Source organism: Halomonas sp. MCCC 1A11062, from assembly GCF_021404355.1.
Classification (GTDB): domain Bacteria; phylum Pseudomonadota; class Gammaproteobacteria; order Pseudomonadales; family Halomonadaceae; genus Halomonas; species Halomonas aerodenitrificans.
Genome location: NZ_JABFTW010000016.1, coordinates 1 through 57,671, shown reverse-complemented (window position 1 = coordinate 57,671; position 57,671 = coordinate 1). Strand labels below are relative to the sequence as shown.

Sequence of the window (57,671 nt, the reverse complement as noted above, 5' to 3'; positions counted from 1 at the left end):
TCGGCCAGGTCGACCCCGTTGGAGAGCCACTCCACGCGCTCCTTCGGCACGCCCAGCGGAGCGATGTAGTCCACCGCCCGGGGCAACAGGGTCAGCACGCGGCGGGCACGGCGATAGAGAAAGGTTTCCAGCGCGCGCAGCGCCCGGGTCAGCAGCGCCCCTTCGCGCAGGCGACCCATGTCGATCAGCGTCTGCGGCCACAGGTCGCGCACCTCGAACACGAACGGCACCCGGTGGCGACGAGCCAGCCACCAGCCCGCCAGGGCGGCGAAAGGGTGCACGCTAGAGCCGATGATCAGGTCGGGGCGCTCCAGCTCTGCCAGGCGCGAAGGCCGTACCGCCTGCCAGGCGTACTCCAGCATGTTCTTCATGCGTCCACCGCCATTGCCGCGGTAGCTGGAAGTGCGCAGCCACAGGAAGCGCACTTCACCGCAGTTTTCCACCCGCCAACGCTCATCCTCGTGGAGACGCTGCTCGCCGCTGGGGTGGTCGACGCTCGAGGCGATCAGCGTGGCGTGCCAGCCCTGGTCGGGTAAATGACGGGCCAGTTGATAGTGACGAGCGCCGCCGGCCGCACCGGGATGCTTGGCATAGTGATTCAGGATCCAGACGTGTTTCATGCCATCCTCAGTTAGCGGGAAAGAGATCAGCGGGAAAGAGTGAGGTAGGTGTCCAGCAGCTTGCGTTCCTCCTGCTGCCAGTTGTAACGCTCGGCGACGGCCCGCTGGCCGTTGCGTCCCATTTCCCGGGCGCGCTCGGGATGGGTCACGATGAAGTCGATGGCCTCGGCGATCGCCTCAGGGTCGAGAGGATCGACGCAGATGCCGCAGTCGCTGCCCTCGACGATCTCCCGCCACAGGGGGAAGTCGGAAGCGATCACCGGCAGGCCGGCGCTCATGTACTCGAACATCTTCACCGGCAAGGCATCGAGGTAGTTGATGATCGGATGCAGGGTCACCAACCCGGCGATGGAGCCGGCCATGACCCGGCGCACGCCGGCACGGTCGAGATAGCCATGTGCATCCACCCGTGCCCAGCCGGCATAGGTCATCACCTCCTGCTCAAGAGAGAGCTGCTTGAAATCGCCGGCGAGCTGCAGGCGACACTCCTGCTCGACCCTCTCCATGGCACGCACCAGTTCGCGTATGCCACGCACCTCGGCAATACCGCCGACATAACAGACGGCTGGCGCCTCGCCGACGGCGGCGGTCAGGCGTGCATCGGGCGCCCCGTCGAGTTCGCCCTGCATGGGAAAATTGTTGACGTCGACGACCTGGGGGTGGAACTCCTCGAAGCGGTCACGAATGTAGGGCGTTGCCGCCACCACCGCATCGAAGTGCCGGCACACCCGACGCTGGTAGGTCTCGACACCGCGGGACAGCACGTGCCGTGTGAACTTGTTCAGGTAGTGCTTGGCCAGCATCTGACGCGGCAAGTCTTCGTGGGCGTCGTAGACCACACACTTGCCCTGTCGCTTGAGGCGTCGCCCGACCGGCATCAGCTCGGGATCGTGCAGATGATAGATATCGGCATCCAGCTGCCTGGCCTGCTCGAGGACGCGCTGCGTGGTCTTGACCACGCGATTGAGGCGTCCGGGCAGCTTGCCTACGTCGACGATGGAGACGCCGTCCCGCTCCTCGTCTCCCTCGCCGTCGGCCACCACCAGCGTCACCGAATAGCCGGCTGCGGCCAGCGAGCGGCACTGCTTGTGAAAGATACGGGTATCAAAGCGCGGATGGGCGGAGGTCAGATGTACCACTTTCATTGTCGTTGCATCCTTGTGAATCCCTGGCAGCGTCATGCTGCCCCGGTGCGCCACGGCGAGTGCCGGTTGGCCCGGCCTGCTGCGTGGCATCACTGCTCTGTCGCTGACGCGAAGTGACCAGGGCATTGGCGAAGGCGCCCCAGCCCAGCGCGGGCAATGGCCAGAAAACCGGCTTGGCCAGTACGATCAGCAGCAGGCAGACGAAGTTGATGGAGAAGGCGAACACCCACCGGGCATCCCGCGCGCCGACGAAAAGCAGGCGATAGGTCGCGCCGACGAAGGCACTCACGGTAAGGCCGAGGTAGAGCACGAAGCCCAGCAGGCCGTAGTTGACCCAGGCCGAGATCATGCTGTGGGCATAGCCGCCGGTGATTTCGGGCGATCTGATGTGGCCGCCGAAGCGACCCAGCAAAGGGTTGGCCAGTATCTGCTCGCTGGCGCGCTGCCCCAGGTTCTGGCGCGCCAGCCAGGAACTGGTACCCGACAGGTCGAGCACCTGCAGCTGGCGACTCCCCGCCAGCGCCTCGAACTGGCTGACCACCAGGGCGATCAGGGCGGCGATGACGGCCAGCAGGGTCAGCATGTACTTGACGCTCATGCCCGCCCACAGCAGCAGCAGTACCAGCGTCAGCGCGAGGAAGGCATACAGCTCCGAGCGCGCCCCCAGCACGAACATGACGAAGGCCCCGAGCACGATCAGTCCGGCCCGTACCACGGCTCGCTCGCTGATCGCGATCAGGAACACCAGCAGCACCAGGGCGCTGCGCGCATAGCCCTGGTAGGTGGAGACGTTCTCGCCGCCCTCCTCGACCATGCGTCGGGCAAAGAACATCCACTGGCCGGTGGTCGCCACATGGAACAGCAGATAGCCGGCGATCAGTGCGAAGGCGAGCCAGAAGGCGCGTGCCAGCCGCGGGGAATCCAGCGGCACGCGGTACCCCATGATGAACAGCACCAGCCACAGCACCAGGGTCTCGATGGTCTGGATCAGCGCAGCACGCATGATGCCGCCCCCCACCAGGCCAAAGTTGACCAGTGCCCACAGCAGCACATAGGCGAAGAAGGCGAAGGTCAGCAGCGCATAACCCCGGGTCGCACTCAGCAGCACGTGGAGCTGGGAAGAGAGCAGCGCGCAGTAGACGACGAACAGCATCACCGACACCACGCCGAACAGACCGCCCAGCAGGGCCGGGATCATCCCCATCGCCACCAGGGTGTGATAGAGGATGAACCCAGGGAAGAGCACGAAGAAACCCAGCGCCGACACACGCTTGGTCAGGGCATCACCGGAAAGGATCATGAGCGTTACCCCGGATACTCAAGCATCCAGCACGCGCTGGTAGAGTGCCCGCTGGGCCGACGTGGTCAGCTCCGAGTTGTGCCACAGCAGAGTGAAGGTTCCCCCCACCGCACGGCAGCGGGCCTTGAGCCGGCTGAAGCACTCGAAGGCCTCATCGCCCACGCCGAGCCCAAGGTAGAGCGGTGAGATCACCGAGGCCTCCATGGCAATGAGCGGGCGGATACGCAGCGGCAGCGGCTCGCCCTTGACCGGATCGAAAGCGGGATACTCGAAGCAGGTGCCGCAGCGGAACCCGGGCGCTTCGGCATAACCCAGCGTGGTGTCGTAATCGAGTTCCGCCTGAACGTAACCCTGCAGTGTCAGCGGCATCTGCCAGCGCAGATAGTGCATGCGACCGCCCCACTGCTCCTGCTCGATCCCCTCTTCGGCACATACCCGGCGCAGGCGCTCGGCTTCGTTGGCCAGCTCCTTGGGGTTGCGGAAGGTGTGATAGCTGGGATGCAGGCCGATCTCGTGACCGCGCTCGTGTATCTGCCGCATCAAGTGGCGCATGGCCGGATGCTCCGGCTCGTAGTCGGCGTCCTTGCGCGGGTCGGTGCGTCCGCAAATGAAGTAGAAGGCACTGGTCAGGTCGTGTCGCTCGGAAACGTCCATCAGCCAGGCGAAGGTATTGAGCGGGTCCAGCGGGTGCAGCCGACGCCGGGTGCGCAGGCGCACCCATGGCGCTACCAGCAGCGCCTGCGGTCGACGGTTGCGCAGCACGTCGCCGGCGATCACTCGCGCCAGACGCACGTCATGGGCAAAGCCATAGCGGCTGGGGCGGTCGACGTCGTGGGTCGGGCGCTGAGTGAAGCAGTGCTGGCGCAACACCGCCCGGGGCCATTGGCAGCGAATCACCTGACCCAGCACGGCCAGCCATTCATCCACCACGGGCCGCTCGATGTAGCCGTGGCGGCCAGCATGGGAGGCGCTGGCAGGGAAACGGCAATGTCGGTCGAGTACCTGGGCATCGACCTCCTCCTGGCGCGACAGCATCCAGAAGGTCAGACCGAGAATGTCGTAGTGAATCGCCAGGCCGCCCGTCATGGGCTCCACGAGGGGGCGCGGCAGGCTGGCCGCTCCCGGTGCCGGCAGCGGCATGTCCAGCGGGGCGCTGAAACCTTCGCTTGCCGCATCCCACTGGGTATGGGGCAGCTCCACGCCGCTCAGATAAAACCCGGGCTGCAAGCGGTCGAACAGAATGTGGCCTGGCTCGCCGACGTGGCGCAGGTGAAGCCGCTCGGGGCCGTCGCGTTCCAGGCGCAGCGGCAGGCCGAAACGCTCGTGCAGAACCTGCTCCAGCCAGGCCAGTACCGGTTCGCCAGCAGTAGCGGCGGCAGACGAATCTTCCGGCAGACGCGCGGCTTCCAGCGCGGCCCCCTGCCGTGCCCGGGAACTCCGGTCGTAGAGTGCGGTCATCTCGTTCACTTGGATTCCCTCTTCATCATTGTGCGGGCCGTGACGTATGCCTCACGGGCCAACTGACGGATCCCTCGTCGACTGATCGAGTAGTGGCACACCAGTCGTCCACCCCAGGCCTCCTTCATCTCCGCCACCGGTGCAATGTTGGCGCCGATGAAATCGAAGACACTGCACCCCTGGCGATCGAAGAAATCCAGCGCTTCCTCGGCCACCAGGTTGTTCACGCCATCCTTCATGGCCTCGGTCTTCATGCCGGCCGACCAGGCCAGGGCATGGCCGCCCGGTTGGAACAGGCAGACCCGGGTACCCATCGCCTCGCCCTCGGCATTGCGCGCCAGGAAGCAGACGAAGTGCTCGGGTCCCATCAGCTCGGCCAGACTCGTCAGCTCCGCAACGTCGAGGCGATAGTCGAAGCCCTTGCGCGCTTCCGGACCGGCCAGGCATGCGGCCACCGCGGCGTAGTCCTCGGTCACCTCGCAGCGATAGCCGAGCCGGCGGCACTTGCGCGCCTTCTTGCGAGCGCTGGGATCTATGGCCTCCTCCCGGGTGGCGATGTCGAGGTGGTAGGTGTACCGGGGCCGCGCCGCCATGTTGGCCCACTCGAACGGGCGCACGTCGTCCGCCACCGAGGAGAGCGACAGGCTGCCGCCGAATTCGCACTGCTCCAGGTGTTCCGCCAGCCGCGTCAGCGCCAGCCGCTTGCGCCGGTTGCGCGAGGCAGGCCGTTCACTGGCGCAGTGGAAGTCGATCGGCAGATGCGGGTTGCGCGGCGGCGTCACCAGACGCCCCTGCCGGTTGCGATAGAGCACCGTCTCGAGGCGCCAGGCGTCACCCTTCTCGGGCGTGAGTACCAAGGGCTCGGCGCTCAGCTTCCAGCGCTGTTCGTTGAAGCGGATCCATCCAGGATGAAACAAAGGATCGTTGCTCATGTACGGCTTTCCTTTTCGTACGCAGCCTAAGGCCCGGTCTTGAGCGATGCGGCAGGTGCCGCGGCTTCGCGATAGTCCTCGTCGAAGTCGCAGACCAGGTAGAAGCGCTGCCCGCCAGTTGCCGCATCGTGATAACGCTCGACGATGCGAAAACCGAGACGCATGCTTGGCTTGAGTGACGCGATGTTGTCGGCAGTGATACGTGCGGAGTAACCGCGCACGCCGTGGTCGCGAAAATGCAGGATGGCGCTGCGCCGCAGCTCGGTGGCGAGCCCACGGCCACGGTGAGCCGGATGCACCCCGCTGAAGCTCGAGTGCACCCTGCCCTCGGCCAGATCACGAGGCGTGAAGCCATAGAAGGCCGCCCCTACCACGCGCCCCTCGATGTCCAGGGCCACCACACCGAGGCGGTCGCCCGCCAGGCGATAGAGCCAGCGTCGGGGCAGATCGAGGGGCTTGCCGTCATGCAGTTCGGCATACAGCGACAACGCTTCAGCCAGATACACCCGCTTCATGCCGCAGAGCCGGTAGGCCCCGTGGCAGCGCAGAGGAACGGCCCGGTAACGGCGAACCTGGATGAGATTGCGACCGAGCAGGCCAGCCGAGGCCAGGCCGACGCGCAGGTATCGGGTCAACGCATGGAACGCCATGGCTCAGCCGAACCTCTCGAGGAACATCTGAGCCGCCACCCCGTTGTGGGAGTAACCCTCGGAGCGCAGACGCTCGAAGGTCTCAGGCGGAAAGCGCCCGGTGGATGCCAGCGTATTGCCCTGGGCCAGGCCGGGAACCATACGCTTGAGCAGACGCTTCATGTGCCTGCCGGGGCCGCGACGGAAAGCATCCAGCCGGCTCAGCCGGGCCCGCATGCTCTGCCGCGACTGCTGAGACGCGTTGCCCAGTGGCGCCCTGTGCCCACTGACCTCAGTGAAGAGATTCTCGACGAAGGTGACATACCCGGAGCGACGCTCCAGCCAGTGCCGCGGCACCGCTTGCCAGAAGGCCATGAAGTCCCGCTCGTAGAGCGGCATCCACCAGTCATGGCCGTAGAACTCGAAGCAGCGCACCGAATTGATGATGAATTTGGCCTGTCGCTCCTGCCAGCCGAAGAGGATGAACTGACGAATGAACTCGTCGGGGTCCAGCGCCTCGTCCAGGGTGTAGTCCTGTGCCAGGCGGGGCAGTACGCGCTCCTCGAAGAGCGCCTTGCCCTCCTCGCTCGCGTTGAGCAGGAAGTGCCGCTGGCGAATCGCCTCACTCAGCTCGCCGGCCTCCATCAGCCGTCCCGCGCGCTTGGCCTCGAACACGCTCGACAGCAGAAAGCCCGTCACACAGCAGTGGCCGGGCACGAACAGCGATCCCGGCTCGACCTTGTCCTGCTCGGTCAGCAGCTTCACGGCCAACCAGTCCTGCATGTTGGCAATGGCGTTCCAGCCTGAGGCCCACTGCTGATACCGCCAGTACTCCTCGCTGTCGGCTACGCCGCTCCAGGCCGACTGGCTGTACTCGACGAAGGTCCAGGGCAGGCCCAGGCTACGTGCCACCTCACGGCTCACCTTGGCTTCGCGATTGTCGCGATGACCGTAGGCATAGGTGAGCACCTTGGGGTACTCACAGCGCGCCAGCAGTGTGGCGATGAGCCGTGAGTCGTAACCGCCGCTCAGGGGCACGACGATGGTGCGCCCGCCCGCCATCCTGACCATTTGCTCGCAGGCCTCGTCGACCACCTCCTCGAGCCGGATCAAGCGCCGGTTGTCATCACGGTCCGACATGCCGTAGTACTGAAAGCGGAAGTAGCGCTCCAACGAGAGGGTCAGGCCGAGGTCGGAATCGTTGACGATCAGCGCTTCGCCGGCGCGCAGCTGCTTGACGCGGCGAAACAGGGTATCGCCACCGGTCACGTAGCCGGCCAGCTCGAAATCGGCCCTGGCATCCGCATCGATCCGCTCTTCCCCGACCTGCTGGCGGACCCAGTCGGCATCGTCGCTGAGAAAGACGTTGCCGGCATCCACCCCATAGAACAGCGGGATCGAGCGTACGCGGTCCACGGCCGCCACCAGGTGATTGCCGACCTGGCGCACCATGGCGTAGAACCCGCTGAGATCGCTCATGCGCTTGCGCCAGCTGGCTACTCCCTCCACCTGATCGAGCTGCTTGACCGCTCCGCCGGGAGACAGACAATGGCCGTTCAGCCAGGCAGCGCCCCGTACGAAACCGCGGCCTCCCGAGATCTCGCACTCCTGCCAGCGGGGGGAAGTGAAGTGACACTGTATCGAACTCATTGGTACGCCTTACGGAACAGAAGGAGATAACGAATTCCCACCAGAGCGGAGCTGAGCAGCAGCGCGGCACCCCAGGGCAGCCAGACCGGCCCCAGCGTCTCGACGACGACCAGCGGCGCCAGCAGGGCCAGACTCATCAGCAGCGCGGTCAGCGTGGACAGTGCCAGGCTGACCGGTCGATTGCCGGTGAGCCGGGCAATCCAGGCGAGAAAGCCGATCCAGCACAGGGCACTGCCCAATGAGAACAGCGCCACCGTCAGCAGCAGGTCGTTGGCCGCCGCACCAGTGGCGATGGCCGCCACCCGCACGACGAGCAGAACGGTCTGGAAGATCAGCCCTTGCCCCTGACGCTCGAGCACCGTGAACAGATGGCTCAGCGGTGAGGTGATGAACACCATGTAGAGCCAGGGCGCCATCCAGCGGGCGAACTCGCCCGCCTCGCGCCAGCGCTCGCCGAACACCAGTGCGAACAGCTCCGGCCCGCTCAGCACGAGAACGATGGCCGCCGGCATGGCAAGCTGGGCCAGCACGCCATGCACCCTGGCGACCAGCGCCCCCAGCTCGCCGCGGCGATGCGCCTCGGCGGCACTGGCAAAGAACACCTTGCCTATGGCTTCGCCGATCAACGTCATGGGCATGGCCAACACACGGTGCGCCAGGGCGTAGAGCCCCGCCGCCACCGGGCTGAACAGGGCCGCGAACAGCAGCGGCGGCAACTGTTTGCCCAAGGTGTTGAACAGACCCGACCAGGTGGAGAACAGCGGAAACTTGCAGTAGCGCCGTGCCACCGCCCACACCTCTCTCGGTGTGACGCCGTGCTGGCGCACCGCGCGCAGCGCCGGCCGCGCCAACGTCAGCGTGCCTGCCCCCTGGCCCGCGGCATGACCGAGCAGCAGCCCGGCCCCACCCATCGGGCTGGCCAAGAGCTGAATGGTCAGCAGCGCCAGGGACTGCTTGATCCGGGTCGCGGCAATGGTCGAGAAGGCACGCGTGCGCACCGCCCAGTGGCTGACGGCCTGATAACCGCCGGCAAAGGCCACACCCAGCGGCAACAACCACAGCCACGGCGCCAACGCAGGTACGCCCAACAGCTCGGCCAATCCCCTGCCACCCAGCGCCACCAGCAGCAGCGACACCATGGTGGTCAAGCACACCACCAGCAGGCTGAGCGCCAGCACCGCCGACGCCTCGCGCTCGGTTTCGGGCAGCGGAATCGCCAGCTGGTAGCGACCGCTGGCAACCACGGTAAAGAGCGCCAGCAAACCTCCGTACACCGCCAGCAGGCCGAAATCCTCCGGCGCGTAGAGGCGGGTCAACAGCGGCGCGGCAAGCAGCGTCAACAGCTGCGCCCCTGCCGTGCCCCCTACCAGCACACTGACGCCACGGGCGAAGGCATGGGTCGGCAGTAGCTTCCTTGCCGGTACGACGAGCCGATTCAGCACGTGATCTCTCTCCCTGACCGACGGCTCACGCCACCGCCTCTGCCAACGCCGCGACGATGCGCTGCTGATCCTCGGCCGTGAGGTACGGATGCATCGGCAGGCTGATCACGCGGCGCGACGCCCGGTTGCCGATCGGCAGGTCGACGCCCGGGTCGGCCACCGCCGGCTGCTTGTTGAGCGGAATCGGATAGTGCACGGCGGTAGGTATGCCGGCCTCGGCCAGACGCGCGATCACCACTTCGCGATCGTCGACCTCCACCGTGTACTGGGCGTAGGCGCTGGTGTTGTAGGGCGCCACATGGGGCACCGTGAAACCATGGTGCTGCAGCAGGCGACCATAGCGCTCGGCTACTTGCTCCCTGAGCAGCAGCTCCTCGTCGAGGATGTCGAGCTTGGGCAGCAGGATGGCGGCCTGCAGCGTATCCAGCCGGCTGTTGATGCCGATTCTGACGTGGTAATAGCGCCGCCCCTGGCCGTGTCTCGCGATCTGGCGCAGCACCGTGGCCAGCTCGTCATCGTCGGTGAACAGCGCGCCACCGTCGCCATAGCAGCCCAACGGCTTGCTGGGGAAGAACGAGGTGGTGGCAATGCTCGACAGGCTGCAGGAGCGCCGTCCGCGATAGGTGGCACCGAAGCTCTGGGCGCCATCCTCGATCACCGGGATACCGTGGCGGGCGGCGATCTCGTTGATGGCGTCCATGTCGGCACACTGGCCATACAGCGACACCGGAATGATCGCACGGGTGCGCGGCGTGATCGCCGCCTCGAGCTTCTCGGGATCGAGCAGGTAGGTGCGCGGGTCGACATCCACGTAGACCGGACGCGCGCCCAGCAGCGCGACCGTTTCGGCGGTGGCAATGTAGGTGAACCCGGGAGTGATCACCTCGTCGCCGGGCGCAATCCCCAGCGCCATCTGCGCGATCTGCAGCGCATCGGTGCCGTTGGCGCAGGTGATGCAGTGGCGCACACCGACGTAATCGGCCAGCCTCGCCTCGAGCTCATCCACTTCCGGGCCGAGAATGTACTTGCCATGCTCGAGCACATTACGGATGCCGGCGTTGATGCGCTCACGAATACGCACCTGCTGGGCCTTGAGGTCGATGAATTCCATGCGTCCGTTGTCCTTCACGCGTCCGTTGTCCTTAACGGTAGATGGGGCATCCTGCTGCGCCGGGAGACAGGTGAGCGTGCCGCCTTGCAGCCGGTAGCGATCGCCGGTGTGCGGACACACCGCTTCACCCTCACCTTCCAACGGCAGCTCCAGGCGTTCGCCATGGCGGCTCATCCAGCCCTGCTGACGGGCCGGCACGCCCAGCATCAGGGCGAAGTCGGGCACATCGCGGTTGACTACCGCCCCCGCCCCGACGAAGGCGTAGCGGCCGATGGTCACGCCACAGACGATGGTGCAGTTGGCGCCCAGGGTCGCCCCTTCACGCACCAGGGTGTCGCGATACTCACTCTTGCGCTCGACCTGCGAGCGCGGGTTGTAGACGTTGGTGAAGACCATGCTGGGGCCACAGAAGACGCCCGCCTCGAGAGTGACGTTGTCGTACACCGACACGTTGTTCTGCACCCGGCAACCGTCGCCGATGACCACGCGATTGCCGACGAAGACGTTCTGCCCCAGCGACACGCCGCGGCCGATGCGAGCCCCACTGCATACGTGGACGAAGTGCCAGACATAGGACGACTCACCGATCTGCGCTCCCTCATCGACGATTGCACTGGAGTGAATCTGCACGCCGGGGTAACGGTTCTCTTGTGCTTGAGTCTGCATGGCACACCTCACATCAGATGGCGCTTGAGGCAGGGGTGCGCTTCACCGCGCACCGGCATTTCCGGCACCGCGTTGCGAATGGTATCGACGGTTTCGATGCAGTGACGGGCGCTGTCAAGGCCAAAGCCGCGACCGGCCAGGATCTCCTGATAGGACACGGTGTGGAGGTCGGTGAAGCCACCCGAGAACTCGATCTCACGCCCTTCGCAGAGGATCGAACGGTAGGTGCGCTGTTCGCCCTGCACGCTGCTCGGCAGGTCGTTGCTGTCGATCGAGAGGAACCAGCGCACCCGCGCCTTGCGGTACTCCAGGTAACCCGCGGCGCGCTGCTCGTCCAGGTAGTGCACCACGTTGCGCTCGAGATCGCCGAACACGTAATGCAGCATGTCGAAGAAGTGCACGCCGATATTGGTCGCTACGCCGAAGGACTTGCGCGGATCGCCCTTCCAGCTTTCGTGGTACCACTTGCCACGCGAGGTGATGTAGGTGAGCTCGACGTCGTACTTGTCGTCACGGGGCGTGGTGGCCACCCGCTCCTTGAGTTCGAGAATGGCCGGATGGTGGCGCAGCTGCAGGATGTTGAACACGCGGCGCCCGGTCTCCTTCTCCACCTTCTCCAGCTCGTCGAGCAGCGCCGGCGTGGGCACCAGCGGCTTCTCGCAGATCACGTTGCAGCCCAGTCGCAGGCCGGCGGCGATGTGGGCGTGGTGCAGATGGTTGGGCGAGCACACAGAGACGTAGTCGAGCGCCGTGTAAGGGTCACGCTTGCGCTGCCAGGCGCTCTCGATGAAGCGTTCGAACTCGGTGAAGAACTCGCTCTCCGGCGATATCGAATCGATGATGCCGACGGAGTCATTGACGTCGTAGGCCATGGCCAGGTGGTTGCCGGTTTCCTTGATGGCCTTCATGTGGCGCGGGGCGATGTAGCCGGCAGCACCGATCAGAGCGAAGTATTTCATGGCGTTTACCTGTGGGTTGGACATGGATCAGGCCTTGATCACCCGCTCATCGCTCTCGCCGCGGTAGATCCCGCGGGTGTCGACGATCAGACGGGCATGGGCACGGATCATGTCGTAGTCGAAGCGATCATGGTCGGTGGCAAGGATCACGGCGTCGTACTCGGCCAGCGCAGCCGGCGACAGCGGTACGCTCTCGAGATCGAAGTGATGCTCACGCATGGGCGGGAAGGACGGCACGTGGGGGTCGCTGTAGGCCACTTCAGCGCCTCGGTCGCGGATGCGCTCCATGATGAATACCGACGGCGACTCGCGCATGTCGTCGACGTTTTTCTTGTAGGCAATGCCGAGTACCAGTACGCGACTGCCCTTCAGCGCCTTGCCGCGCTGATTGAGCCCTTCGATCAGCTTGTTCACCACGTAGTCGGGCATGGCCTGGTTGATCTCGCCAGACAGCTCGATGAAACGGGTGTGCAGGCCGTATTCCCGGGCCTTCCAGGTCAAATAGAAGGGATCGATGGGAATGCAGTGCCCACCCAGCCCCGGTCCGGGGTAATAGGGGGTGAAGCCGAACGGCTTGGTGGCGGCGGCATCCACCACTTCGAAGATGTCGATGCCCATACGGTCGGCGACGATCTTCATCTCGTTGACCAGGCCGATGTTCACCGCACGATGAATGTTCTCGAGCAGCTTGGTCATCTCGGCGGCCCGGGTTGAGCTCAGCGGCACCACCTGATCGATGGCGGGACGATAGAGCGCCACCCCCACCTCACGACAGGCCGGTGTGTGCCCGCCCACTACCTTGGGGATGGTGCGGGTCTCGAAGTCGGGGTTGCCCGGGTCCTCGCGCTCCGGCGAATAGACCAGGAACAGCGATACACCGACCTCGAGCTCACCCTCTTCTACGCGGGGCAGCAGCTCCTCTTCGGTGGTGCCGGGATAGGTGGTGCTCTCCAGCGAGATCACCTGGCCTTCACGCAAGTGCGCCTTGAGCGCATCGACGGTGTTGATCACGAAGCTGATGTCGGGCTCGCGATACTTGTTGAGCGGCGTAGGAACGCACAGGATCACGGCGTCGGCCTCAGCCACGCGGGAGAAGTCCGCGGTGGCTTCGAAGCCGGTATCCCTGGCCTGGGCGATCCGCTCGCTGGAGATGTGCTCGATGTAGCTGCGCCCGGCGTTGAGCTTCTCGACCTTGCCTGCATCGATGTCGATGCCCAGCACTCGGTAGCCGATCTCGTTGTAGCGCAACATCAGGGGGAGCCCCACATAGCCGAGCCCGACGATCCCGATCACGGCATCCTTGCTCTCGAGCCGGCCAATCAGACGATCTTTGATAATGGTCATGACGCTTCCATGATTTTCGAGTGGTAGTGATCGGCGCTCGCGCCGGCCGCGCGAACGTCGCGACACCTCGGCCTTACGCCAGGAACGGCCCGCCGCCGCGGGCCCGGACAGAGACCCGCACGCAGCCGGCGCTCAGGTCTGGGTGGTCTTGTAGGCGTAGTGGTAGTAGCCATAGCCGTAGCTGGTGGCGGCCTTGCGCTCGATGGCGTTGAGAATCCCGCCCTTGACCGTTACGCCGCTGCTCTCGAGGCGCCGGATGGCAACATCGACCTCGCGCGGCGGGTTGAGGCCGAAGCGCGCCACCATCAGGCTGGTGCCACAGCGGTGGCCGATGATGGCGGCATCGGTCACGGCGAGAACGGGCGGGGTGTCCACGATCACCAGATCGAAGCGCTCGCTCAACGCATCGAGCAGCTGGCCGAAGCGCTCGCTCATCAACAGCTCGGCGGGGTTGGGAGGCGCCTTGCCGCGAGCCACATAGCTCAGCCCGTTGATCGGCGACTGGCGTATCACCTCGTCGAGCTCGGCCTTGGCGGCCAGCACCTCGGAGAGCCCGCCCTTGCTGTCGGCATTGAAAGCGGTGTGCACATGGCCCTTGCGCATGTCTGCATCGAGCACCAGCACACGCTGACCGCCCTGGGCAATCACCGCCCCCAGATTGACGCTGATGAAGCTCTTGCCGATGTTGGGGCTCGGCCCGGTGATCATCAGCCGGTTGTCGGCGGCCTCGAGCATGGCGAAATGCAGTGAAGTACGCAGTCCACGCAGGGCCTCGACGGCGGTGTCGTCGGGCGCATTCTGTGCCAGCACCCCACAGGCCACGCTGCGCCCACGACGCCGATGATTGCGCTTGACCCTGCGCACCAGCTTCTGCTGGTCGTCGGACAGCGGCACGGTGGCGTACACCGGCAGACCCAGATCCTCCAACTGGTCGGCGCTCTCCACGCCACGATTGAGGATGCTGCGAACGATGACGAAGGCCACCGCCAGGAAACCGCCCACCAAGGTGATCATCACCACCGTCACCGGCTTACGCGGCTCCACCGGCCCCGGCTGCGCCACGGCATCGTCGAGAATGCGCACGTTGCCCACCGTGCTGGCCTTGGTGATGCTCATCTCCTGGATCTTGTTGAGCAGCTGCACGTAGACCTGCTGGGTGACTTCCACGTCCCGCGACATGCGCAGGATCTGCTGCTGGGTTTCCGGCAGCGCATGAATGCGCTCGTTGAGCCGCTCGCGGTCACGCTCCAGGTTGTTGCGCTTTTCCATCATCGCCGCATATAGCGGGTGCGAGGAGTTGTAGCGCCGACTCAGCTCGGCCTGCTCCATTTCCAGCTCACTAAGTCGCGAATCGAGGTCCACCACCCGGTCCAGCACCGAGCGCGTCTCGATGTTGAGATCGACGCTCTCGTGCTCCATGCGGAAGGCGTTGAGAGCATCCTCGGCCCGCGCCAGGTCGGTACGTACCTCCGGCACCTGCTCTTCGAGAAAGATCAGGCTCTGCTCGGCCTCGGCGCTCTGCCGCTCGACGTTCTGGGTCAGATAGATCTGACCGATCACACTCAGGGTGCGCTGAGCACGGCGGGGGTCTTCGTCCAGCAGCGTCATGTTGAACACGCCGCTGTCACGACCGCGCTGGTTGACGCTGAAACGACCGCGCAGCTGGTTGATGGCGGCTAGACGGGTACGTCGCACCACAGTGAACTCTGCCCCTTCGGCGGCCTCCAGCTCCGCAACACGCAGCTCGACGGCGTCGTCAGCGAAGTGCTCCGTCGCACCGACACGGCCTTCGCCAAGCAGCGAGTCGCCGTGGTACAGGCGATAGCTGCCGCCTTCGCCTGCCACCAGGCGCATCGCCCGCCCCAGCCACTCATCATCGACCCGCAGCTCACCGACGTTGAGATATTCGCCGGCCCACACACTGCGCCGGGAGAATCCGGGCCGCTCCATGCCGCGCCGCACCAGAAAGTCGCCGACGAACGGAAAGCGCGCGGGTGTCACGGAAATGTCGAGTCGCTCCTGATCGACAGCCTGACCCAGCACCATGCGCGAGCGCAGGATCTCGAGCTCGGCGTCGGCCTTGGGCTCGTCGCCGAGAAAAGAACGCACCTCGGCCAGCGGGTTGCTGAGCCCGGTCTTGCCCTCCACCTGCACGAGGGCATCGGCACGATAGATCGGGGTGGCCAGTTGTACGTGGATCACGGCGGCCACGGCGAACAGCGCCGTCACCAGCATGATCAGCCACTTGTTGTCGAGCAGGACGCCAAGCAGCCTACCCAGATCGATATCGTCATAGCCCGGGCGCGAGCCCGCCTTGCTCTCTTTCACCATCATGGAATCCCTGGTGTGAAGGTGGTCGTTCGCGTCAGCCTCGCGGGACTGTCTAGACGGACTAGCCAGGTGGACTAGCCAGACGGGCCTGCCACAGACGAGCCGCCTCGGTAAGCTGACGATGTACGCGCTCGAAGACCTCTTCGTTCCTGCGATAAGGATCGGGGATGTCGTCCCCATCACCCTCCATGCCGGGCAGCCAGCGCCCGAAGCGCATGGTCTTGCCGGTGGCAAAGGGAAAGCGCTCGGCGATGGCGAGGCGCTGCCCCTCGCTCATCACCAGAATCAGGTCGGCCTGCCTGACCATCTCGGCATCGATCTGACGTGCGCGGTGCGCGGAGAGATCGAGCCCATCGGCTTCGGCCAGCCGCGCAGCGGTAGCATCGGCCGGGTGACCGACCAGCGCCCCCAGACCGGCGGAAGCGACACGATGCCCCGGCAATGCCTGGGCGAGCAGCGCCTCCCCCACCGGACTGCGACAGATGTTGCCGGTACACACCACGAGAAGGTCCTGAAACATCACTGCTCCTGTTTTCTGCTGCCCTATTCGCCGATCCGTTCCAGCTCACGCCCGGTACGGGTGGTCTGGTAGATGCTGCTGACGGTGGGCAGGATCTGACGCACCACGCGGTTCCAACGTCCCAGCGGCGTCGTCGTCACGTAAATCACGTCGGTGGGCTCGAGAGCGAACTCCGCGCCCAGCATCAGCGCCGTGGCATTGCGAGCATCGAGCTGATACACCGTGGCCAGCTTGTCGCTCTCCTCCGGCGCCCGGCGAATGACGAAGATGCCCGAGGCGTTGGCATTGCCCTCGTTGATACCGCCGGCCTCGGACAGCGCATCGGTCAAGGTCAACCGATTTGCCCCCATCGACAGGCTCCGCGGCTCGCGCACCTCGCCCATGACATAGACCTTCTGGTCGCTGTTGTCGGGAACGTGCAAAACGTCGCCGGCCCGTAGCAGCAGGTTCTGGTCGAGCCGGCCGCGATTGAGCATCTCGTGCAGCGAAAGGCGGATCTCTTCTCCATTCCGGGTCAGCAGCACGTCATGCCAGTTGGCGCGGTCCGCCAGACCGCCGGACTGACTGATGGCATCGAGCACGGTCAGCGGCACGTTGCGGATCGGCAGTGGGCCGGGGTCGGCGACCGCACCGGTCACGTTGACCCGCTGCGAGTTGTACTGGGCCACCTGCACTTCGACCTGCGGCATGGCCACATAGGGCTCGAGGCCACGGGCAATGACGTCACGCACCTCCCGCACCGTGCGCCCCTCCACGGGGATCCGGCCGATGAAGGGATAGAAGATGGTGCCGTCACTGTGTACGGTGTTGCCCGATTCGGCGGCACTGCGCTCCCCGCCGGCAGGGATGGTCAGCTCCGGATGACCATAGACGATGACGGTGAGCACATCGCCCTTGCCGATGTAGTAGTCGTAACCATCGATGTCCTGCTGCAGCGACTCACTGACCCTGCCGAAATCTTCGACTTGCTGACGCTCCTGCCGCAGCGCGCGCACCAGGCCGAAGGTGATCGGCTCGATATCGACCAGATCGTCGATGGGCGCTGCGTCCGTGCGGTAGTCGATGTGGCCACCGGGGGCAAAGGCGCAGCCACCCATGAGCAGCACGCCACAAGACAAGAGCACGCGGCTCATTCGCGTTCGCAAGGAATAATGCTTCATTGAGTGTTCTCGCATGGCCCAGTTAACCCGCCCTGCCCATTTGACTTTTATTTGACTCAAAACTGTCTCTTTAATGGGTCTCTATATGTCTCTTATTTTATTCACGCCGCGTCTCCATTCGGTGACACAAAGCAGAACAAAATATTTACAACCCCCCACCCCCAACCTCTCCATATGACGGCTTTCCACGACACGACATGTCTAATTTTTGCGACAGCTTCAATCTTGAGTTGTCGTCAATATCCTACAAGACAGCACCATAATTACTTACAACAAACTATATTTTGTCTGACAAGAGAGCCGAGCTCTTATCACGAATCCTCAGGCACGCTACCGCCACGAAGTCGAATGGAAATCTCCGAAACCATTTCAAATCACTGATTTTAAAACAAAAAAATCCTGCTGCGCAGAACCGCAACACAATGGCAACTTGAGAAGTCAGGATGAGGGGGAGGGGTCTTCTCATCCATGTAAGACACCACTCAAGTGAGGCTAGAATACCTCGTTTTTTTGACTTGTCATCACCCACAAGCCATTTTATACATTTTTTTACATGTGTTACATAACCAGCAACGGATGATAAAGCTTGGTTTCTTCAATCACCCGAGGTATTGCGTTATTTGTTTCTCACTATATCCTTAACGTCCAGCGCAGCCAGGACTCACCGGCTAATTCCCATTAAGCCCGTTGAATTGCCTGCTCTCGCAGGCAGGCCGGACAGTCCATCCCATTTTTATTGACGGGGTGCGCTCTCCGGCCATTCGCCCCGCCGGAAGAGTCCGGCGCAACAAAGGAGAAGAACCCTATGCACTCACTGAAGATGGCCAGGCATCATGCCGCCGCCCTGGCGGGCGTGGCCTTGCTCGCCCTTGCGCCTTTGGCGCTGGCGCAGCAGGCCACGTTGCCGCAAGGCACCCAGGGGGCTCCTGGCAACTCGGCCAACACACCTGCACCGGCCGCCGTTGCCAGCGGCGGGCTCGCTACCGGCCGTGGAGCGGCCGGGGCAGCCCCGGGCAATTCCGGCCAGGCGCTTGCCGGCGCCGTGAATCGCGGTGCTGCCGGCATCGGCGTGGTGATTGCCGCCGGCACAGGTACCGGAACCGGAACGGCTACCGGGACCCGCTGATGGGCCGACACAGACGGTACCGAGACTCTCGTGTGCCGAACCAGGACCGCCGTCAGGCGGTCCTGCTTCGATGCTCGTGCTGGGCAGGCATGCTGATGAGCCTGACGGCCTGCGCTCAAGGCCAGCTCTCGCCATTGGGTGAGACACTGCTGGGCAATCAGCCGGCCCGAGACCTGGCGGAACGCGCGGAAGCCCTGCCCTACGCGTCGCTGGTAGCGAAACAGCAAGGCAATCGGGCGCTGCTGATCATGGCGCACCGCACCGGTGAGCACGGACGGGACACCTACTGGCAGGCGGGCGACCGCGCCACGCTGCATCTGCGTGACGGCTTGCCCGTCAGCACGGCCGGCTTTGGGGAGGTGCTGCTGGGGCGGTGGCAATCCGCCGGCGATGCTCCGCAGCACTACCGGGTGCACGCTCACTGGCAGGACCACCACGGCCGGGAGTGGCAGGACGTGGCACAAGCAACGCTCGACTGCGAGCCGCCCGAGCCCGTCGAGATGCCACTGACTCGAATCACACTCGAGCGCTGCACGGAGCGACTCGACTGGCAGGGCAGCAACACGAGTAGCCGCGGGGTGTTCTGGCGCCAGCCGGGAACCCGGTGGATCTGGGGGGGTGACATGACGCTCTGGCCAAAGGGTCAACGGCTGCAGTGGCAGGTAGCACGGCCCTGGTGGAGCGATGCCGAGAACACTGCGAGCGAAGCCGAGCAGATGACCCTGTTCAACGACGATGCATCGCCGTGACGAAGAGAACGAGCATGACCCAACGTCACCACGCCCGCGCCAGGCGCTGGTCCTGCACCAGCCTGGGCACGCTGCTGATACTGACCTTGTCTCTGGCCGCCAAGGCCGACACGCCAACACTTTCGCAACTGTGGCTCGAGCAGCCGGCCCAGCCCGAGGCGTCTGCCCTTGCCTACTACCTGCTTCACGTCGACCGCGAAGCACAGCGACATCAGGGCCTGCGGCTTGGGGAAGAACTGATCACGTTGGCCGACTGGCATGCCCTGGCAGGCCATGCGCAACTCGCGCAGGGACTGCGCGAATGGCGAGCCCGTATCGAAGAGCTGCAGGCACATCCCAGCCGCACACTCGCTCGAGCCGATCTGGCCGCTCTGCTGGCCTCTCCGCGTCATGATCCCGCGCTGGACTCACTCGCTGCCGCAGGCACCTGCGCCCTGCCCGACTGGGTCGAGTTCTGGCACTTCGGCGGCGTCACTCGCCAACGCTGGCAGCCCGGCATGGACCTGCGCAGGCTGCTGCGCGAGCGCCCCCGGCGCCACTGGTCCGCGGCAGACGAAGCGTGGGTAATCCCACCTCAAGGGGCGCCTCGCCGGGTTGGCGTGGCGGCTTGGAATGCCGGCAACCTGCCCTTGGCGGCCGGTAGCCGAGTGGTGCTGATATTCCGCGACCCCGTCCAGGAGGCCGCCTGGGTCAATCGCGCCCTGCCCGACTACCTGGCCACGCGACTGCCCAGCGACGCCTGCCGCTCTCTCACGCTGCCAGCGGCTGAGCAAACCACATCTGAGCAAACCACAGTGGGAGGCGCTACCCAATGAAGCGCCCCACTGCGCATCCGCTGCGTCTTACCTCTCTTGCTCTGGCCATCATGGCGACGACGATGTCCGCCGCCGCCGACTCGACCCAGCCACGCCTGGGCACGGGTCAAGGCGATTTCGGCGGCGTGGGGATCATGCAGACCCCGACGGCCCGCATGGCACCCTTGGGCGGCTTTGCCTTCTCGATGTCGCGTACCGCACCTTATCGCCGTTACAACCTGTTCTTCCAGCCCACCGAGTGGCTCGAAGCGGGGTTTCGCTACGTCGAAGTCGAGAATCGCCGCTATCTGGCCGCCCGCGGCGACCGCAACAACCTGGACAAAGGCGTCGACGTCAAGCTGCGTCTGCGCGAAGAGGATCGTTACTGGCCGCAGATTGCAGTCGGCGCTCGCGATATCGGCGGCACCGGCCTGTTTGCAGGCGAATACCTCGTCGCCAGCAAGCGCTGGCACGATTTCGACTTCACGCTGGGCATCGGCTGGGGCTACCTCGGCAACCAGGAGGATTTCACCAATCCCCTGAGCCGTCTCGACGATCGCTTCGAGCGTCGCTCCGGGTTCACTTCGGGCGGCGACGGTGGCAGCGTGAACCTGGGCAGCCTGTTCAGCGGCCGCAGCGCCCTGTTCGGCGGTATCGAGTATCAAACGCCCTGGCGCCCACTGGTGCTGCAGCTCGAGGTGGACGGCAACGACTATCAGCGCGAACCCCAGCGCAATCATCAGGAGCAGGATTCACGGGTCAATCTGGGCGCCCGTCTGCAACTGAGCGACAACGTCGAGCTCAAGGCCGGCTGGCAGCGTGGTAACACCGCCATGCTCGGCATCAGCGTGAGCACCAATCTTGCCGGGGTTTCCCAGCTCAAGCGCGACCCGCTCCCGGCGGAGATCGGCGAGCCACCCGCAGCCAACACCGGCGATTGGAGCGGGCTCAGCAGTGAGCTGGATGCCAACGCCGGTATCGGCGTCTACCGCATCTACCAGTCCGACAACAGTGTCGTCATCGAGGGCGAACCCACCCGCTACCCTTCGCTCGCGGAAAGCGAGTACCGCGCCGGGCGCCTGTTGCACAACCATCTCGGCGACGACGTGGACATCCTGCGCTTCCGCTGGCACGAGCGCGGCATGCCCCTGCGCGAGAGTGTTCACGACCGTCACGCCCTGGCTACCGCCGCCGTCTCCAGCGCCGAAACCGTCGCCTACCGGCACGGTCTCTATGCCCATGCCGGCCATGCACCGCCCCAGGGTGAGCTGCTGCATGAAACTACCTCGCAGGGCTTCTCCTACAGCCTCGCACCGCAGCTCGAACAGAATTTCGGCGGCCCGGACGGCTACCTGTACCGCCTCTCGGCCAACTTCGACAGCGAATATCGGCTGGGGCGCAACGACTGGCTGTCGGCCACGCTGACCTACACGCTGGACGACAATCTCGACAGGTACCACTACATCGGCCCCTCGGACCTGCCGCGTGTCAGGACCCATATCGGCGACTATCTGGCCGAGACCGATATCGGCATCTCCAACCTGCAGTACACCCGTACCGCCCAGCTCGGCAACGACTGGTACGCCATGGGCTATGGCGGTCTGCTCGAAACCATGTTCGCCGGTGCGGGGGGGGAGTTGCTCTACCGTCCGTTCAACTCCGACGTAGCCCTGGGCCTGGACGTGAACTGGGTGAAACAGCGTGAGTTCGACCAGCGTTTCGGCATGCGCGACTACAGCACCTGGACCGGCCACGTCACGGGATACTGGCAGACGGATTTCGAAGACGTGCTGGCCAAGGTCAGCGTCGGGCGCTACCTGGCAGGCGATCTCGGCGTCACCTTCGACGTCTCCCGGGAGTTCGAATCCGGTATTCGCCTGGGCAGCTGGGCCACCTTCACCGATGCCGGCAGCGACTTCGGCGAAGGCAGCTTCGACAAGGGGATCTATCTCTCGATGCCGCTGGACGCCTTCTTCGTGCGCTCCACCCGTCAGCGGGCCCAGGTCGCCTGGCGGCCGCTCACGCGGGATGGCGGCGCCCAGTTGGCGCGGCGTCAGACGCTCTTCGACCTGACCGAGGAGCGCAGCATGGGACGCTACTGGGAGGAGCATGCCGAGCTGCTGCGCTGAGTTCAGACGACAGCGGCTTCACCCTATCCGCGCCCGGGCCTCGAACGATCTTCGAATCTTCGAGACCTGGGCTTCGAGACCTGGACCCAGAAACGGCAAGGCCACCGCATCCGCTGCGGTGGCCTTGGTGAAGATAACGGTATAAATGTGGATGAGTGCGTTAGCCGCGGTGATAGCCCGGCGCCACGAAGGGCATCTTGCTCACCACCATCGGCAAGCGCTTGCCACGCACCTCGGCATGTACGGTGGTACCGATCTCGGCATACTCGATGTCGACGTACCCCATGGCCACCGGGCTGCCCACGCTGGGGCCGAAGCCTCCCGAGGTCACCCTGCCGATATGACGGCCGTCCTCGCCGTAAAGCTCGGCTCCCTCACGGACCGGAGCGCGCCCTTCGCCCAGCAGCCCGACACGCTTGCGGCGATGATCCTTGGCATCAACCTGGTGCAGGATCACATCCGCCCCCGGGAATCCGGCGGACCTTTCCCCCCCATGACGACGCGGCTTGCCGATGGCCCAGATGAGCCCCGCTTCCACGGGCGTGGTCTCGGTGTCGATGTCATGGCCATAGAGACACAGTCCAGCCTCGAGACGCAGCGAATCGCGTGCTCCCAGGCCGATCGCCTCGACCTCATCCTCGGCCAGCAACCTGCGAGCCAGGGCCTCCGCCTCCTCGGCGGGAATCGAAATCTCGAAGCCATCCTCACCGGTGTAACCGCTGCGGCTGATCCACACTGGCACGCCCATCATCTCGAAACGGCCGTGCTGCATGAACACCAGCTCACAGGCCTGCGGGCAGTGACGCCGCATGACGTCCGCCGCCTTGGGCCCCTGCAGGGCCAACAATGCGCGATCGAGTACCTCGACGCGGTGCTCGTCGTCGAGCCCCATGTCGAGCAGCGCAATGTCCTGATCCTTGCACGCGGCATTGACCACCAGGTAGAGGTGGTCGCCCGGATTGGCCACCATCAGATCATCCAGGATTCCGCCCGCCTGAGCGGTGAAAAGCGCATAGCGCTGCATGCCCTGGGGCAGCCCGACGATATCGGCACAGACCAGCGTTTCCAGGGCCTCGGCTGGGCTGGGACCATGCAGAAGAAGCTGTCCCATATGGGAGACATCGAACAGCCCGCAGGCATTGCGAGTGTGCTCATGCTCCTTCTTCACACCGAGCGGAAACTGCACCGGCATCTCGTAGCCGGCAAAGGGCACCATCTTGCCGCCCAGTTCGAGATGCAGGTCGTACAACGGTGTGCGCTTGAGATCGCTCATGAGGTTTCCTCGTGACATTGGGATGACAGGGCTGGCCAGGCGGAATGAGGCGCCAGGCAGCGCCTCGTCGACCGCAGGTCCATCACGCCTTGTCGTGATCGAGATCCTCGCCCGGCAACACCTCCTTGCCGTCGAAGTAATCGCGGGTGACCTTGAACACCACCGGTGACAACAAGGCCAGAGCGATCAGGTTGGGAATGGCCATCAGGGCGTTGAAGGTGTCCGCCATGAGCCAGATGAAGCCGAGCTGTGCCATGGCCCCCAGCGGGATGGCCAGCACGAACAGCACGCGATAGAGCATGATCGAGCGGGTGCCGAACAGGAACTGGAAGCACTTCTCACCGTAGAACGACCAGCCCAGAATCGTGGTGAAGGCGAACACCGCCAGCGCCAGCGAGACGATCTGATTGCCCCAGCCGGGCAGTGCCGCATCGAAGGAGAGCGCCGTCAGCGAAGCCCCCGCTTCACCCTCGATCCACACCGTGGAGGTCAGGATCACCAGCGCGGTGATGGTACAGACGATGATGGTATCGATGAATGTGCCGAGCATGGCAATCATGCCCTGCCGAACCGGGTTGCGGGTCTTGGCCGCCGCGTGGGCGATCGGCGCGCTGCCCAGGCCCGCCTCGTTGGAAAAGATACCGCGCGCCACCCCGAAGCGAATGGCGGCCATCACCGCCGCCCCGGCGAAACCACCCACCGCCGCATGCGGGTTGAAGGCGTAATAAAAGATCATGCTGAAGGCTTCGCCCAGTTGGCCGGCATTGACCACCAGCACCACCAGACCGGCCGCGACATAGGCGATACCCATGAACGGCACCAGCTTGCCGGCCACCTTGGCGATACGCTTGATGCCACCGAGGATCACGGCACCCGCCAGCACCATGATGACCACGCCAGTCAGCCAGTGCGGAATACCGAAGGTGGAGTCGAGAGCGTCTGCAACCGAGTTGGACTGTACGGTGTTGCCGATACCGAAGGCCGCCACTGCGCCGAAGAAGGCGAAGGCGCCACCCAGCCACAGCCACTTCTTGCCCAGGCCGTTCTTGATGTAAAACATCGGCCCGCCGACGTGGTAGCCGGTGCTATCGGTCTCACGATAGCGCACGGCAAGCACGGCTTCGGCAAACTTGGTCGCCATGCCTACCAGCGCCGTGATCCACATCCAGAACACCGCGCCTGGGCCGCCAAGAGCAATGGCCGTCGCCACACCGGCAATGTTACCGGTGCCGATGGTGGCGGAGAGTGCCGTCATCAGCGCGTTGAAGGGCGAGATCTCCCCCTCTGCTTCCGCCTTTTTGACCTCACCCGGTGCCGGCTTGGCCTCTCGTCCCTGCCACATCAGCTTGAAGCCGGTGCCCAACTTGCGGATGGGCATCAGTTTCAATCCGAGCTGCAGGTAGAGGCCCACCCCCAGCAGCAGTATCAGCATCAACGGTCCCCAGACCACGCCGTTGATGGCCTCGAATATGGCTGTCAATGTTTCCACGAACGCTTCCCTCTGTTGTATGGAGTGTTATAAGGCATCCCACCGTCTTCAGGGCGTTTCCCCGAAGGATCCTGTAGTGAGACGGCGTACCATAGCGGAAATCGCCAGGAATACACCAGCTCGCCGAAATGGCTGCTGCAGCCTGGCCGTTAACGCTTGCTGGATACTAGATTAACGCTTGTTTCGTATCGGAAACAACGATAGGACACGATCCGCCACTACGGTGTACCTCACTGCCATTGCCGCCACTCGACAAGCGCCAGCTATAGCGTAGTGAGCCACGCCGCCGCTGTCGAACGGCGGCACGGCCTGGCTGCATGCCCGTATCGTCACGGCGGGACTGGACGTTCACGGCTGCAGGCGCCACGCTAACCATGCACGATGCCCTGACAGCGGCGTCGAGCGGCATCTTGAGACTCGCAAAATGCCGACAATGGCGTTAGCATTCACCCAGCCAGAAAACCTTTTTCTTATAGGAAAATCATCATGAGCTCTATTCCTGCCAACCTGCGCTACAACGACAGCCACGAATGGGTGCTGGACAATGGCGACGGCACCGTCACCATCGGCATCACCGATCACGCTCAGGAAGCCTTGGGCGACGTGGTGTTCGTGGAACTGCCCGAGGTTGGGCGCACTCTGGAAAAGGGTGAAGAGTTCGGCGTGATCGAATCGGTCAAGGCCGCTTCCGATCTCTATGCCCCGCTCGCCGGTGAGGTCGTCGCAGTCAACGAGGCTCTCGAAGATGCTCCCGAGACCGTCAACGAAGCCCCCTATGAAGGTGGCTGGATCATGAAGGTTCGCGTCGAGGATGCGGCAGCCGTGGAAGCCCTGCTCGACGCCGAGGGCTACCAGGCCGTGGTCGACAGCGAAGCCTGATAGCAACGCACCGATGCCTCCCGGCCCTGCGGCCGGGTTTTCCAGCGCCTGCACTTCCATTTCAACGCACGGGTTTTTCCATGGTTTATGACAACCGCCGCCTGGCCGATCTGGCCGATCATGACGCCTTCATCCGCCGCCACAATGGCCCCGGAGCCGAAGATGTTGCCGCCATGCTGGCGGCGCTCGACATGGAGAGCCTCGAAACGCTGATCGAGCGCACGGTGCCGGCAGACATTCGCCTTGGTCGCGAGCTGGACCTCGACCCGCCGCGCAGCGAAGCCGAGGCGCTGGACTACCTCAAGCGCCTGGCGCGGCAGAACAAGGTGTTCAAGACCTACATCGGCCAGGGCTATTACAACACCCACGTGCCGGCCGTGATTCAGCGCAACGTGCTGGAGAACCCGGGCTGGTACACCGCCTACACTCCCTATCAGCCCGAGATCGCCCAGGGCCGCCTGGAAGGCCTGCTCAACTTCCAGCAGATGGTGATGGACCTCACCGGCATGGAGCTGGCCAACGCCTCGCTGCTCGACGAGGCCACCGCCGCCGCGGAAGCCATGGCACTGTGTCAGCGGGCCAACAAGAAGTCGAAGAGCAACGCCTTCTTCGTCGCCGACGACGTGCTGCCGCAAACTCTCGACGTGGTGCGCACTCGCGCCTACTACTTCGGCTTCGAACTGATCGTTGGCCCGGCCGAGAGCCTGGCCGAGCACGACGTGTTCGGTGCCCTGCTGCAGTACCCGGGCGAAAGCGGGCGCGTACACGATCTCACCCCGCTGCTGGCCACCGCCCGCGAGCGGAACGTGATGACCTGCGTGGCGGCCGACATCATGAGTCTGGTGATGCTCAAGGAGCCGGGGGCGCTCGGCGCCGACATCGTGGTGGGCAACACCCAGCGCTTCGGCGTTCCCATGGGCTACGGCGGCCCGCATGCCGCCTACTTCGCCACCACCGACTCGCTCAAGCGCTCCATTCCCGGGCGCATCATCGGCGTGTCCCGCGATGCCCGCGGCAACACCGCCCTGCGCATGGCGATGCAGACCCGCGAACAGCACATTCGCCGCGAGAAGGCCACCTCCAACATCTGTACCGCCCAGGCCCTGCTGGCCAACATCGCCGGGTTCTATGCCGTCTACCATGGCGCCGAGGGCCTCACCACCATCGCCACCCGTATCCATCGCCTGACCACCATTCTAGCCGTGGGGCTGAAGGAGAAAGGCGTGCGCCTGGCGCATGACACCTGGTTCGACACCCTGCGCCTGACCGGGGTCGATGCTGGCAAGATCCACGGTCGCGCCATGACCCACGAGATCAACCTGCGCTATTTCGAAGGCGGCGACATCAGCGTCAGCCTCGACGAGACCACCACCGCTCACGATCTCGACGTGCTGTTCGACGTGCTGCTCGGCGAGGAACACGGCCTGTCGATCACGGCGCTGGACGAGCGCATCGCCGCCGAAGGCATCAGCGGCATTCCCGCCGCCAGCCGTCGCGAGTCCGACTTCCTGACGCATCCCAACTTCAAGCGCTTCCGCAGCGAGACCGAGATGCTGCGCTACCTCAAGCGCCTGGAGAACAAGGACCTCTCGCTCACTCACGCCATGATCCCGCTGGGCTCATGCACCATGAAGCTCAACGCCACCAGCGAGATGATTCCGATCACCTGGCCCGAGTTCGGCCAGCTGCACCCCTTCGTGCCCCAGGAGCAGGCCGTCGGCTACAAGCAGATGATCGACGAGCTGGCGGCCTTCCTGGTCGAGATCACCGGCTACGACCACATCTCGATGCAGCCCAATTCCGGCGCCCAGGGCGAATACGCCGGCCTGGTGGCCATTCGCCGCTATCAGGCGGCCCAGGGCGAAGGCCACCGCGACGTCTGCCTGATTCCCAGCTCCGCCCACGGTACCAACCCCGCCTCCGCCGCCATGGCGCAGATGAAGGTGGTGGTGGTGGAGTGCGACAGCAACGGCAACATCGACCTCGACGACCTGCGCGCCAAGGCCGAGAAGCACAGCGAAGCGCTGTCGGCGATCATGCTCACCTACCCCTCGACTCACGGCGTGTTCGAGGAGGGCATTCGCGAAGCGTGCGCCATCGTTCACCGCCATGGCGGCCAGGTCTACATCGACGGCGCCAACATGAACGCTCAGGTCGGCCTCTCCCGCCCCGGCGACTTCGGCGGCGACGTCAGCCACCTCAACCTGCACAAGACCTTCTGCATTCCCCACGGTGGCGGCGGCCCCGGCATGGGCCCGATCGGGGTCAAGGCGCACCTGGCGCCCTACGTCTCCAACCATGTGGTCACGCCCATTGCTGGCGTGAACGAGAACTGCGGCGCCGTCTCCGCCGCGGCCTTCGGCAGCGCCTCGATCCTGCCGATCTCCTGGGCCTACATCAAGATGATGGGCGCGCGCGGCCTGCGCCAGGCGACCGAGCTGGCCATCCTCAACGCCAACTACATCGCCCGGCGCCTCGAGGCGCACTATCCGGTGCTCTATCGCGGCGTCAACGGCACCGTGGCCCACGAGTGCATCATCGACATCCGCCCGCTCAAGAGCGCCTCGGGCATCAGTGAGGAAGACATCGCCAAACGCCTGATGGACTACGGCTTCCATGCGCCGACCATGTCCTTCCCGGTCCCCGGCACGCTGATGGTGGAGCCCACCGAGTCGGAGTCGCGCTACGAGATCGACCGCTTCTGCGACGCCATGATCGCCATTCGCGAGGAGATCGCCCGGGTCGAGCGCGGCGAGTGGCCGGCCGACGACAACCCGCTGGTGAATGCGCCGCACACCATGGCCGACCTCATGGACCCGGCCTGGGCACGCGCCTACTCCCGCGAAGTCGCCGCCTTCCCCTCGGAAGCGGTCAAGTCGGCCAAGTACTGGCCGGCGGTCAACCGCGTCGACAACGTCTTCGGCGACCGGCAGTTGATCTGCTCCTGCCCCAGCATCGACGAGTACCGCGACTGACGCGTCGCTGACTGAAGCAGCAAAGCGAAACGGCCCGCCGAGCGATCGGCGGGCCGTTTGCTGTCAGCGTTTCGCTGCACCCTCACCTACCCACCCACTCCTTCGTCAACGTGCGCGCTTCGGGGTCGTAGCGGTAAACGGTGATACCACCCCCGAAGGCGTGCCCGGTAACCAGCAGGTTAGCCTCAGGCGCCGAATCGATGCTCAGGTTACGGGAGTAGTCGAACACTGATGGCTGCGGGCTATCGCCCAGATAGAAGTACTTCTGCGGCCAGGGATTTCCTGCTTCAAACAACGCCGCATAATGGCTATAGGTTCCCAGTCTGAGGAATTCATCACTGCCGTTGACAAAGGCGAGAGCGATGGTTACAGCGGACGCTCCCTCTGGCGCCTCGATAAGCTGACTCTTATCCCAAAGGCCATCGTAACTGTTAGGATCCTCCCCCAAATACAAACCAACAAAGTAGTTAGCCATATCATACTTTTCATCTGGACTGTCAGTCTTCCAGAAAAAACCGAGATTATTCTCATCACCGCTGACGACCCACTGACCATCCGGGCTGATGGTGGCATAGGTCTTGGATGAGTTACCGGGCAGCTTCGCCACGGGCGCCAGGGTATCGAGACTCCATAGCGTGACACCGCCATAGCTTGAAGAGAAACGGAACTCCTCCTCTTCCCGCACAGGTGGAGAGTCCTCCAGTTCACCGCCAGGGCTGCCCGAGCCGCCGGAGACGAAATAACGACCTCCGATAGAGAGATTCAGCACCTGCCCCGTCCCGGTGAAACTGGGGCTGCGACTGTCGCGCAACACGGGGCGCAGGGCCGCGCCATGGCCGTGATAGATGTTCCAGGTTCGATTGGCGGAGAGGTAGTGCTCCCGGTCGTGGGACATTACATGCCCATAGGTAGGAAAGTGCTCGAATGCTTCGATCACCTCGCCATCGACGCGCTGCACATGCACTACGTCATCGAGATCCTGCCACAGGAAGGCGTCGCTATTCTCGATAAAGTAGGCGCTATAAAGATTGGCCGTTTTGGATAACACCTCGCGCTTTCGCTGTTCCAGATCCCATAGCACCATCCGGGCGTCTTCATGCACGCTGATCACGTAGCGACCATCTGACGAAACACTCAGGGAGGTCACGGGCTCCAGTCGAGCGCTGGCAAGGAACCCGTATGCCGCCAGGCCAACGAATAGCGCCCCACCCACGATAAGCGCGACCAACTTTTTCTTAGTCATAACGGCCAAAGCGGGAAGTCTCCTTGATATGGTCGTAGATGCCTTCCTTGTAGCTTCGTTCAAACACTTCCTCGCTGGGAATTCTCATTCCCGAGTGGTCGAATAGCCAAAGTGTCTGATCGACAAAGTCGAATTCTTTTGTGCGCAGCCGAGCCTGAAAATAGGGTATGTCTTTCACGGCCCCAAACCCAATATGCCCCAGCGCTGCCCGCGGCGTCTTTCCTGCCCGCCAGCTTCTCGCTACCAGCGCCTGGAGGGCGTCGACATACCGAGCCGCTCGCGCCTCCGTGATCACCGCGTGATGCGCCAACGGCGCCAGCAAATGGTAGGTGGGCAACGTGTCGCCGCTGGCCAGGGCATCGCGCGCCTCCTGCATGGCCTGCTCCTTGAACGCCTGCCAGCCCCGGGCGGCTCGCTCTATGCCATAGGGGTCCGGCCCCACGGGTGGCTGGCTAGGAGTCGGTGGGCTTACGGTATGGGCCGGCGCCTTGTCGGCATAGTACTGGGAGATGGGCGTCGACAGGCCGCTGGGGAACACCCACCATTTCTTGCCGTAGGCGCCGCCTGCCGTGCCGATCACCTCATCCAGCCGATCGTCGGCGCCGAACGTCTCACCTAGCCAGTACAGGGGGGGGCTGATTATTATAGCAACCTGCTGCCAGAAGGCGCGCGTCCTGCTCGGCGGCGGACCGAGAATGCCATCTTCCTGCGAGTGCAGCACCACCACGTTGCGCACTGCCTTGTGAGCATCGGGGAAGATGCCCATGCCCAGCGGATGACTGTCCTGGGTGGGATCGTTCACCAGCGCGTTGTCCGCCACGGCAGGCTGCCATAGGTATAGATTGTCCAGCACCTGATACTGGCTTCGTTCGCCAAGAATATTCAGCGCGGTAAGGATGACCCGCGCGCCCAGCGAATGGCAGATGACATTAATGGCGATACCGGCTTCGTGGAGCTGGCTCAGCAGCGCCACCAGGCGGCGCCCTGCGGCCATGGCGTTGAGTTCCGCCTGGAAGAAGTCCACCGCCCCGGTATTGCCGGACCAGGCCACGCCGACGATGCGGGTATACGGGCGCCAGTCGTCGTCCTGCATACCGGCAGCGCTATTGAGCCGATACTCCATGTGCAGGCACCAGCTGTGTGCTGCCGAGCCGTTGAGCAAAGCTTCCAGTTGGTCGGAGCTCGCAGGGTTAGTCGGTGGGTAGTGGTTTCCCCACGATCTCGGGGGAATGTGGATCGACAGACCCTCCGTATCCTGCCGAATGGTCGCGGTGCTTGCGCTTCCCGCAGGCACCAGTATGGGGCGCTCGCTAACGTCATCGCGCTGCTCCCAATTGGCGAAGTGATGATAGCCGCCAAAGGGTACGTTGTAGCCATGCAGGAACAGGGTGGCGTTGTTGCCGGCCAGGCGTAGCTGCTCCAACTCCTCGTCGCTGAGCAGGTCCGGCGCTGACGCATCCGCATCCTCACGCAGATTGATGACGATGGGTGGCGGCAGATAGGTCGCCCGCAGCGTGGTTTCGTCCGCGACGACATCGCATTCGGGCGGGGCTGCTGCCGCCAGCCTGGGATCCATCGGTACATCGTCGACCGCCACGAGGTGTTGGCCATGCAGGCCGAGCACTTGCCATGCCGCCTTGCCTGGCATGACGCCCTCATGGCGGCTGACACCATACTCGTCGATGCGAGCCGGGTACCTACGGCGGGCAATATCGCACAGCTCCACTTCCGTGCCGGCCGGAAGAAGTCGCCCCAGGGTGTCACGATGTTCGATGATGACCGTTGCACTCACACAGCAGTGGGCAGGCATGCTGCTGCCCGATGCAGAAGCCCGGCTGGGCTGAAGCGTAGGTGGCGCCAAGGTATCACTCATGAGATCGCCTCATCCGGTTCATGGGCTGTCGTCGCCAAGACACGCAGCTGCGCGAGTCGCTGTTGCCATGGATAGGTATGATGCCCCAAGCGCTCCATCTGCCGCGCCGGCAGCGGCGTCCGGCGACCCGCTTCGGCAAGCACGCGGCATCCTTCCCACTGGGCATGTTCGGTTGGCAGTGCCAGGACTTTCATTTGCTCCAGCCAGGTCAAGACGCATGCTTCGGGCACCCCATACTCCTCGGCTAGCCGACTGCTGAAGACCCCTTCCCGCCAGGCCTCAAGGGCACGCTGATGCGCCGTGGTCAGCACGAACTCTTCATTCGAAAACGAGAGCTGGCTGTTGGGCGACTCCAGGCGCCAGGCCTTCCCGGCAGCAAGGCCATACATGAAATGGACTGGCCCCAGCAGCCGGGCGATCTCGTGTGGGCTCAACGCTGTCTCGAGACCCGCATACAACCTCGGGTCGGCATAGCGGAACAGCGCCGGCGGCCCCTCCTGACGACGCACCTGGGTCAAGCTACGCCAATGCTCGATCAGCGTGGAAAAAGAGTGGTACGAGTGAATCTCGATGGCCACGCCCTGCTCGACCCAGCGCTCCAGGGCCGCCCCGGCACGCGGCGTAGAGGGCATTACCAGCAGCGGACCCTGCGCCGCATGTTGACGATACGGTGTTTGCAGGTACAGCAACTGATACGTCGGCGAATCATCCGCCTCGAACATTCGCTGCTGCGCCTGGGGGTAGAGTGCCTGGTCGGTCAGGTAGAACACCTGTGCTCGGGAAACGGGCCTCAGCGACATGGGCAGGCCTCTCCCAGCGCACAGTCAGCCACATTCGCGGTAGCACCCGCGGTCAGCTTCTGGCATATCTCGATTACCGCCGCCCCCTGCAAGGCGGCAGTGAGCAGTTGCTCGTGCAGAATGGGATCGACCGGCTCGTGAATCTCCGCCGTTGCTCCACCCGGCAACAGCGCCACCGCAGCCCCCTGCCCGCTCCCCGAGCCGGGGCTGCCACCGGAGTTGATCTTGACCTGGGCGCCGACGATGGTGATGCCGCTGGGATCGAGCTTGAGGAAGCTGCCACCGGCCTTGAGGGTGATCTCGGCGCCGGCGTCGATCACGGTCTTGCTGCCGGCCTTGTGGTGGATCTCCTGGCCGGCTTCGACGAGCTGGGCACGGGCGGTCTTTTCGTGGCGCGTGGTGCCTACGATGAGGTGGTCGTCGCCGTCGACCTTGAGGTGGCGCTGGCCGCGCACGGTGAGGTGGTCGTCGGCGTGGATCTCGCTGATGCGGTTGCGGTGCACGGTGAGGTGGCTGTCGTTACCGATCTCTTCGGTGCGGTCGTTGTGGGTCAGCAGCTCCAGGTCTTTCTGGGCGTGAAGCCAGATCTGCTCCTGGCCGGCTTCGTCATCGAAGCGCAGTTCGTTGAAGCCTTCGCCTTGGTGACTCTGGGTGCGGATTACGGTGCGGGTCTTGTGCGCCGGCAGTTCGTAGGGCGGTGTGCTGACGGCGTTGTAGATTCGTCCGGTGATCAGCGGTTGATCGGGATCGCCCTCCAGGTAGCTGACGATCACTTCATGGCCAATCCTCGGAATCGCCATGCTGCCGTAGCCGCCACCGGCCCAGTCCTGGCTGACACGAATCCAAGCACTCGCCGTTTCATTCGGCTCGGCATAACGATCCCAGGGGAACTGCACCTTGACCCGGCCGTGCTCGTCGCAATAGATCTCTTCGCCTTCGGGGCCGACGACGAAGGCGATCTGGGGGCCGTCGACTCGGGGCCGGGGGTTGGGCTCGGGACGCCAGGCCTGGTCGGCGGGCATGAGCACCAGTTCGTTGTGGTACTTGGTCATGGCTTCCGAGCCTGCCCGACCCTGCAGGCCATCACTTCGGTCGGCTTGCTCGCTACCCTGAACGAAGCCGTCCTCTTCCAGTGCCTGGGGCTGCTTGCCGTGGTGAATGACGCCGAGCACCTGCCAGTCGCGGTTGAGGTCATCCAGATCGTGGTCGGTAAGGGTGAAACGGGTACCCGGGGCGAGTTCGGGCAGGTCGCTCTCGGCGTCGGCGGTGTTGGCGCCGCGGCGCAGCGCTTCGAGGCGAATGCGGGTGAAGGCCTGGCCGGAGGCGTCGGCCTTGTAGCGCCCGGGGTAGTCGTAGTGTTCGTAGTCGCTTCGCTGGCCGTGAGCTTCTAGATCGCGTGCGGCGTGATCATGCAGTTGTCCGTAAGCAGGCTTCTTGAACGAGTAGTCCTTGAGCGTGGCCGAGGCCGGGGCGACCCGGGCATGCTGCTGCAGCTTGCGCACGTGACGCGCCGGCGGCGTGCCCCCGGCGCGGCCGTGGTAGGTGCGCTCGCCCAGGTGGCTCAGCACCTGGGGCGCATCGGCGAACACCAGGCGGTGGGCGGCGCGAGCATCCTCGTCGCTGCCGACTTCGAAGAACTCGTGGAAGTAGAACAGCCCTTCTTCGGCGGCCAGGCGCTCGACGAAGGCGAGATCGTCTTCCCGGTACTGAGTAAGGTACTCCCGAGACTCAGGCTCGCGGGTGGCGGCGAAGACGAGATCGGTCAGGCCGTGCTCGTCGCACAGGGTGTTGAGCACGGTGAGCGGCGAGGCTTCCTGGAAGATGCGCGAGTTCTGACGCAGGCCAAGGCGCCACAGCGCGGGCCGGATCTCGACCCGGTAGAAGGTGTGGCGGTGGCCGCGGTCGCCACGGGCGAACTCGCTGACGATGCCGTTCACCTGGCGCAGCATCTCGTCGTCCTGCCAGATGGTCAGGGTGGCCTCGCGGTCGAGAATGTCGCGAGCAGAGAGACTGCCGTTACGGCTGGCGAAGCGCACCGTGAGCTCGAAGGGGGCGGAGAGCCGTTCCCGGTGGGTGAACTCGATGACCGCCAGGCCCTCGGTGTCGGGCGAGCTGGCATCGGCTAGCTGCAACGTGAAATGCAGACCGGTGGCCTTGGCCATGTCGCCTCCCTGCGGCTGAAGTCGTTATCGTTTAATTAGTAAAATAAGGTCCTCGCGCGAAGAGCTTACCAGCACTGAGAGGGGGTATCTGTGGCGCTTCACTGATAAAAGTGTAGGAGATCGCCTACAAAGCCAGCCTGGGCCACTCTACCTAGCCCCAGCACCTCTCCATAGGCCAAAAAGGGAAATACTACGGCAGCGAGGCGATATCCCCGGGGCCGAAGCGCTCGCGCATGCGCTGCTCGCGGAACCCTTCAAGCAGACGCGCATAGCGGCGAGGAATCTTGGTTCCGCTGCGGCTGACCAGATGCAGGGTCTCGTGTTCGATGACAGGCAGATCGAGTTCCTTGACCTGCCGCTGCCAAGGCGAGGTTTCCAGCACCAGCCGCGAGACCACGGTGAAACCAAGACCGCGCGCCACGGCGTCGAGCACCATGCCCACCTCGTTGGTGAAGCCCTGGCGGCGAAACTGGCTCATGGAGCGAAACTCGTCAGGGAAATTGCTGCGCAGCAGCGCGCCGGCGTGATTGACCCCGTCGGAGTAGTTGATGAAGCCGATACCCATCAGCTCGGTGAGCGAGGTGCCGGCAAAGTCCGCCGGCACCACCAGGCACAGCGGCTCCTGGTGCCACAGGCTGCAGTTCAGCTCCGGATGGCGGATCGGCTCGGTGACGATACCCAAGTCGTGACGCCCGGCCAGCACGTCGGAAACGATCTCGTGGCTGAAGGCAAAGCTGTAACTGACCGTCAGTCCCGGCGACATCTGCTGCTGACCGAGAATGTAGGGATAGAACATCAGCCCCACGCTGCCCGGCGAGGCGATACGGCACTCACCGGTGTCCAGCGCATCGTCGTCCAGCGAGTGGCGAAACTGCTCATGCTCGGCGAACAGCCGCAGCCCGTAGTCGTAGGCCCTGCGCCCGGCCTCGGTGAGAGCGAAGCGCCGGCCCTGCCGTTCCAGCAAGGGCTTGTCGAGATACTGCTCCAGCTTGCGCACATGCTGGCTGACCCCGGGCTGGGTCATCTCGAGATGCCGCGCAGTACGCGTGAAGCTGCCCGTTTCGACCAGGGTGATGAAAGTGCGAAAGTACTGTGCGTTGAACATGGCGATCGCTTGCAGGGACCAAGGCCGGAGACTCTCATCCTACCACCCCTGGCCCAGCCACGCAGCGCTGCGCCGCTGCGGGCAGCGTGATAGCATCGAATGACGACTCGATGACAGGCACGCAAGCCGACACCACAAGGATCGTTTCATGCCAGACACCATCTCCACCATCGTTTCACCGCTGCGCAGCCTGGAAGTGCTCTCACAGCATGAGGTCAACCGCCTGCGCGACACCTCGAAGGCCGGTTTGCACGACCTGCTGCGGCGCTGCTCGCTTGCCGTGCTCAGCTCCGGCAGCATGACCGACGACAGCCTGGTGCTGATGGAGACCTATCACGACTTCGACATCGAAGTGATCCAGCAGGACCGCGGCATACGCCTGAAGCTGACCAATGCCCCCGCCCAGGCCTTCGTCGACGGCAAGATGATTCGCGGCATACGCGAGCACCTCTCCTCGGTGCTGCGCGACATCGTCTACGTCTACAACGAGATCCAGCAGCATCGCCGCTTCGACCTCACCACTGGCGAAGGGACCACCAACGCGGTGTTCCATATCCTGCGCAAGGCCGGCACGCTGAAGCCGGGCCGTGATCCCGGCATCGTCGTATGCTGGGGCGGCCACTCCATCACCCGCGAGGAGTACGAGTACACCAAGGACGTGGGCTACCACCTCGGCCTGCGCGAACTCGATATCTGTACCGGCTGCGGCCCCGGCGCCATGAAGGGTCCGATGAAGGGCGCCAACCTGGCCCACGCCAAGCAGCGCATACTCGACGGCCGCTATCTGGGCATCTCCGAACCCGGCATCATCGCCGCGGAGGCGCCCAACCCGCTGGTCAATGAACTGGTGGTGATGCCCGACATCGAGAAGCGCCTGGAGGCCTTCGTACGCCTGGGCCACGGCATCGTGGTCTTTCCTGGCGGCGTGGGCACGGCGGAAGAGATCCTCTACCTGCTGGGCATCCTGCTTCACCCCGATAATGCCGACATGGCCCTGCCGGTCATCTTCACCGGCCCGGCCAACTCCGCCGACTATTTCCAGCGCATCGACGAGTTTCTCGTTTACACCCTGGGCGAGGCGGCGCGCAGCAAATATCGCATCATCGTCGATGACCCCGTCGAGGTCGCCCGCACCATGCGCAAGGGCATCGATAGCGTCACCGAGTTCCGCCGCGCCCATCAGGACGCCTTCCACTACAACTGGCGCCTCACCATCGCCCGGGACTTCCAGGAGACCTTCGAGCCCACTCACGCGGCGATGGCCGGCCTGGCACTGCATCGCAAGCAGCCGGTCCATGAACTGGCCGCCAACCTGCGCCGGGCGTTCTCCGGCATCGTGGCGGGCAACGTCAAGGAGCGGGGGCTGCGCGCCATCGAGGCCCACGGTCCCTTCCAGCTACATGCCGAGCCGGAGCTGATGCGCCGCCTGGACGAACTGCTCGGCTCCTTCGTGGCCCAGGGCCGCATGAAGCTGCCAGGGCAGGAATACGTGCCCTGCTACCGGCTGGTGTGACAGCGGGCCGGCAGGAATCGAGTAGAGAAAGAACGGCGGCGCCTGAAAGGCGCCGCCGGCAGTTCAGGCTCGTGGCTCAGTCTCGAGGAACAGGTGGGCGCAACCACAGCAATACTGCATGCAGCAGCAGCCCAAGCGTGGCGCCATGCGCGAGCAACAGCTGCCAGCTGATCCAGGCCGTGAACAGCGCATGCCACAGGCCCATCACTACCAACCCTGCCAGCAGCGCCAGTAGCAGCCGCTTGCCCAGCTGCGGCAGCCGGCGGCGTTGGTCCGCATCCAGCATGCGCCAGTTGAGGAAAGCCACCACCGCCACCACCGCCAGCGCTATCGAGATCAGCGACAGGCGATTGCCATAATCGCCGGCGATGAATCGCGGCACGGTAGCGAGCATCAGTATCAGCAAGCCCGCCAGCAGGCTCAGTCGTTCCGCAGTCGGCTCGGCATGCATCTCAAGCCACCTGCAGCTGTTGGTCTTCGATCCACTCCTCGACCCAGGGCAGCGCAGCATCGTCGGCCATGAAGGTCTCCATGGCATCGATCTCCAGCCGCTCCCCCAGCCGGGTGGCCCCAAGCCCTTCGAGCATCTCATCAAGACGGCGCCCTGCTCCGCAGAAAGTATCACCGTAGGAGCTGTCGCCCATGGCGATCAAGCCGTAGCGCACGCCCACCAGCGACGGGCTTCGCTCATCGAGGGCGCGGGCAAAGGGTACGAAATTGCCCGGGAAATCGCCGCTGCCGGTCGTGGAGACGCAGAACAGCACCAGATCGGGCCGCTCTTCGGTCAAGTCCTCGAGCGTGGGCTGCTCGAGAACCGTGGTCTCGTAGCCGGCATCCTTGAACAGCGGAGCGACCTGTTCGGCGACATCAAGGGCGCCGCCATACATGGTTCCTACGAAAATCTTCAGCATTGGCATGTCGGAAATAGACCTGATTCGTTCAACCGATACGTTCGACACGAGTTTACCACGTGTCGGCGAGTTGGCGCCGAACGCCACCACCCGCCATCGCCAAGCGACAGGTTGTCGCAGGCGGCTCGAAAGCTGGCCAAGTATAATGTTCGGTCTCTGTTTCGAGGAGGCGACATGCTGGAGGCGCATACGTTCGAAGCCTGGGTCACCCCGCTGCTGATCGGCGGCCTGATCCTGTTCATGGGCTTCATCATCTGGGACCTGGCCAAGCAATCCCAGGCCGGTCGCTTCGGCACCCTCATGCTGTTCGTGGTGCTCGGCGCGGGCATGATGGGTTACATCTTCAAGGTGGTGATCACCTGGCTGATGGAGAGTGGCGGCGGGGTTTGAACCTGACTGGGCATGTACCCAATAGCCGCAGTATCCAATAGCAAGATGCCACCCGTGGGGTGGCATCTTGCTATGGCGTTTCATCAGCTGGGCGCCGGGCCTTCGTAACGCTCGACCTGGCTCTTGAGCTTCTGGCCGGGTCGGAAGGTCACGACACGTCGCGCCGAAATGGGAATTTCCTCCCCCGTTTTCGGATTGCGCCCCGGGCGCTCACGCTTGTCGCGCAGATCGAAGTTACCGAACCCCGACAGCTTGACCTGCTCGTTCTCGCGCAGACAGGCCCGGATCTCTTCGAAGAAAGCCTCTACCATGGCCTTGGCTTCACGCTTGGTCAGCCCCAACTCAGCATTGAGATGTTCGGCCAGTTCCGCCTTGGTCAACGCTCCCATGTCATCTCCTCAGAGTGGCGGTCCAGCCCGCCGCCGTCATGGCTCCCGGTTCGTTCGAGCACTTACCCGCGCAGCTCGGCCCCCAGATGCTGATGCGACTCGGCGACGATGGCATCGACCAACTGATTGATTTCTTCGTCATTCAGCGTGCGCGAAGGATGCTGCCAGGTCAAGCCCAAGGCAACACTCTTGCTCCCTTCGGGCACCCCTTTGCCCTGATAGACGTCGAACAGGCGCAGTTCCTGCAGCCATTGTCCTGCGCGCTGGCGTACGCAATCCAGCAGCGCCTGCACGGGTCGGCTCTCGTCGAGCAGGAAGGCCAGGTCCCGGCGCACCTCCGGATAGCGCGACAACGGCTCGAAGGCAGGCAGGCTGCCATGAGTGAGCGCATCCTGACGCACTTCGAACAGATACACCTCAGCCTTCAGGCCAAGCTCGGCCTTGACGGCGGGATGCAGCGCACCGATCCAGCCCACCTGTTCGCCACGAAACACCACCCGCGCACACTGACCGGGATGCAGCGCCGAGTGCTCACCCGGCTCGAAGCGCCAGGCATGCTCCTCTCCACCCAGGGCGATGAGGCTTTCCAGATCGCCTTTCAAGTCGAAGAAGTCGACCTTGTCCCGGCTGCCGGCCCACCCTTCGGGAAGGCACTCACCGCAGACCAGCGCACCGACCATGGGCGTCTGGTCCAGCGCATCCAGATCGCCGCGGAAAACGAGCCCCGTCTCGAACAGACGCACCCGGGTCTGCTGGCGGTTGAGGTTGTACTCCAGCGCACGAATCAGCCCCGGGAACAGACTTGCCCTCATCACGGCCAGATCGCTGGAGATGGGGTTGGCCAGCCGCGGAGAGACCGCATCCGGCAGCAACGCCTGCTGCAGTTCGGGGGCAACGAAGCTGTAGGTGACCGCCTCCTGATAGCCCCGCGCCACCAGTTGACGCCGCAGCCTGGCCAGGGGCGTGCGCGCCTCGTTGTCGGGGCGCAGCGCCAAACGGGCCGTAGGACGGCGCACCGGCAGCAGGTTGTAGCCGTGGATCCGCGCCACTTCCTCGATCAGATCTTCCTCGATGGCGATATCGAAGCGCCAACTGGGCACCTTCGCCTGCCATCCCGCTTCCGTCGCGATGACTGCCATACCCAGCCGCTCGAGGATTTCCTGCACCTCGGCCGAGGGTAGTGCCTTGCACAGGGCCTGCTCGAGCCGCGCGGCACGCAGCGTGACCTCACGCGCGGCCGGCATATGGGCATCGCTGATGACTTCCACCAGCGGCCCCGGCTCACCGCCGGTGATCGCGAGCAGTAGCGCCGTGGCACGCTCCACCGCGTCACGGGTAAGGCACGGATCGACCCCTCGTTCGAAGCGATGCGAGGCATCGGTATGCAGCCCATAGGAACGCGCCTGCCCGGCAATCGCCAGGGGCGAGAAGAAGGCGGACTCGAGGAAGATATCGCGGGTTGCCGGGCCGACGCCGGAACCCTCGCCGCCCATCACGCCAGCAATGGCCAGCGGCCCGCGCTCGTCGGCGATGACCAGCGTCGAGGCGTTGAGCGTGATCTCCTGACCGTCGAGCAGTATCAGTTGCTCCCCTTCCCGCGCCAGGCGCACTATCACCGCACCGTGCAGATTCTCCCGGTCGAAGGCGTGCAGCGGCTGGCCCAGTTCGAGCATGACGTAGTTGGTCACGTCGACTACCGGATCGATGGAGCGCACGCCGCTGCGGCGCAGGCGCTCGACCATCCACAGCGGGGTCGCCGCGGTGACGTCCACGCCCTTGATCAAGCGACCGATGTAACGCGGGCAGCGCTCGGCATCCTCAACCCGCACCGAAAAGGTCTCGTCGTGGCTGGCCGCGACCGGCTCGACGGCAGGCTCGGTCACCGCCAGTCGGTTGAGCACGCCGACTTCGCGCGCCAGGCCTTTCAAGCTCAGGCAGTCGCCGCGGTTCGGCGTCAGATCCACCTCGACGGTGTGATCGTCGAGCCCCATCCAGGTGCGAAAATCCTCGCCGGCGGGCGCATCGGCAGGCAGCTCCATAATGCCCGCCGAGGTCTCCTCGGCCAGACCCAGCTCCGAGGCGGAACAGATCATGCCGCGGGATTCCACGCCGCGCAGCTTGGCCTGCTTGATCTTGAAACCGTCAGACTTGGAGTCGCCCGGCAACACTGCCCCGACACGGGCAAACGCTACCTTCTGGCCGACCGCCACGTTGGCGGCACCGCACACTACCTGAACCGGCTCGCCGCTGCCGTCGAGCACCTGGCACACGTTGAGCTTGTCGGCATCCGGATGCTGCTGCTTGTCCACGACCTCCGCCACCACCACACCACTGAAGGCAGCGGCAACGGGCTCGACGGCATCCACTTCCAGGCCGGCCATGGTGATCTGGTCGGCCAGCCCTTGTACGCCCAGCTGCGGTGACACCCACTCGCGCAGCCACTGTTCGGAAAATTTCATGGTCAATCCTGTATTCGGCCGAAGTTCATGTCCGCCTGGGCTCGACGCCCGATCAGGCGAATTGGCGCAGGAAGCGCAGGTCGTTGTCGAAGAACATGCGCAAATCGTTGACGCCGTAACGCAGCATGGCGAGTCGCTCGGCGCCCATGCCGAAGGCAAAGCCCTTGTAGCGTTCCGAGTCGATACCCGAATGGCGGAACACTTCCGGGTGCACCATGCCGCAGCCCATCACTTCGAGCCAGCCGCTGTGGGAGCAGACCCGGCAACCCTCGCCGGAGCACATCACGCACTGGATATCGACCTCGGCGGAGGGCTCGGTGAAGGGGAAGTAGGAGGGACGAAAACGCACCGACAAGTCGTCGCGCTCGAAGAAGGCGTGCAGGAAGTCTTCGATGGTGCCCTTCAGATCGGCGAAGCTCACGTCCTCGTCGACCAGCAGCCCCTCGACCTGATGGAACATCGGCGTATGGGTCAGGTCGGAGTCGCTGCGATAGACCCGCCCCGGGCAGACGATACGGATCGGCGGCGCCTGATTCTTCATCGTGCGCACCTGCACCGGCGAGGTATGCGTGCGCAGCAGGCGCGTGGCGTCGAAGTAGAAGGTGTCCGCCATGCCCCGGGCCGGGTGGTGAGCCGGAATGTTGAGCGCTTCGAAGTTGTGATAGTCGTCTTCGACCTCAGGCCCCACGGCAACATCGTAGCCGATGCGGCTGAACAGCCCTTCGATGCGCTCCAGGGTCAGGGTGACCGGGTGCAGGCCGCCGTTGGTCTGGCCACGCCCCGGCAGGGTCACGTCGATGCGCTCTGCGGCCAGCTGTGTTTCCAGGGCCGCCTTGGCCAGCGACTCGCGACGGGCGTCGAGCTCCTCGGTCAGGGCCAGCTTGGCCTGGTTGATGCGCTCCCCCGCTGCCGGACGCTCATCCGCCGGCAGCTTGCCGAGCCCCTTGAGCTGAGCGGTGATCTCGCCTTTCTTGCCAAGGTAGCGTACCCGCAGCTCCTCGAGCGCCGCGATGCTGTCGGCAGCCTGAATGGCCTGACGGGCTTCGGTGACCAGTGTTGGTAGATGGTCCATCCGTTGAGCTCCGAAGTCGTTATCGTGCTGTTGACGCGTCAGTGCGCGTCGTAAAAAAACAGGGGAAGAGCGGCTGCTCTTCCCCTGCGACGGTCTGGCATCGACCGGGCCGGCCGCGACCGGCCCGACACCCGAGACAATGTCACTTACTGGGCAGCCTTGGCCTTCTCGACGATGGCAGCAAAGGCAGCCTTCTCGTGAACGGCCAGATCGGCCAGCACCTTGCGGTCGATCTCGATACCGGCCTTCTTCAGGCCGCCGATGAAGCGGCTGTAGGACAGGCCGTGCTGACGGGCACCGGCGTTGATACGCTGGATCCACAGGGCGCGGAACTGACGCTTGCGCTGACGACGGTCACGGTAGGCATACTGACCAGCCTTGATGACAGCCTGCTTGGCCACGCGGAAAACGCGCGAACGGGCACCGTAGTAACCCTTGGCCAGCTTGAGAACCTTCTTGTGACGACGACGAGCGACGACACCACGCTTGACACGAGTCATGGCTTTCTCCTGACGTTAAAGTATGTGACCTGAGGCTTACAGATTCGGCAGCATGCGCTGAATCAGGGCCTTGTCGGCGTCGTGGATAAGCTTCGTACCACGCAGATGACGCTTACGCTTGGTCGACTTCTTGGTCAGGATGTGGCTCCGGAACGACTGCTTGTGCTTGAAGCCGTTGGCCGTCTTCTTGAAGCGCTTGGCAGCGCCGCTGTTGCTCTTGATTTTCGGCATGAGACTAACTCCGCTCGAGATTTTTCAGAAAACCCGGGGCCGGCGGCCGGCTATTGCCGACCGCCCGTCTGACTGGCCTTCGGATCACTTCTTCTTGGGGGCAATGATCATGATCATCTGGCGCCCTTCCATCTTGGGGAAGGACTCCACGGTCCCGATCTCCTCGAGATCCGCAGCGATCCGCTCCATCAGCTTGCGGCCGATGTCCTGGTGCGCCATTTCACGGCCGCGAAACCGCAGCGTGACCTTGCCCTTGTCGCCACCTTCGAGGAAGCGGATCAAGTTACGCAACTTGATCTGGTAATCCCCCTCGTCGGTGCCAGGCCGGAATTTGACTTCCTTGACCTGAATCTGCTTCGTCTTCTTCTTCTGAGCTGCCTTCTGCTTCTTCTGCTCGAAGACGAACTTGCCGTAATCCATGATCTTGCAGACGATCGGATCGGCATTGGAAATCTGGACGAGGTCAAGACCGGCCGCTTCGGCACGCTCGAGCGCTTCGCTCGTGGGCACAACGCCCAGCTGCTCGCCGTCGCTGTCGATCAGGCGCACCTGATCCTCGGTTATCCGCTCGTTCATTGGGGGGCGCTTGTCCTGAGGACGTCCGCGCTGGCTGCTTCGCTTGATCGTTCCGTCTCCGTTCCGGTAATTGACGATGTCGATGCCGACCTGTCTTTCCCCACCTGGGCTTACAGGTCTATTCCAGGCCCTACAGGTCTAATCTAGGTCTACAGACCCAGCCCAGGCCTTACAGGTCTCTTACAGACCTTCTGCCCGTACCCGCTCGATGAAAGCATCGACGGTCATGGTGCCCAGGTTTTCGCCAGTGCGCGTACGCAAGGCAACCGAGTCGGCTTCGACTTCCTTATCCCCTACTACCAGGAGATAGGGAACCTTCTGCAACGTATGTTCGCGGATTTTAAAGCCGATCTTCTCGTTCCTCAAGTCCGCCTTGACGCGAAGGCCAATTTTTTGCAGGCGCCGCTCGAGTTCCAGCGCATAGTCACGCTGGGCATCGGTGATGGTCATGACCACCGCCTGCTCCGGCGCCAGCCACAGCGGCATGGCCCCGGCGTAGTGTTCGATCAGAATACCGATGAAGCGCTCGAAAGAGCCCAGGATGGCCCGATGCAGCATCACCGGGGTCTTGCGCTCGCCATCCTCGTCGACGTACTGGGCGCCCAGGCGGCCCGGCAGGTTGAAGTCGAGCTGTAGGGTACCACACTGCCACACGCGATTGAGACAGTCGCGCAGGGCGAACTCGATCTTGGGCCCGTAGAAGGCGCCCTCGCCCGGCTGCAGCTCCCACTTCAGACCGGTGGCGTTCAGCGCCGCCTCGAGGCCGGCCTCGGCGCGATCCCACAGCGCCGCCTCGCCCATGAAGTCGTCGGGGCGGGTCGACAGCTTGAGCTCTACGTCGTCGAAGCCCAGTTCCTTATAGACCTTGAGCGTCAGCGCGATGAAGGCCTCGGCCTCGCTCTGGATCTGCTTCTCGGTACAGAAGATGTGAGCGTCGTCTTGAGTAAAACCACGCACCCGCATCAAACCGTGCAGCGAACCGGAAGGCTCGTTGCGGTGGCAGCTGCCGAACTCGGCCAAGCGCAGCGGCAGGTCGCGATAGCTCTTGAGCCCCTGATTGAATACCTGCACGTGGCAGGGGCAGTTCATCGGCTTGACCGCGTACTCGCGCTTCTCCGATTCGGTGGTGAACATCAGGTCGCTGTAGTGCCCCCAGTGGCCGGACTTCTTCCACAGCGAAAGATCCACCACCTGAGGCGTGCGGATTTCCTGATAGCCATGCTCGATCTGGATCCGGCGCATGTACTGCTCCAGCGCCTGGTACAGGGTCCAGCCGTTGGGGTGCCAGAACACCATGCCCGGGGCCTCCTCCTGCAGATGGAAGAGGTCCATGCGCTTGGCCAGCTTGCGGTGATCGCGCTTCTCGGCTTCCTCGAGACGCTGCAGGTGGGCCTTTAGATCTTTCTTGTCGCCCCAGGCGGTGCCGTAGATACGCGTCAGCATCGGCTTGGTGGCATCGCCGCGCCAATAGGCGCCGGCCAGCTTGGTCAGTTTGAACGCCTTCAGGTGCCGGGTATTGGGCACGTGAGGCCCACGGCACATGTCGGTGTATTCCTCGTGATGGTAGAGACGAATGGTCTCGCCCTCGGGGATCTCGCGCACGATCTCCTGCTTGTAGGGCTCCTCCCGATGCAGGAAGGTCAGCATCGCCTTGTCGCGATCCACGTACTCGCGCACCACCTCATAGTCGGTGTCGATCAGCTGCTTCATGCGCGTCTCGATGGCGGCCAGATCGTCCGGCGTCACCGAGCGGCCGAAGTCGATGTCGTAGTAGAAACCGTCATCGATCACCGGGCCGATGGCCATCTTGGCATCGGGGTAGAGCTGCTTGACCGCATGCCCGATCAGGTGCGCGCAGGAGTGGCGGATGATCTCGAGCCCTTCCGGGTCACGAGCAGTGATGATGGCCACCTCGGCGTCATGCTCGATGAGGTCGGCGGCATCCACCAGCTCGCCGTCGATCTTGCCGGCCACGCAGGCCTTGGCCAGCCCGGGGCCAATGGACTCGGCCAGCTGCATCACGCTGATGGGTTCGTCGAAAGTTCTCTGACTGCCGTCCGGCAGGGTCACGATGGGCATCGAAGGGTCCTTTGCGCAGTGGTGATCCATACCAGGGATCACGTGTCGCGGTTGATAGCAGATACGAAAAACAGGTCGTCAGCGAAACATGCAGCCCACCCACTACCTTGGGCGATACGGGTGCCGTATTCATAGCGGCCCCGCTGCACGTCACGGCGACCGACAAGACTACCAGAACAGCCCCCGCTTGCGCCATGGCGAGCATCGCCTGGGCAGAATGAAAAGGACACAGACGCGACAGGGGCACCCGAAGGTGCCCCTGCTGATGGCGGTGCTGGAAACTCATCCAGCGCCGGGCATCAATCCCAGTTGATGATCTCGACGCGACGGTTCTGCGCCCGTCCTTCGTCGGTGTCGTTGGTGGCAACCGGACGCTCTTCACCGAAACCGCGGGTGGTCATGCGATTCTCGGCGATACCGCGTGAGACGAGGAAGTTACGCACGGAGTTCGCACGACGCTCGGAGAGGCCCACGTTGTACTGCGGGGAGCCCACGGAGTCGGTGTGACCCTCGATGCGCACGCGCAGGTTGGGATTCTCGCGCAGCGTGGTCGCCACTTGGTCCAGAGTCTGATAGGCACCCGGACGGATCTCGTCGGAATCGAAGGCGAAGGTGACTCCGCTATCGAGCGTAACCGGCTCGAACTCGGTAACCGGAGCCGGCTCAGGCTCAGGCATCGGCTCGGGCTCCGGCTCGGCAACCGGCTGCGGCGGCGGGGTACGATCGGCACACAGCAGAGCGCCGATGGCAGCACCAGTGGCACCGCCCACGGCGATACCAGCATCCTCATCGGATTCTCCGCTCACCGCATAGCCGATGCTGCCGCCGATCAGGCCACCGGCGATACCGCATACCACGGGCTGCTGATACCAGGCGGTACCGCCTGCACCGGTGCCAGCCGCCGCAGTGCCGCCCGCGCGCTCACCGCCCCGCTGAAAATCCGTAGCACAGCCAGAAAGGCCGAGCACCAGAGCTGAACCCAACAGCAAGCCAGTCGTTGATTTTTTCATTGCAAGACTCCTTCTTGATTTTCATCTCGGGCTGCACGAAACGCGAATTTCCCGATGGTCAGGACACTCATTGACCCAACGGCTTAAAGTGTAGGCCGTTATCGGCCTTGCTCAAAGCGCCGTCTCACTCCTTTCCCCGGCCATTCTGCCATTTTCTGCCAGCAAATACCCAGGGAATGGCCATGTTTAGCTTGGCGGAGCGCCCAAGGCGCTGCCAACATACCGTGCTGTAAAGCTTTTGTATAGATCTCAATGCAGGCTTTCGGGCCAGTTTCGACGAAATTTGAGCACTTCTTCAGCCGCCTTAAGTACCGGCTGGCGCCACTCCGCCTCCACCTCGAGACGCTCGCGGTCCTCGCGCATGCGATCGCGGGGGGCCAACTCCTTGCGCGCGGAGTGCGTATGCAGGTGCTGGGTGCGCTCATATACCTCGCTGAAGGCCTGAAAGCCGGGCCGCTCGAGCAGGCGCGGATCGAGAATGTCGAGCAGCAGTTTGCAGCGCCATGCACCTTCGGTGATGTCGACCTGCTCCTGCAGCAGCGAAGAGGCAACGATCTCGAGATTGGCCAGGCAATTCTCATGAGCACGGCGCAGCTCATCCTCACGAAACGCCTCACGCCGCTGCACCTCCTTCCACAAGGTGTAAGCGTAAGCTGCCAGGCCGGCAATGATGGCCAAGCCCACGGCGAGCAGAATCAATGCCGTCGTCGTCGTCATCCAAACTCCAGAAAGTGGGTTGTGGGCCGCATTGTAACGCAAGCACGAGCACGGGACAGCGCCCGACGCACTCATTCAATTCAGCGTGTTATCGATCAGGGTTGGGTCGCTACAAGCGATAAAGGGACCATTAATCAAACTCTCACCCCGGTTGTAGCGCAGCGCATGACCATCGCGCGGCTCGATCACCGCACCACCGGCCCCTTCCAGCACTGCCTGACCGGCAGCGGTATCCCATTCGCAGGTAGGGCCGAAGCGTGGGTACAGATCGGCGCGACCTTCGGCAATGCGACAGAATTTCACCGAACTGCCGCAGCGCTCGAGCGTGGCCTCGGGAAAGCGCGCCAGCCAAGCCTGGGTCTGCGCGTCCAGATGGGCTCGGCTGGCGAGGATCCGTGGCGGCCTCTCGACACGCACGACCAGCTCCCGACACCGGTTCTCATGCCAGCGCCAGGCACCGATCCCCTTTCCGCCCATCCAAGTCGTGCCTAGTGCCGGCGCATGAACCACCCCCAGCCGTACCTCACCCTTCTCGATCAGCGCTACGTTCACTGTGAAGTCATCGAAGCCATCGACGAACTCACGAGTACCGTCGAGCGGGTCGACCAGCCAGTAGCGGTGCCAGGTAGAGCGTTCCGCCCAGGCGATATCGGCCTGCTCTTCGGACAGCACCGGTATCTCCAGCAGCCTCGGCAAACCACGCACCAGACGACGGTGCGCCACCATGTCGGCCTCCGTGACCGGGCTGCCGTCGGCCTTGCCGGCCACCTCGTAGCGTCTTTCGCGTATGCGCAGGATCTCCCGGCCCGCCGCCTCGCAAAGTTCGCGCAGCGCTCGCCCATCGGGCAGCAGCGACGTCGCGCCTTCGTTCTCGATCACGCCTATTCTCCCTGTCGTAATGATTCAGCAGCCCGAAACGCGAGTGCCCGGCATATGCCGGGCGCTCGAAGTAGAAAAACCACCTGACTCGCTTACGCTGCCCAGAGGCCGGCATAATGATCCAGCAGCAGGACACCGAACACACCGAGAATGTAGCGGATCGAGAACCAGAAGGCCGCCAGCGGTGCGGTGGGGTCGGCCCCCCGCCAGACTTTCCAGTTCCAGTACATGAAGCGCAGGTTCAGCGCCATGACGCCCACCAGATAGACGGCCCCGCTCATGCCGATGACGAAGGGCAGCAGCGTTACGGCTACGGTCAACCAGGCATAAAGCCATATCTGCAGCCGTGTGAACGCTTCGCCATGGGTTACCGGCAGCATCGGCACACCAGCACGCGCATACTCATCGCGCTTGTGGATTGCCAAGGCCCAGAAATGTGGCGGCGTCCAGGCGAATACGATCAGCACCAGCAGCAGCGGCTCCGGCCCCAGTTGCCCCGTCACCGCCGTCCAACCCAGCATCGGCGGCGCCGCCCCGGCCACGCCACCGATGACGATGTTCTGCGGTGTAGCCCGCTTCAGGAAGGCCGTATAGATCAACGCATAGCCGATCAGCGATGCCAGCGTCAGCCACGCCGTCAAGGCATTGACCTGCCATAGCAACAGCGCGATACCCGCCATGGAGAGCAGCGATGCCCAGCCCAGCGCCAGCACCGTCGGCATGCGCTGGGCCGCAAGCGGCCGCTGGGAAGTCCTCAGCATCATCGCATCGAGGCGCCGATCCACCACATGGTTGAACGCCGCTGCGCCACCGGCCGCCATACCGATCCCGGCCAGGCCGAATACTACCGTGGAAAGGGAAGGCAAGCTTGGCGTTGCCAACGCCATCCCCACCAGTGCGCAAGCCAGCATGACCAATACCACTCTCGGCTTGCATAACGTGAGCAGGTCCTGCCAGCTCCAGTTGGAGCCTTCCAGCTGTGACAGCAGAACGCGCTTCAATTCGCCACGTCTCATCAGCGCGTTAGACATGCACCCACTCCTTGTCCCGTCGTGTTGAATCTTCGGCCGCAACGGCCGACTCTCGCCAATGCCACACCGCCAACGCCAGCAGCAGTACCAGCGCCACGGCACCGGCCGTATGCAGCAATGCCAACCACAAGGGCAGCCACATCAGCACGTTGGCGATGCCAAGCCCCACTTGAATACCATAGGCGAAGACGAGCCCACCGAGCCAGGGGCGCATGCGCGCCTCGCGCCAATAGCGCAGTGCCAACGCTATCAAGGCCAGTCCGAGCACCAGAGCGCCGATCCTGTGCCCCTGATGGATGGCAGTCCTGGCATCTGCATGCAGCTGCCCGTGTAGATAGTTCGGCCCTACCGTCTGGGTCAGATGAAAGCCCTCGCTCCAATCCATCTCCGGCCACCACTGACCGTTGCAGGTGGGGAAGCCCTGACAGGCAATGCCCGCGTAGTTGCTCGACACCCAGCCGCCCAGAGCCAGTTGCAGCAACAGGCAGAGCATGGCAATGCCCCACAGCGGAGTGAGACGCCGCCTCGCTACGCCAGGTGCCGCAGCGCCTCTGGCAAACCGGCGCAAACTAAGATGCAGCCAAAGGAACAGCAGCAGTACCGCCAGGCCGCCCAACAGATGCAGGGTCACGACCTGTGGCCACAGCTTCAACGTCACGGTGAAGGCACCGAACGCCCCCTGCAGCAGAATCACGACCAGCAGAGCCACGCTCGTTTTCCACGGATAGCCGGGGCGACGGCGCAGCCCGGCCCCCAGCACCAGCAAGGAGATGACCAGCAGCCCGAGCGCCGATGCCACGTAGCGGTGAACCATCTCCACCCAGGCCTTGAACACTTCCAGCGGCGCGTCGGGAGAGTGGGCCATCGCCCGATCGGCATTCGGCACCACCAAGCGCCCATAGCAGCCCGGCCAGTCAGGACAACCAAGCCCGGCATCCACCAGGCGCGTCCACACACCGATCAGAATCACCACGGTGGTAAAGACGACCCCAGCCAGACTCAGCCGCAGCAACAGACGCAGCCGCGCCGTATCGCGCTGAATGGAAGCATTCGACATCGAAGCACTCTGCATGGTGTGGCTCCCGCCTCCCTGGTCGAATAATGGTAGCTGCGCTCAGCGTGTATCGCCGTCACGCTCCGGCGCACTGCGCCGGTCGGGGTTCATGCGCAGCAGATGACTGAGATCATCCATCACATCGCGCTCGCCGACCTCACGACCATAGGTCAATACCACTTGGCCCCTCGGGTCGAGTAGCCAGACCTGCCCGGGCGCCTGCCAATCCGGCACATCCAGCCACTGTGCACCGATCTCTCCCGGCAAAAGTTCTCCCGGCAAAATCTCGCCCTCGCCGCCGACACGCAACCTCGTCACCCTGGGCGCCTCGCGGCCCAGCGCACGATGCAGACGCCACCAGCGGTCGGCGTTTTCAGCACATGCCACGCTGCAGTCGAAGGCCAGCACCCAGTCGCCCTCATCCAGGCTGTCAGTAAGCTCCACCAGGGGCCACTGCGCCAGCTGGGGTACGTCCGGTGCCAGCTCGCCGTGGGCCGTGCGTTGCTCCGGGATGCCGATACGCCACTGCACCATCACCCAGGCGGTAACGACCGGCAAGGCGAAGATTGCTATCAATGCCAACAACTTGAAGCGCTGGTGACGAATTCTCATGGCTTCCTGCAAGGCTTTGCCTCCTCATGTGCATTGCGACCTGCGGCGTTAGTGGCATCACGACGGTCTTTGGCCAGCCGGCGCCCGCCAAGCAGCATCACGACCAGAGCGGCCAGCGCTAATCCCCACCACTGAACGGCATAGCCAACATGCCGACTGGGTGGCATCACGCTGGGCTGCCACCACGGCTCGAGCAGGCCGCCCCCACGCTCGAGATGCATCCATCCGGCGTACGCGAAATCCGCCTCCCAGGCCTCGAGCTCGATGCGCTGCAGGCGGCTACCTTCACGGTTGGGGCCGAACAAGGGAGTGCCACTGCCTGCCGCCTGCCAGCGGCCTGCGACGACGACCTCACCCATGGGGGTTTCCACCTCAGGCGCCGCGCGGGTCGGCCCGGTGGCCAGGAAGCCTCGCTGAACCAGCCACAGTCGGCCATCTTCGGTTCGAAGGGGGGTGAGCACCGCCACTCCCAACTGGCCCTGATGGGTGCGGTTGTCGAGAAACAGAGTCTGCTCCTCGAGATAGCGGCCACGCAACGTCAGCCGAGTGCCTTCGGGGGGAGTGTCGATTGGCGCTTCCAGCGTTGGGGCGGCGTCGAGACGTGCCAGGTATTCGCGCTTGTCGTCCGCCCGCTCCCACTGCCATAGTCCAAGGAACAAGCCCAATGCGACCAGTGCCGACCAGAACGAGAACCAGATCCTCAGTCGCCACTTTCCGCTCCCCTGACTTTCAATGGAGTGCCCCATGTTCCTCAAAACTCTGATAGCCGTGGTGTTCCTGGCCATGCTGACCAGCCTGGCCGCCGGCGTTGGCTTTCTGCTACGCGACGATTCCAGCTCGCGGCGCCTGCTCGTATCGCTGAAGATTCGCGTTTCTCTGGCCGCACTGCTACTGGCCCTGCTGTTCTACGGCTTCTATTTTGGCAGCCTGGGAGAAATTTGACCCCAGACTGCCGATATCACCAGCCCCATGAGGACACATGGGGCTATGCATCACACCACCACGTCAGAACACATAGACGAACAGGAACAGCCCCACCCATACCACATCGACGAAGTGCCAGTACCAGCATGAGGCCTCAAAGCCGAAGTGGTCTTCCGGGGAGAAGTGGTAGCGCATCACCCTGAACAGCATCACGATGAGGATCAGCGTTCCGACGATGACGTGAACCCCATGGAAGCCCGTCAGTATGAAGAAGGTGGCGCCGTAGATGCCTGCCTGCAACGTGATGCCGTAATGGGCATAGGCTTCGTAGTACTCCACGCCCTGAATGACGATGAAGGTGAGGCCCAACAGAACGGTGCCCGCCAGCCAGTTGCGGCATATCTTGCGCTTGCCTTCCTTCAACGCCTCGTGCGCCACGGTCAGGGTGATGCTCGAAGAGACCAGGATCAGCGTGTTCACCAGCGGCAAGTGCCAAGGGCTGAAGACCTGTGAGGGGCCCGCCACGGAAGGGTCCGGCGGGCTGAGCAAGGGCCAGTGCGCTACGAACTCCGGCCACAACAGCGCGGTTGCCCCCTTGGTACCCTCACCTGCCAACCACGGCACAGCGAAGGTGCGCACGTAGAACAGCGCGCCGAAGAAGGCGGCGAAAAACATCACCTCGGAGAAGATGAACCAGCCCATGCCCCAGCGGAACGAGCGATCCATCTGGGCATCGTAGAGCCCGCTGCGCGACTCCACCACCACGTCACGGAACCACAGCGCCATCACGGCGATGACTGCCACCAGGCCCACCAGCGTGATAACGGTACCTCGCCCGTGCACCAGCACCATGCCGGTGCCGACCATCATCACCCCGAGAGCGAGTGAGCCAAGAATGGGCCACTTGCTGGTTGCGGGTACGTAATAACTGCCACCACTCATGCCTCACCTCCTTCGTCGCGCTTGACCCCGGCCTGCAGCGTTTGGGTTTTGCCCTCAACGGGGTAGAGGGTATAGACCAGAGTGACGGTGTTGACCTCGGGAGGGAGGTCGCGATCCAACTGGAACACCAGTGGCATTTCTACCCGCTCGCCTGCCTGCAGCAGTTGCTCCTCGAAACAGAAGCAGCTCGACTTGCGTACATGGCGGGTAGCGGTGTTGGGCGAAACGCTGGGCACGGCGCGCCCCCAGTTCTCGCTGCTGCTCTGATTGCTGAACATGAAATTCACTTCGGACGTCTGCCCAGGGTGCAACCGCACCTGCCGGGTCTCGACATCCAGTCTCCAGGGCAGGCCGGAACCGTTACGCGTGATGAACTGCACCGTGACCAGGCGCGACTCGTCCACATCGTCGTGAACCAGTGCCTGGGCAGTGGTATCGACCTTGCCGTTGATACCGGTTACCCGACAGAACACGTCGTACAGCGGCACCAGGGCGAAGGCGAAGGCGAACATGCCGATCAGTGCCGCCACGCTGCGCCAGATCGTCCGCCGTACCCCCGCCTGCCTGGCCTCCATATCGTGCTGAGTCATGCTTCACTCCTCCTTTCGATGGCCGGCCACGCGTGGCCGGCAATGCGAATCAGTGAGCCGGACGCTGGAAGGTCGGCGGCGTCTCGAAGGTATGCAGCGGTGCAGGACTCGGTACGCTCCACTCGAGGTCGTCGGCGTATTCGCCCCAGGCCGCCGCCGGCGCCTTCTTGCCGCCACGCACGCACATGACGATCACGGCGACGAACAGCAGCTGGGAGAAGCCGAACATGAAGGCACCGATGGAAGACACGAGGTTGAAATCGGCGAACTGCAGCGCATAGTCGGGAATCCGCCGCGGCATGCCGGCCAGCCCCGAGAAGTGCATCGGGAAGAAGGTCAGGTTGACGCTGATCACCGAGAGCCAGAAGTGCCATTGAGAGAGGCGCACGTTGGGATAGTGGCCGGTCCACTTGGGCAGCCAGAAATAGACGGCGGCCATGATGGAGAAGATGGCACCCGGCACCAGCACGTAGTGGAAGTGCGCCACCACGAAGTAGGTGTCATGGTACTGGAAGTCGGCCGGCGCAATGGCCAGCATCAGCCCCGAGAAGCCGCCGATGGTGAACAGCACCACGAAGGCCAGGGCAAACAGCATCGGCGGTTCGAAGCTGATGGAGCCACGGAACAGCGTGGCCACCCAGTTGAACACCTTCACCCCGGTGGGCACGGCGATCAGCATGGTGGCGTACATGAAGAACAGCTGCCCGGCCAGCGGCATCCCCACCACGAACATGTGGTGCCCCCAGACCAGGAACGACAGTACCGCAATGGCAGCAGTGGCATACACCATGGAGGCATAGCCGAACAGGCGCTTGCGGGCAAAGGCCGGAATGATCGCCGACACGATACCGAAGGCCGGCAGGATCATGATGTAGACCTCGGGATGGCCGAAGAACCAGAACAGGTGCTGGAACAGAACCGGATCGCCGCCGCCCGACGCATCGAAGAAGCTGGTACCGAAGTTGATGTCCATCAGCATCATCGTGATCACCCCGGCGAGTACCGGCATCACGGCGATCAGCAGGAAGGAGGTGATCAGCCAGGTCCACACGAACAGCGGCATGTCCATCATGCGCATGCCCGGAGCACGCATGTTGAGGATGGTGGCGATGATATTGATCGCCCCCAGAATCGAACTGATGCCGGCAATGTGCAGCGAAAGGATGAAGAAGGTGGTGGAGGGCGGCGCATAGGTCGTGGACAGCGGCGCGTAGAACGTCCAGCCGAAATTCGGCCCACCACCCGGCATGAACAGGGTCGAGAGCAACAGCCCGAATGCCACCGGAAGCAGCCAGAAACTGAAGTTGTTGAGCCGCGGCAGGGCCATGTCTGGTGCGCCGATCTGCAGCGGAATCATCCAGTTAGCCAGCCCGGTGAAGGCCGGCATGACTGCCGCGAAGACCATGATCAGGCCGTGCATGGTAGTCATCTGATTGAAGAATTCCGGATTGACGAATTGCAATCCGGGCTGGAAAAGCTCTAGACGAACCACCAGAGCGAAGATGCCACCGATGAAGAACATGATCAGCGAGAAGATCAGGTACATCGACCCGATCTCCTTGTGATTGGTGGTCAGCAGCCAGCGCATGATGCCCTTTGGTGGGGCTTCGTGGGCATGTCCATGCCCCGCTTCCGCGGCGGTAGTGCTCTGCTCGAGAGTCGGCTGAGGAGGTACCTTAGGGGCCATCGGAATACTCCAATCTCATTGTCTTGTTTTGTCGCAGCTTGTCAGGGGTCCCTCACGCCGCCGTGGCGACGTGAGGGCGACGATCATTGCAGCCGCTCGGCGATTTCGGCCGGCTGTACCGCATCGCCGGACTCGTTGCCCCAGGCGTTACGGGTATAGGTGATCACCGCTGCCAGCTCGACCGGATTGAGCGTAGTGCGGAACGACGGCATGGCAGTCCCGGATACGCCATTGATGATGACGTCCTTGTGCCACTCCACGTCCGCAAGCATCCGCTCGTTGCCGGCCAGTGCGGGGAACGCCGGCGGCGACCCTTGGCCTTCAGGCTGGTGACAGGAAGCACAGATGCTGCCGTAGACGCCCTCGCCCCGCTCCATCAGCTCATCGAACTCCCACTCGCGGTCGATGCCCATGGCCTCTTCCGCCGCCATCTCCTGGCGCTCGGCCAGCCAGGCGTCGAACTCGTCCTCTTCCACCGCGCGCACCACGATCGGCATGAAGGCGTGATCGACCCCGCACAGCTCGGCGCACTGCCCGCGATAGATACCCGGCTCGTTGATGCGTACCCAGTTCTCGGTGATGAAGCCCGGCACCGTATCCTGTTTCACGGCAAAATCGGGAACCCACCAGGCGTGGATGACGTCGTCGGAAGTAAAGAGGAAACGAACCTTGCGATTGATCGGCAGGACCAGCGGCTCGTCGACCTCGAGCAGGTAGTGCTCACCGCGCTCCTCGTCGCCGCGAATCTGCGCCCTCGGGGTGGCGAGATTGGAGTTGAAGGCGACGTCTTCACCGAGATATTCGTAGCGCCAGCGCCACTGCTGACCGGTGACCATGACGTCCAGCTCGGCCCCGGAAGGATCGTAGATTTTCTGGAGAGTGGCGGTCGCCGGTATGGCCATGCCGATGAGAATCAGCAGTGGGATGCCCGTCCAGATGATCTCGACCGTCGTATTCTCGTGAAAATTGGCAGACTTTGCGCCTTTGGAATGACGATAGCGAAACAGGGAGTAGAACATGACCCCGAATACGATCACGCCGATGACCACACAGATCCAGAAGATCGTCATGTGAAGGTTGTAGATTTCTCTACTGAGGTCAGTGACCCCAACCGGCATGTTCCAGCCGCTAGCCAGAGCCATCTGGCTCGAGCCAACAAGGGTCAAGCCCCCTGCCAGCCAGACGAGCAGAGTGCGCATCGACGCCTCCCGAGTTTGTAGTTGTGTCGATAACGGCGCCCCACGAGTCAGGGTACGGGGGTTCTCATCCCAGAGAACATTAGCCGCTTCTTCTAGCCGAGTATATGGAGACAAGTTTAGAAAGTCACTCGCCTAACCTTCACCTTATGGCTAACGCAGCAGTCAACGCTGGGCCCTGCTACGCTCAGCGCGCAACCCAGATCGCCACCAGGGCCAGCACACCCACCAGCAGCAGTCCCATGACGATTCCAGTCACGATGAAGGCCATTGGACTGCCACGCTCGAAATCCTCACGCCGCTGCCTATCGCGCTGAACGCCGAAGAACGCTGCCAGCACCGATTTTATGACACTCCACATCGCCTTCCCCCTCTATAGACCGGCAGGATAGACCGGCTGGCTTCAGAGCATGACACAACCACCCCATTGCCGGTAAGCCACTGGCTTGCAAGCCCGTATCGGAGTGCCGAGTTCGATATCACGAAATCGCATACCGCAATGCAGCAAAAAAGCATGGGAGAGCCACCTTTGCTGGACTACACTCGAATGCAAGCGTTCTACCCTGTCCCAATCGCCCATTCGACATATCACGGAGATCGCCATGGCCAGCCCCACCCCCGGTCGCCCCGCGCCCAACCCCGCCCTCGATGCCTCCCTGCCACTGATGGAATGGTGGTCGCAGCAATGGATCCAGGGAGTTACCCCGATGACGCGCCTTCAACTGGCATGGATGGAAAGCGTATCTGACATGATGCTTCAAGAAGCGAAATTCCTCGCCGCGCTTTCCGAAGCAGGACAACAGCTCGGACACTGCTATGACACCCACGGCGCCGACCCCGAAAAGATGAAGGCATGCTATGAGGAAATAGCGCGCGAGGTTGCCGACCAGCATATGCGGCGCCTCAAGCAAGTCGCCGCCATGCCGAGCTATGGTGATTTCTGGTGTATGGGAGGAGGTAGGAAGGGTGGCGTATCCTGTTGATTGATCACGACCAAGATCTCAATCAACATGAGTGGATACGCCATGACCGATTCTACCCTCCG

52 protein-coding genes and 1 pseudogene (1 of these 53 running past the window's edge) are annotated in these 57,671 nt (G+C 63.7%); 10 read left to right on the top strand and 43 right to left on the bottom strand.

Translation table 11 applies throughout. The annotated features are described in order from the left end of the window. The 15 genes and pseudogenes from HOP58_RS16265 to HOP58_RS16195 form a co-directional block, all read right to left on the bottom strand. Positions 1–620: the beginning of a glycosyltransferase family 4 protein gene (locus HOP58_RS16265; RefSeq protein WP_010628661.1), read on the bottom strand. The gene continues 631 nt to the left of window position 1, outside the view; the window shows 620 of its 1,251 coding nt (coding positions 1–620); the start codon lies at positions 618–620; its stop codon lies beyond the left edge, outside the window. Positions 621–646: 26 nt separating this feature from the next. Then, on the bottom strand, positions 647–1,765 hold the full coding sequence (locus HOP58_RS16260) for a glycosyltransferase family 4 protein (RefSeq protein WP_234260893.1): 1,119 nt from the start codon (positions 1,763–1,765) through the stop codon (positions 647–649). Next, the gene (locus HOP58_RS16255; RefSeq protein ID WP_234260892.1) at positions 1,725–3,065 is read right to left on the bottom strand and encodes a hypothetical protein; all 1,341 of its coding nucleotides are present in this window, start codon (positions 3,063–3,065) and stop codon (positions 1,725–1,727) included. Before HOP58_RS16255 ends, HOP58_RS16260 begins: the two co-directional genes overlap by 41 nt. An 18-nt stretch (positions 3,066–3,083) precedes the next feature. After that, on the bottom strand, positions 3,084–4,523 hold the full coding sequence (locus HOP58_RS16250; RefSeq protein WP_234260929.1) for a polysaccharide deacetylase family protein: 1,440 nt from the start codon (positions 4,521–4,523) through the stop codon (positions 3,084–3,086). Positions 4,524–4,528: 5 nt separating this feature from the next. Beyond that, positions 4,529–5,455, bottom strand: coding sequence for a GNAT family N-acetyltransferase (locus tag HOP58_RS16245; RefSeq protein WP_010628665.1), 927 nt, complete (start codon positions 5,453–5,455; stop codon positions 4,529–4,531). Between the two features lie 26 nt (positions 5,456–5,481). Next, positions 5,482–6,105 (bottom strand): GNAT family N-acetyltransferase, encoded by a 624-nt coding sequence (locus HOP58_RS16240; protein ID WP_010628666.1) that lies wholly within the window; start codon positions 6,103–6,105, stop codon positions 5,482–5,484. Between the two features lie 3 nt (positions 6,106–6,108). Further along, entirely contained in the window at positions 6,109–7,734 is a 1,626-nt protein-coding gene (locus HOP58_RS16235) for an asparagine synthase-related protein (RefSeq protein ID WP_234260891.1), read from the bottom strand. After that, positions 7,731–9,176: a lipopolysaccharide biosynthesis protein gene (locus tag HOP58_RS16230; RefSeq protein ID WP_234260890.1), complete on the bottom strand. Its 1,446-nt coding sequence runs from the start codon at positions 9,174–9,176 to the stop codon at positions 7,731–7,733. Before HOP58_RS16230 ends, HOP58_RS16235 begins: the two co-directional genes overlap by 4 nt. A gap of 25 nt (positions 9,177–9,201) precedes the next feature. After that, positions 9,202–10,377 carry a DegT/DnrJ/EryC1/StrS family aminotransferase gene (locus tag HOP58_RS16225; RefSeq protein ID WP_346657477.1) on the bottom strand — a complete coding sequence of 392 codons (1,176 nt, stop codon included), beginning with the start codon at positions 10,375–10,377 and terminating at the stop codon, positions 9,202–9,204. Beyond that, positions 10,357–10,953 (bottom strand): annotated as a pseudogene (locus HOP58_RS16220) (acyltransferase); the annotation flags it as partial. The pseudogene HOP58_RS16220 and the gene HOP58_RS16225, both read right to left, overlap by 21 nt. A gap of 8 nt (positions 10,954–10,961) precedes the next feature. Then, on the bottom strand, positions 10,962–11,912 hold the full coding sequence (locus HOP58_RS16215) for a Gfo/Idh/MocA family oxidoreductase (protein ID WP_234254072.1): 951 nt from the start codon (positions 11,910–11,912) through the stop codon (positions 10,962–10,964). A 27-nt stretch (positions 11,913–11,939) separates the two neighbouring features. Continuing rightward, on the bottom strand, positions 11,940–13,256 hold the full coding sequence (locus HOP58_RS16210) for a nucleotide sugar dehydrogenase (RefSeq protein ID WP_010628671.1): 1,317 nt from the start codon (positions 13,254–13,256) through the stop codon (positions 11,940–11,942). 132 nt (positions 13,257–13,388) lie between these two features. Further along, positions 13,389–15,587 (bottom strand): polysaccharide biosynthesis tyrosine autokinase, encoded by a 2,199-nt coding sequence (locus HOP58_RS16205; protein WP_234260889.1) that lies wholly within the window; start codon positions 15,585–15,587, stop codon positions 13,389–13,391. Between the two features lie 61 nt (positions 15,588–15,648). Continuing rightward, a complete protein-coding gene (locus HOP58_RS16200; RefSeq protein ID WP_234254074.1) occupies positions 15,649–16,107 on the bottom strand; it encodes a low molecular weight protein-tyrosine-phosphatase in 459 nt (152 codons plus the stop codon). 23 nt (positions 16,108–16,130) lie between these two features. After that, positions 16,131–17,240, bottom strand: a complete 1,110-nt coding sequence (locus tag HOP58_RS16195) for a polysaccharide export protein (protein ID WP_234260888.1) — start codon at positions 17,238–17,240, stop codon at positions 16,131–16,133. Positions 17,241–18,072: 832 nt separating this feature from the next. Between HOP58_RS16195 and HOP58_RS16190 the strand changes: the two genes are divergently transcribed. From HOP58_RS16190 to HOP58_RS16175, 4 genes are all read left to right on the top strand, one after another. Further along, positions 18,073–18,393, top strand: coding sequence for a hypothetical protein (locus tag HOP58_RS16190; protein WP_234260887.1), 321 nt, complete (start codon positions 18,073–18,075; stop codon positions 18,391–18,393). Positions 18,394–18,488: 95 nt separating this feature from the next. Continuing rightward, positions 18,489–19,142: a YjbF family lipoprotein gene (locus HOP58_RS16185; protein WP_234260886.1), complete on the top strand. Its 654-nt coding sequence runs from the start codon at positions 18,489–18,491 to the stop codon at positions 19,140–19,142. Between the two features lie 14 nt (positions 19,143–19,156). Beyond that, positions 19,157–19,957 (top strand): capsule biosynthesis GfcC family protein, encoded by an 801-nt coding sequence (locus HOP58_RS16180; RefSeq protein ID WP_234260885.1) that lies wholly within the window; start codon positions 19,157–19,159, stop codon positions 19,955–19,957. After that, entirely contained in the window at positions 19,954–22,065 is a 2,112-nt protein-coding gene (locus HOP58_RS16175) for a YjbH domain-containing protein (protein ID WP_234260884.1), read from the top strand. Before HOP58_RS16180 ends, HOP58_RS16175 begins: the two co-directional genes overlap by 4 nt. A 160-nt stretch (positions 22,066–22,225) precedes the next feature. Here the strand turns inward: HOP58_RS16175 and gcvT are convergent, their stop codons facing one another. Continuing rightward, the gene (gene gcvT, locus HOP58_RS16170; RefSeq protein ID WP_234260883.1) at positions 22,226–23,338 is read right to left on the bottom strand and encodes a glycine cleavage system aminomethyltransferase GcvT; all 1,113 of its coding nucleotides are present in this window, start codon (positions 23,336–23,338) and stop codon (positions 22,226–22,228) included. Between the two features lie 82 nt (positions 23,339–23,420). After that, on the bottom strand, positions 23,421–24,827 hold the full coding sequence (locus HOP58_RS16165; protein ID WP_010628680.1) for a sodium:alanine symporter family protein: 1,407 nt from the start codon (positions 24,825–24,827) through the stop codon (positions 23,421–23,423). A 486-nt stretch (positions 24,828–25,313) separates the two neighbouring features. On the opposite strand from HOP58_RS16165, the gene gcvH reads away from it, so the two are divergent. Further along, positions 25,314–25,706, top strand: coding sequence for a glycine cleavage system protein GcvH (gene gcvH / locus HOP58_RS16160; protein WP_234260882.1), 393 nt, complete (start codon positions 25,314–25,316; stop codon positions 25,704–25,706). Between the two features lie 80 nt (positions 25,707–25,786). Then, on the top strand, positions 25,787–28,681 hold the full coding sequence (gene gcvP, locus HOP58_RS16155) for an aminomethyl-transferring glycine dehydrogenase (protein ID WP_234260881.1): 2,895 nt from the start codon (positions 25,787–25,789) through the stop codon (positions 28,679–28,681). 82 nt (positions 28,682–28,763) lie between these two features. Here the strand turns inward: gcvP and HOP58_RS16150 are convergent, their stop codons facing one another. The 5 genes from HOP58_RS16150 to HOP58_RS16130 form a co-directional block, all read right to left on the bottom strand. Next, positions 28,764–29,924, bottom strand: coding sequence for a WD40 repeat domain-containing protein (locus HOP58_RS16150; protein WP_234260927.1), 1,161 nt, complete (start codon positions 29,922–29,924; stop codon positions 28,764–28,766). Further along, positions 29,917–31,734 (bottom strand): hypothetical protein, encoded by a 1,818-nt coding sequence (locus HOP58_RS16145; protein ID WP_234260880.1) that lies wholly within the window; start codon positions 31,732–31,734, stop codon positions 29,917–29,919. Before HOP58_RS16145 ends, HOP58_RS16150 begins: the two co-directional genes overlap by 8 nt. A 59-nt stretch (positions 31,735–31,793) precedes the next feature. Further along, positions 31,794–32,597: a DUF4123 domain-containing protein gene (locus HOP58_RS16140; protein ID WP_234260879.1), complete on the bottom strand. Its 804-nt coding sequence runs from the start codon at positions 32,595–32,597 to the stop codon at positions 31,794–31,796. Continuing rightward, positions 32,588–34,759: a type VI secretion system tip protein TssI/VgrG gene (gene tssI, locus HOP58_RS16135; protein ID WP_234260878.1), complete on the bottom strand. Its 2,172-nt coding sequence runs from the start codon at positions 34,757–34,759 to the stop codon at positions 32,588–32,590. Before tssI ends, HOP58_RS16140 begins: the two co-directional genes overlap by 10 nt. A 190-nt stretch (positions 34,760–34,949) precedes the next feature. Beyond that, positions 34,950–35,864, bottom strand: a complete 915-nt coding sequence (locus tag HOP58_RS16130; protein ID WP_234260877.1) for a LysR family transcriptional regulator — start codon at positions 35,862–35,864, stop codon at positions 34,950–34,952. Between the two features lie 148 nt (positions 35,865–36,012). Between HOP58_RS16130 and ppnN the strand changes: the two genes are divergently transcribed. After that, the gene (ppnN, locus tag HOP58_RS16125; RefSeq protein WP_267963477.1) at positions 36,013–37,377 is read left to right on the top strand and encodes a nucleotide 5'-monophosphate nucleosidase PpnN; all 1,365 of its coding nucleotides are present in this window, start codon (positions 36,013–36,015) and stop codon (positions 37,375–37,377) included. A gap of 76 nt (positions 37,378–37,453) precedes the next feature. Here the strand turns inward: ppnN and HOP58_RS16120 are convergent, their stop codons facing one another. Further along, on the bottom strand, positions 37,454–37,828 hold the full coding sequence (locus HOP58_RS16120; protein WP_234260876.1) for a hypothetical protein: 375 nt from the start codon (positions 37,826–37,828) through the stop codon (positions 37,454–37,456). 1 nt (position 37,829) lies between these two features. Further along, positions 37,830–38,294 (bottom strand): flavodoxin domain-containing protein, encoded by a 465-nt coding sequence (locus tag HOP58_RS16115; protein ID WP_010628686.1) that lies wholly within the window; start codon positions 38,292–38,294, stop codon positions 37,830–37,832. Between the two features lie 168 nt (positions 38,295–38,462). On the opposite strand from HOP58_RS16115, the gene HOP58_RS16110 reads away from it, so the two are divergent. Beyond that, positions 38,463–38,678, top strand: coding sequence for a DUF2788 domain-containing protein (locus tag HOP58_RS16110; protein ID WP_010628687.1), 216 nt, complete (start codon positions 38,463–38,465; stop codon positions 38,676–38,678). An 83-nt stretch (positions 38,679–38,761) separates the two neighbouring features. Here HOP58_RS16110 and HOP58_RS16105 read toward each other — a convergent pair whose 3' ends face one another. The 14 genes from HOP58_RS16105 to HOP58_RS16040 form a co-directional block, all read right to left on the bottom strand. Next, positions 38,762–39,067: an integration host factor subunit alpha gene (locus HOP58_RS16105; protein WP_010628688.1), complete on the bottom strand. Its 306-nt coding sequence runs from the start codon at positions 39,065–39,067 to the stop codon at positions 38,762–38,764. A gap of 62 nt (positions 39,068–39,129) precedes the next feature. Beyond that, positions 39,130–41,526 carry a phenylalanine--tRNA ligase subunit beta gene (pheT, locus tag HOP58_RS16100; RefSeq protein WP_234260875.1) on the bottom strand — a complete coding sequence of 799 codons (2,397 nt, stop codon included), beginning with the start codon at positions 41,524–41,526 and terminating at the stop codon, positions 39,130–39,132. Positions 41,527–41,578: 52 nt separating this feature from the next. Further along, positions 41,579–42,598 (bottom strand): phenylalanine--tRNA ligase subunit alpha, encoded by a 1,020-nt coding sequence (gene pheS / locus HOP58_RS16095; RefSeq protein ID WP_234260874.1) that lies wholly within the window; start codon positions 42,596–42,598, stop codon positions 41,579–41,581. A 146-nt stretch (positions 42,599–42,744) separates the two neighbouring features. Then, entirely contained in the window at positions 42,745–43,098 is a 354-nt protein-coding gene (gene rplT, locus HOP58_RS16090; RefSeq protein ID WP_010628691.1) for a 50S ribosomal protein L20, read from the bottom strand. A gap of 36 nt (positions 43,099–43,134) precedes the next feature. Beyond that, a complete protein-coding gene (rpmI, locus tag HOP58_RS16085; RefSeq protein WP_010628692.1) occupies positions 43,135–43,329 on the bottom strand; it encodes a 50S ribosomal protein L35 in 195 nt (64 codons plus the stop codon). An 84-nt stretch (positions 43,330–43,413) separates the two neighbouring features. Continuing rightward, complete coding sequence (infC, locus tag HOP58_RS16080; RefSeq protein ID WP_274517424.1) at positions 43,414–43,953, bottom strand: translation initiation factor IF-3; 540 nt, start codon at positions 43,951–43,953, stop codon at positions 43,414–43,416. A 132-nt stretch (positions 43,954–44,085) separates the two neighbouring features. Next, entirely contained in the window at positions 44,086–45,984 is a 1,899-nt protein-coding gene (gene thrS / locus HOP58_RS16075; protein WP_010628694.1) for a threonine--tRNA ligase, read from the bottom strand. Positions 45,985–46,283: 299 nt separating this feature from the next. Next, complete coding sequence (locus tag HOP58_RS16070; protein WP_234260873.1) at positions 46,284–46,994, bottom strand: OmpA family protein; 711 nt, start codon at positions 46,992–46,994, stop codon at positions 46,284–46,286. 249 nt (positions 46,995–47,243) lie between these two features. Next, the gene (locus HOP58_RS16065; RefSeq protein WP_234260872.1) at positions 47,244–47,711 is read right to left on the bottom strand and encodes a DUF2489 domain-containing protein; all 468 of its coding nucleotides are present in this window, start codon (positions 47,709–47,711) and stop codon (positions 47,244–47,246) included. Positions 47,712–47,786: 75 nt separating this feature from the next. Next, entirely contained in the window at positions 47,787–48,590 is an 804-nt protein-coding gene (gene cysQ, locus HOP58_RS16060; RefSeq protein ID WP_234260871.1) for a 3'(2'),5'-bisphosphate nucleotidase CysQ, read from the bottom strand. Between the two features lie 92 nt (positions 48,591–48,682). Next, complete coding sequence (gene cyoE / locus HOP58_RS16055; RefSeq protein WP_234260925.1) at positions 48,683–49,606, bottom strand: heme o synthase; 924 nt, start codon at positions 49,604–49,606, stop codon at positions 48,683–48,685. Positions 49,607–49,613: 7 nt separating this feature from the next. Further along, a complete protein-coding gene (locus tag HOP58_RS16050) occupies positions 49,614–50,693 on the bottom strand; it encodes a COX15/CtaA family protein (RefSeq protein ID WP_010628700.1) in 1,080 nt (359 codons plus the stop codon). A gap of 42 nt (positions 50,694–50,735) precedes the next feature. Next, positions 50,736–51,287 carry a hypothetical protein gene (locus HOP58_RS16045; RefSeq protein ID WP_051004653.1) on the bottom strand — a complete coding sequence of 184 codons (552 nt, stop codon included), beginning with the start codon at positions 51,285–51,287 and terminating at the stop codon, positions 50,736–50,738. After that, positions 51,284–52,033, bottom strand: a complete 750-nt coding sequence (locus HOP58_RS16040; RefSeq protein WP_234260870.1) for an SURF1 family protein — start codon at positions 52,031–52,033, stop codon at positions 51,284–51,286. Before HOP58_RS16040 ends, HOP58_RS16045 begins: the two co-directional genes overlap by 4 nt. Here HOP58_RS16040 and HOP58_RS16035 point away from each other — a divergent pair. Continuing rightward, entirely contained in the window at positions 52,032–52,229 is a 198-nt protein-coding gene (locus HOP58_RS16035; protein WP_010628703.1) for a DUF2909 family protein, read from the top strand. The two genes, HOP58_RS16040 and HOP58_RS16035, sit on opposite strands and share 2 nt — an antisense overlap. Before the next feature lie 63 nt (positions 52,230–52,292). On the opposite strand, the gene HOP58_RS16030 is transcribed toward HOP58_RS16035, so the two are convergent. From HOP58_RS16030 to HOP58_RS16010, 5 genes are all read right to left on the bottom strand, one after another. Continuing rightward, on the bottom strand, positions 52,293–53,153 hold the full coding sequence (locus HOP58_RS16030; protein ID WP_234260869.1) for a cytochrome c oxidase subunit 3: 861 nt from the start codon (positions 53,151–53,153) through the stop codon (positions 52,293–52,295). Then, entirely contained in the window at positions 53,150–53,743 is a 594-nt protein-coding gene (locus HOP58_RS16025; RefSeq protein ID WP_010628705.1) for a cytochrome c oxidase assembly protein, read from the bottom strand. Before HOP58_RS16025 ends, HOP58_RS16030 begins: the two co-directional genes overlap by 4 nt. 49 nt (positions 53,744–53,792) lie before the next feature. Next, complete coding sequence (gene ctaD, locus HOP58_RS16020; RefSeq protein ID WP_026038158.1) at positions 53,793–55,430, bottom strand: cytochrome c oxidase subunit I; 1,638 nt, start codon at positions 55,428–55,430, stop codon at positions 53,793–53,795. A gap of 83 nt (positions 55,431–55,513) precedes the next feature. After that, positions 55,514–56,629 carry a cytochrome c oxidase subunit II gene (coxB, locus tag HOP58_RS16015; RefSeq protein ID WP_010628707.1) on the bottom strand — a complete coding sequence of 372 codons (1,116 nt, stop codon included), beginning with the start codon at positions 56,627–56,629 and terminating at the stop codon, positions 55,514–55,516. Between the two features lie 184 nt (positions 56,630–56,813). Next, complete coding sequence (locus HOP58_RS16010; protein WP_234254085.1) at positions 56,814–56,987, bottom strand: DUF2970 domain-containing protein; 174 nt, start codon at positions 56,985–56,987, stop codon at positions 56,814–56,816. A 241-nt stretch (positions 56,988–57,228) separates the two neighbouring features. Here HOP58_RS16010 and HOP58_RS16005 point away from each other — a divergent pair, with 241 nt between their 5' ends. Next, positions 57,229–57,609 (top strand): hypothetical protein, encoded by a 381-nt coding sequence (locus tag HOP58_RS16005; RefSeq protein ID WP_234260868.1) that lies wholly within the window; start codon positions 57,229–57,231, stop codon positions 57,607–57,609. Positions 57,610–57,671: the final 62 nt, after the last annotated feature.

Coding starts and splice junctions, on each gene's coding strand:
- HOP58_RS16260 (WP_234260893.1), bottom strand. CDS start 1,765: ATGAAAGTGGTACATCTGACCTCCGCCCATCCGCGCTTTGATACCCGT.
- HOP58_RS16255 (WP_234260892.1), bottom strand. CDS start 3,065: ATGATCCTTTCCGGTGATGCCCTGACCAAGCGTGTGTCGGCGCTGGGT.
- HOP58_RS16250 (WP_234260929.1), bottom strand. CDS start 4,523: ATGACCGCACTCTACGACCGGAGTTCCCGGGCACGGCAGGGGGCCGCG.
- HOP58_RS16245 (WP_010628665.1), bottom strand. CDS start 5,455: ATGAGCAACGATCCTTTGTTTCATCCTGGATGGATCCGCTTCAACGAA.
- HOP58_RS16240 (WP_010628666.1), bottom strand. CDS start 6,105: ATGGCGTTCCATGCGTTGACCCGATACCTGCGCGTCGGCCTGGCCTCG.
- HOP58_RS16235 (WP_234260891.1), bottom strand. CDS start 7,734: ATGAGTTCGATACAGTGTCACTTCACTTCCCCCCGCTGGCAGGAGTGC.
- HOP58_RS16215 (WP_234254072.1), bottom strand. CDS start 11,912: ATGAAATACTTCGCTCTGATCGGTGCTGCCGGCTACATCGCCCCGCGC.
- HOP58_RS16210 (WP_010628671.1), bottom strand. CDS start 13,256: ATGACCATTATCAAAGATCGTCTGATTGGCCGGCTCGAGAGCAAGGAT.
- HOP58_RS16205 (WP_234260889.1), bottom strand. CDS start 15,587: ATGGTGAAAGAGAGCAAGGCGGGCTCGCGCCCGGGCTATGACGATATC.
- HOP58_RS16200 (WP_234254074.1), bottom strand. CDS start 16,107: ATGTTTCAGGACCTTCTCGTGGTGTGTACCGGCAACATCTGTCGCAGT.
- HOP58_RS16195 (WP_234260888.1), bottom strand. CDS start 17,240: ATGAGCCGCGTGCTCTTGTCTTGTGGCGTGCTGCTCATGGGTGGCTGC.
- HOP58_RS16190 (WP_234260887.1), top strand. CDS start 18,073: ATGCACTCACTGAAGATGGCCAGGCATCATGCCGCCGCCCTGGCGGGC.
- HOP58_RS16185 (WP_234260886.1), top strand. CDS start 18,489: ATGAGCCTGACGGCCTGCGCTCAAGGCCAGCTCTCGCCATTGGGTGAG.
- HOP58_RS16180 (WP_234260885.1), top strand. CDS start 19,157: ATGACCCAACGTCACCACGCCCGCGCCAGGCGCTGGTCCTGCACCAGC.
- HOP58_RS16175 (WP_234260884.1), top strand. CDS start 19,954: ATGAAGCGCCCCACTGCGCATCCGCTGCGTCTTACCTCTCTTGCTCTG.
- gcvT (WP_234260883.1), bottom strand. CDS start 23,338: ATGAGCGATCTCAAGCGCACACCGTTGTACGACCTGCATCTCGAACTG.
- gcvH (WP_234260882.1), top strand. CDS start 25,314: ATGAGCTCTATTCCTGCCAACCTGCGCTACAACGACAGCCACGAATGG.
- gcvP (WP_234260881.1), top strand. CDS start 25,787: ATGGTTTATGACAACCGCCGCCTGGCCGATCTGGCCGATCATGACGCC.
- HOP58_RS16150 (WP_234260927.1), bottom strand. CDS start 29,924: ATGACTAAGAAAAAGTTGGTCGCGCTTATCGTGGGTGGGGCGCTATTC.
- HOP58_RS16145 (WP_234260880.1), bottom strand. CDS start 31,734: ATGCCTGCCCACTGCTGTGTGAGTGCAACGGTCATCATCGAACATCGT.
- HOP58_RS16140 (WP_234260879.1), bottom strand. CDS start 32,597: ATGTCGCTGAGGCCCGTTTCCCGAGCACAGGTGTTCTACCTGACCGAC.
- tssI (WP_234260878.1), bottom strand. CDS start 34,759: ATGGCCAAGGCCACCGGTCTGCATTTCACGTTGCAGCTAGCCGATGCC.
- HOP58_RS16130 (WP_234260877.1), bottom strand. CDS start 35,864: ATGTTCAACGCACAGTACTTTCGCACTTTCATCACCCTGGTCGAAACG.
- ppnN (WP_267963477.1), top strand. CDS start 36,013: ATGCCAGACACCATCTCCACCATCGTTTCACCGCTGCGCAGCCTGGAA.
- HOP58_RS16120 (WP_234260876.1), bottom strand. CDS start 37,828: ATGCATGCCGAGCCGACTGCGGAACGACTGAGCCTGCTGGCGGGCTTG.
- HOP58_RS16115 (WP_010628686.1), bottom strand. CDS start 38,294: ATGCCAATGCTGAAGATTTTCGTAGGAACCATGTATGGCGGCGCCCTT.
- HOP58_RS16110 (WP_010628687.1), top strand. CDS start 38,463: ATGCTGGAGGCGCATACGTTCGAAGCCTGGGTCACCCCGCTGCTGATC.
- HOP58_RS16105 (WP_010628688.1), bottom strand. CDS start 39,067: ATGGGAGCGTTGACCAAGGCGGAACTGGCCGAACATCTCAATGCTGAG.
- pheT (WP_234260875.1), bottom strand. CDS start 41,526: ATGAAATTTTCCGAACAGTGGCTGCGCGAGTGGGTGTCACCGCAGCTG.
- pheS (WP_234260874.1), bottom strand. CDS start 42,598: ATGGACCATCTACCAACACTGGTCACCGAAGCCCGTCAGGCCATTCAG.
- rplT (WP_010628691.1), bottom strand. CDS start 43,098: ATGACTCGTGTCAAGCGTGGTGTCGTCGCTCGTCGTCGTCACAAGAAG.
- rpmI (WP_010628692.1), bottom strand. CDS start 43,329: ATGCCGAAAATCAAGAGCAACAGCGGCGCTGCCAAGCGCTTCAAGAAG.
- thrS (WP_010628694.1), bottom strand. CDS start 45,984: ATGCCCATCGTGACCCTGCCGGACGGCAGTCAGAGAACTTTCGACGAA.
- HOP58_RS16070 (WP_234260873.1), bottom strand. CDS start 46,994: ATGAAAAAATCAACGACTGGCTTGCTGTTGGGTTCAGCTCTGGTGCTC.
- HOP58_RS16065 (WP_234260872.1), bottom strand. CDS start 47,711: ATGACGACGACGACGGCATTGATTCTGCTCGCCGTGGGCTTGGCCATC.
- cyoE (WP_234260925.1), bottom strand. CDS start 49,606: ATGAGACGTGGCGAATTGAAGCGCGTTCTGCTGTCACAGCTGGAAGGC.
- HOP58_RS16050 (WP_010628700.1), bottom strand. CDS start 50,693: ATGCAGAGTGCTTCGATGTCGAATGCTTCCATTCAGCGCGATACGGCG.
- HOP58_RS16045 (WP_051004653.1), bottom strand. CDS start 51,287: ATGAGAATTCGTCACCAGCGCTTCAAGTTGTTGGCATTGATAGCAATC.
- HOP58_RS16035 (WP_010628703.1), top strand. CDS start 52,032: ATGTTCCTCAAAACTCTGATAGCCGTGGTGTTCCTGGCCATGCTGACC.
- HOP58_RS16040 (WP_234260870.1), bottom strand. CDS start 52,033: ATGGGGCACTCCATTGAAAGTCAGGGGAGCGGAAAGTGGCGACTGAGG.
- HOP58_RS16030 (WP_234260869.1), bottom strand. CDS start 53,153: ATGAGTGGTGGCAGTTATTACGTACCCGCAACCAGCAAGTGGCCCATT.
- HOP58_RS16025 (WP_010628705.1), bottom strand. CDS start 53,743: ATGACTCAGCACGATATGGAGGCCAGGCAGGCGGGGGTACGGCGGACG.
- ctaD (WP_026038158.1), bottom strand. CDS start 55,430: ATGGCCCCTAAGGTACCTCCTCAGCCGACTCTCGAGCAGAGCACTACC.
- coxB (WP_010628707.1), bottom strand. CDS start 56,629: ATGCGCACTCTGCTCGTCTGGCTGGCAGGGGGCTTGACCCTTGTTGGC.
- HOP58_RS16010 (WP_234254085.1), bottom strand. CDS start 56,987: ATGTGGAGTGTCATAAAATCGGTGCTGGCAGCGTTCTTCGGCGTTCAG.
- HOP58_RS16005 (WP_234260868.1), top strand. CDS start 57,229: ATGGCCAGCCCCACCCCCGGTCGCCCCGCGCCCAACCCCGCCCTCGAT.